50 protein-coding genes are annotated in these 55,944 nt (G+C 71.7%); 33 read left to right on the top strand and 17 right to left on the bottom strand.

What is annotated here, in order from left to right:
• Positions 1-644: 644 nt before the first annotated feature.
• Entirely contained in the window at positions 645-3,422 is a 2,778-nt protein-coding gene (locus ABD691_RS04410) for a helix-turn-helix transcriptional regulator (RefSeq protein ID WP_344678084.1), read from the top strand.
• Positions 3,423-3,647: 225 nt separating this feature from the next.
• Here ABD691_RS04410 and ABD691_RS04405 read toward each other — a convergent pair whose 3' ends face one another.
• On the bottom strand, positions 3,648-4,397 hold the full coding sequence (locus ABD691_RS04405; protein WP_344678081.1) for a hypothetical protein: 750 nt from the start codon (positions 4,395-4,397) through the stop codon (positions 3,648-3,650).
• A gap of 5 nt (positions 4,398-4,402) precedes the next feature.
• Complete coding sequence (locus ABD691_RS04400; protein WP_425564973.1) at positions 4,403-4,993, bottom strand: papain-like cysteine protease family protein; 591 nt, start codon at positions 4,991-4,993, stop codon at positions 4,403-4,405.
• Between the two features lie 53 nt (positions 4,994-5,046).
• Here ABD691_RS04400 and ABD691_RS04395 point away from each other — a divergent pair, with 53 nt between their 5' ends.
• Positions 5,047-6,096, top strand: coding sequence for an Lrp/AsnC family transcriptional regulator (locus ABD691_RS04395; protein ID WP_344678080.1), 1,050 nt, complete (start codon positions 5,047-5,049; stop codon positions 6,094-6,096).
• 81 nt (positions 6,097-6,177) lie between these two features.
• Here ABD691_RS04395 and ABD691_RS04390 read toward each other — a convergent pair whose 3' ends face one another.
• The 3 genes from ABD691_RS04390 to ABD691_RS04380 form a co-directional block, all read right to left on the bottom strand.
• Positions 6,178-7,032, bottom strand: a complete 855-nt coding sequence (locus ABD691_RS04390; RefSeq protein WP_344678079.1) for a S1 family peptidase — start codon at positions 7,030-7,032, stop codon at positions 6,178-6,180.
• A 175-nt stretch (positions 7,033-7,207) separates the two neighbouring features.
• Positions 7,208-8,416, bottom strand: a complete 1,209-nt coding sequence (locus ABD691_RS04385) for a S8 family peptidase (protein ID WP_344678078.1) — start codon at positions 8,414-8,416, stop codon at positions 7,208-7,210.
• Between the two features lie 351 nt (positions 8,417-8,767).
• Positions 8,768-11,629 (bottom strand): ATP-binding protein, encoded by a 2,862-nt coding sequence (locus ABD691_RS04380; protein WP_344678077.1) that lies wholly within the window; start codon positions 11,627-11,629, stop codon positions 8,768-8,770.
• 90 nt (positions 11,630-11,719) lie between these two features.
• On the opposite strand from ABD691_RS04380, the gene ABD691_RS04375 reads away from it, so the two are divergent.
• From ABD691_RS04375 to ABD691_RS04345, 7 genes are all read left to right on the top strand, one after another.
• Positions 11,720-12,475, top strand: coding sequence for a protein phosphatase 2C domain-containing protein (locus ABD691_RS04375; protein ID WP_344678076.1), 756 nt, complete (start codon positions 11,720-11,722; stop codon positions 12,473-12,475).
• Between the two features lie 124 nt (positions 12,476-12,599).
• Positions 12,600-14,159, top strand: a complete 1,560-nt coding sequence (locus ABD691_RS04370) for a sensor histidine kinase (RefSeq protein WP_344678074.1) — start codon at positions 12,600-12,602, stop codon at positions 14,157-14,159.
• Positions 14,160-14,218: 59 nt separating this feature from the next.
• A complete protein-coding gene (locus ABD691_RS04365; protein ID WP_344678073.1) occupies positions 14,219-14,617 on the top strand; it encodes a roadblock/LC7 domain-containing protein in 399 nt (132 codons plus the stop codon).
• Positions 14,614-14,967: a DUF742 domain-containing protein gene (locus ABD691_RS04360; protein ID WP_344678072.1), complete on the top strand. Its 354-nt coding sequence runs from the start codon at positions 14,614-14,616 to the stop codon at positions 14,965-14,967. Before ABD691_RS04365 ends, ABD691_RS04360 begins: the two co-directional genes overlap by 4 nt.
• Positions 14,948-15,538, top strand: a complete 591-nt coding sequence (locus ABD691_RS04355) for a GTP-binding protein (RefSeq protein WP_344678071.1) — start codon at positions 14,948-14,950, stop codon at positions 15,536-15,538. Before ABD691_RS04360 ends, ABD691_RS04355 begins: the two co-directional genes overlap by 20 nt.
• Positions 15,535-16,794 carry a cytochrome P450 gene (locus tag ABD691_RS04350; RefSeq protein ID WP_344678070.1) on the top strand — a complete coding sequence of 420 codons (1,260 nt, stop codon included), beginning with the start codon at positions 15,535-15,537 and terminating at the stop codon, positions 16,792-16,794. Before ABD691_RS04355 ends, ABD691_RS04350 begins: the two co-directional genes overlap by 4 nt.
• Positions 16,795-16,865: 71 nt before the next feature.
• Positions 16,866-17,876, top strand: coding sequence for a hypothetical protein (locus ABD691_RS04345; RefSeq protein WP_344678069.1), 1,011 nt, complete (start codon positions 16,866-16,868; stop codon positions 17,874-17,876).
• Between the two features lie 7 nt (positions 17,877-17,883).
• Here the strand turns inward: ABD691_RS04345 and ABD691_RS04340 are convergent, their stop codons facing one another.
• Complete coding sequence (locus ABD691_RS04340; protein ID WP_344678068.1) at positions 17,884-19,041, bottom strand: MFS transporter; 1,158 nt, start codon at positions 19,039-19,041, stop codon at positions 17,884-17,886.
• Positions 19,042-19,585: 544 nt separating this feature from the next.
• Between ABD691_RS04340 and ABD691_RS04335 the strand changes: the two genes are divergently transcribed.
• Genes ABD691_RS04335 through ABD691_RS04300 form a run of 8 tightly spaced genes read left to right on the top strand, consistent with a single transcriptional unit; the run spans position 19,586 to position 26,893 of the window.
• A complete protein-coding gene (locus tag ABD691_RS04335; RefSeq protein WP_344678067.1) occupies positions 19,586-20,296 on the top strand; it encodes a GntR family transcriptional regulator in 711 nt (236 codons plus the stop codon).
• A 40-nt stretch (positions 20,297-20,336) separates the two neighbouring features.
• The gene (locus ABD691_RS04330; protein WP_344678066.1) at positions 20,337-20,759 is read left to right on the top strand and encodes a phosphonate C-P lyase system protein PhnG; all 423 of its coding nucleotides are present in this window, start codon (positions 20,337-20,339) and stop codon (positions 20,757-20,759) included.
• On the top strand, positions 20,756-21,298 hold the full coding sequence (phnH, locus tag ABD691_RS04325; protein ID WP_344678065.1) for a phosphonate C-P lyase system protein PhnH: 543 nt from the start codon (positions 20,756-20,758) through the stop codon (positions 21,296-21,298). The genes ABD691_RS04330 and phnH overlap by 4 nt, the downstream gene beginning before the upstream one ends.
• Positions 21,298-22,410: a carbon-phosphorus lyase complex subunit PhnI gene (locus ABD691_RS04320; protein WP_344678064.1), complete on the top strand. Its 1,113-nt coding sequence runs from the start codon at positions 21,298-21,300 to the stop codon at positions 22,408-22,410. Before phnH ends, ABD691_RS04320 begins: the two co-directional genes overlap by 1 nt.
• Positions 22,407-24,179 carry an alpha-D-ribose 1-methylphosphonate 5-phosphate C-P-lyase PhnJ gene (locus ABD691_RS04315; RefSeq protein ID WP_344678063.1) on the top strand — a complete coding sequence of 591 codons (1,773 nt, stop codon included), beginning with the start codon at positions 22,407-22,409 and terminating at the stop codon, positions 24,177-24,179. The genes ABD691_RS04320 and ABD691_RS04315 overlap by 4 nt, the downstream gene beginning before the upstream one ends.
• 7 nt (positions 24,180-24,186) lie before the next feature.
• Positions 24,187-24,912, top strand: a complete 726-nt coding sequence (locus ABD691_RS04310; protein WP_344678062.1) for a phosphonate C-P lyase system protein PhnL — start codon at positions 24,187-24,189, stop codon at positions 24,910-24,912.
• Positions 24,909-26,087 (top strand): alpha-D-ribose 1-methylphosphonate 5-triphosphate diphosphatase, encoded by a 1,179-nt coding sequence (locus ABD691_RS04305; protein WP_344678061.1) that lies wholly within the window; start codon positions 24,909-24,911, stop codon positions 26,085-26,087. The genes ABD691_RS04310 and ABD691_RS04305 overlap by 4 nt, the downstream gene beginning before the upstream one ends.
• On the top strand, positions 26,084-26,893 hold the full coding sequence (locus ABD691_RS04300; protein WP_344678060.1) for an inositol monophosphatase family protein: 810 nt from the start codon (positions 26,084-26,086) through the stop codon (positions 26,891-26,893). The genes ABD691_RS04305 and ABD691_RS04300 overlap by 4 nt, the downstream gene beginning before the upstream one ends.
• 304 nt (positions 26,894-27,197) lie before the next feature.
• On the opposite strand, the gene ABD691_RS04295 is transcribed toward ABD691_RS04300, so the two are convergent.
• Both ABD691_RS04295 and ABD691_RS04290 read right to left on the bottom strand, forming a co-directional pair.
• Complete coding sequence (locus ABD691_RS04295; RefSeq protein ID WP_344678059.1) at positions 27,198-27,611, bottom strand: SgcJ/EcaC family oxidoreductase; 414 nt, start codon at positions 27,609-27,611, stop codon at positions 27,198-27,200.
• Between the two features lie 53 nt (positions 27,612-27,664).
• Positions 27,665-28,210: an AAA family ATPase gene (locus ABD691_RS04290; protein ID WP_344678058.1), complete on the bottom strand. Its 546-nt coding sequence runs from the start codon at positions 28,208-28,210 to the stop codon at positions 27,665-27,667.
• A 389-nt stretch (positions 28,211-28,599) separates the two neighbouring features.
• On the opposite strand from ABD691_RS04290, the gene ABD691_RS04285 reads away from it, so the two are divergent.
• Positions 28,600-30,504 (top strand): UvrD-helicase domain-containing protein, encoded by a 1,905-nt coding sequence (locus ABD691_RS04285; protein ID WP_344678057.1) that lies wholly within the window; start codon positions 28,600-28,602, stop codon positions 30,502-30,504.
• A 26-nt stretch (positions 30,505-30,530) separates the two neighbouring features.
• On the opposite strand, the gene ABD691_RS04280 is transcribed toward ABD691_RS04285, so the two are convergent.
• Both ABD691_RS04280 and ABD691_RS04275 read right to left on the bottom strand, forming a co-directional pair.
• Complete coding sequence (locus ABD691_RS04280) at positions 30,531-31,778, bottom strand: hypothetical protein (RefSeq protein ID WP_344678055.1); 1,248 nt, start codon at positions 31,776-31,778, stop codon at positions 30,531-30,533.
• Positions 31,775-32,125: a hypothetical protein gene (locus ABD691_RS04275; RefSeq protein WP_344678054.1), complete on the bottom strand. Its 351-nt coding sequence runs from the start codon at positions 32,123-32,125 to the stop codon at positions 31,775-31,777. Before ABD691_RS04275 ends, ABD691_RS04280 begins: the two co-directional genes overlap by 4 nt.
• Positions 32,126-32,217: 92 nt before the next feature.
• On the opposite strand from ABD691_RS04275, the gene ABD691_RS04270 reads away from it, so the two are divergent.
• From ABD691_RS04270 to ABD691_RS04230, 9 genes are all read left to right on the top strand, one after another.
• Positions 32,218-34,023, top strand: coding sequence for a hypothetical protein (locus tag ABD691_RS04270; RefSeq protein ID WP_344678053.1), 1,806 nt, complete (start codon positions 32,218-32,220; stop codon positions 34,021-34,023).
• Positions 34,023-34,202 (top strand): hypothetical protein, encoded by a 180-nt coding sequence (locus ABD691_RS04265; protein ID WP_344678052.1) that lies wholly within the window; start codon positions 34,023-34,025, stop codon positions 34,200-34,202. Before ABD691_RS04270 ends, ABD691_RS04265 begins: the two co-directional genes overlap by 1 nt.
• A 186-nt stretch (positions 34,203-34,388) precedes the next feature.
• Positions 34,389-34,679 carry a hypothetical protein gene (locus ABD691_RS04260; RefSeq protein ID WP_344678051.1) on the top strand — a complete coding sequence of 97 codons (291 nt, stop codon included), beginning with the start codon at positions 34,389-34,391 and terminating at the stop codon, positions 34,677-34,679.
• 56 nt (positions 34,680-34,735) lie between these two features.
• The gene (locus ABD691_RS04255; RefSeq protein WP_344678050.1) at positions 34,736-35,533 is read left to right on the top strand and encodes a hypothetical protein; all 798 of its coding nucleotides are present in this window, start codon (positions 34,736-34,738) and stop codon (positions 35,531-35,533) included.
• A 20-nt stretch (positions 35,534-35,553) separates the two neighbouring features.
• Positions 35,554-37,455 (top strand): fumarate reductase/succinate dehydrogenase flavoprotein subunit, encoded by a 1,902-nt coding sequence (locus tag ABD691_RS04250; RefSeq protein ID WP_344678049.1) that lies wholly within the window; start codon positions 35,554-35,556, stop codon positions 37,453-37,455.
• A 9-nt stretch (positions 37,456-37,464) separates the two neighbouring features.
• On the top strand, positions 37,465-38,223 hold the full coding sequence (locus ABD691_RS04245) for a succinate dehydrogenase/fumarate reductase iron-sulfur subunit (protein WP_344678048.1): 759 nt from the start codon (positions 37,465-37,467) through the stop codon (positions 38,221-38,223).
• A gap of 316 nt (positions 38,224-38,539) precedes the next feature.
• A complete protein-coding gene (locus ABD691_RS04240; protein ID WP_344678047.1) occupies positions 38,540-39,361 on the top strand; it encodes an ESX secretion-associated protein EspG in 822 nt (273 codons plus the stop codon).
• Between the two features lie 469 nt (positions 39,362-39,830).
• Complete coding sequence (locus ABD691_RS04235; RefSeq protein ID WP_344678046.1) at positions 39,831-40,475, top strand: VanZ family protein; 645 nt, start codon at positions 39,831-39,833, stop codon at positions 40,473-40,475.
• 358 nt (positions 40,476-40,833) lie between these two features.
• Complete coding sequence (locus tag ABD691_RS04230; protein WP_344678045.1) at positions 40,834-41,757, top strand: quinone oxidoreductase family protein; 924 nt, start codon at positions 40,834-40,836, stop codon at positions 41,755-41,757.
• Between the two features lie 37 nt (positions 41,758-41,794).
• On the opposite strand, the gene guaD is transcribed toward ABD691_RS04230, so the two are convergent.
• The 3 genes from guaD to ABD691_RS04215 form a co-directional block, all read right to left on the bottom strand.
• On the bottom strand, positions 41,795-43,249 hold the full coding sequence (guaD, locus tag ABD691_RS04225) for a guanine deaminase (RefSeq protein WP_344678044.1): 1,455 nt from the start codon (positions 43,247-43,249) through the stop codon (positions 41,795-41,797).
• A 286-nt stretch (positions 43,250-43,535) separates the two neighbouring features.
• Positions 43,536-44,411, bottom strand: coding sequence for an SDR family oxidoreductase (locus ABD691_RS04220; protein ID WP_344678043.1), 876 nt, complete (start codon positions 44,409-44,411; stop codon positions 43,536-43,538).
• A 111-nt stretch (positions 44,412-44,522) separates the two neighbouring features.
• Positions 44,523-45,203: an HAD family hydrolase gene (locus ABD691_RS04215; protein WP_344678042.1), complete on the bottom strand. Its 681-nt coding sequence runs from the start codon at positions 45,201-45,203 to the stop codon at positions 44,523-44,525.
• A gap of 83 nt (positions 45,204-45,286) precedes the next feature.
• Here ABD691_RS04215 and ABD691_RS04210 point away from each other — a divergent pair, with 83 nt between their 5' ends.
• Genes ABD691_RS04210 through ABD691_RS04200 form a run of 3 tightly spaced genes read left to right on the top strand, consistent with a single transcriptional unit; the run spans position 45,287 to position 48,104 of the window.
• Positions 45,287-46,078: an SAM-dependent methyltransferase gene (locus ABD691_RS04210; protein ID WP_344678040.1), complete on the top strand. Its 792-nt coding sequence runs from the start codon at positions 45,287-45,289 to the stop codon at positions 46,076-46,078.
• 44 nt (positions 46,079-46,122) lie between these two features.
• Positions 46,123-47,466, top strand: a complete 1,344-nt coding sequence (locus ABD691_RS04205; RefSeq protein ID WP_344678038.1) for an acyl-CoA thioesterase/BAAT N-terminal domain-containing protein — start codon at positions 46,123-46,125, stop codon at positions 47,464-47,466.
• Positions 47,463-48,104 carry a hypothetical protein gene (locus ABD691_RS04200; RefSeq protein ID WP_344678037.1) on the top strand — a complete coding sequence of 214 codons (642 nt, stop codon included), beginning with the start codon at positions 47,463-47,465 and terminating at the stop codon, positions 48,102-48,104. The genes ABD691_RS04205 and ABD691_RS04200 overlap by 4 nt, the downstream gene beginning before the upstream one ends.
• A 124-nt stretch (positions 48,105-48,228) precedes the next feature.
• On the opposite strand, the gene ABD691_RS04195 is transcribed toward ABD691_RS04200, so the two are convergent.
• Complete coding sequence (locus ABD691_RS04195; protein ID WP_344678036.1) at positions 48,229-48,852, bottom strand: DUF305 domain-containing protein; 624 nt, start codon at positions 48,850-48,852, stop codon at positions 48,229-48,231.
• 368 nt (positions 48,853-49,220) lie between these two features.
• Between ABD691_RS04195 and ctaD the strand changes: the two genes are divergently transcribed.
• The 3 genes from ctaD (at position 49,221) to ABD691_RS04180 (ending at position 53,180) form a co-directional block, all read left to right on the top strand.
• Positions 49,221-50,969 (top strand): aa3-type cytochrome oxidase subunit I, encoded by a 1,749-nt coding sequence (gene ctaD, locus ABD691_RS04190; RefSeq protein WP_344678035.1) that lies wholly within the window; start codon positions 49,221-49,223, stop codon positions 50,967-50,969.
• A 128-nt stretch (positions 50,970-51,097) separates the two neighbouring features.
• Positions 51,098-52,339 (top strand): phosphoserine phosphatase SerB, encoded by a 1,242-nt coding sequence (serB, locus tag ABD691_RS04185; RefSeq protein WP_344678034.1) that lies wholly within the window; start codon positions 51,098-51,100, stop codon positions 52,337-52,339.
• A gap of 61 nt (positions 52,340-52,400) precedes the next feature.
• Positions 52,401-53,180 (top strand): peptidyl-tRNA hydrolase, encoded by a 780-nt coding sequence (locus ABD691_RS04180; protein WP_344678033.1) that lies wholly within the window; start codon positions 52,401-52,403, stop codon positions 53,178-53,180.
• Positions 53,181-53,437: 257 nt separating this feature from the next.
• Here ABD691_RS04180 and ABD691_RS04175 read toward each other — a convergent pair whose 3' ends face one another.
• From ABD691_RS04175 to ABD691_RS04165, 3 genes are read right to left on the bottom strand one after another with little or no spacing between them, the layout of a single operon-like run.
• A complete protein-coding gene (locus tag ABD691_RS04175; protein WP_344678032.1) occupies positions 53,438-54,037 on the bottom strand; it encodes an energy-coupling factor transporter transmembrane component T family protein in 600 nt (199 codons plus the stop codon).
• Positions 54,034-54,711, bottom strand: a complete 678-nt coding sequence (locus ABD691_RS04170) for an energy-coupling factor ABC transporter ATP-binding protein (protein ID WP_344678031.1) — start codon at positions 54,709-54,711, stop codon at positions 54,034-54,036. The genes ABD691_RS04175 and ABD691_RS04170 overlap by 4 nt, the downstream gene beginning before the upstream one ends.
• The gene (locus tag ABD691_RS04165; protein ID WP_344678030.1) at positions 54,708-55,832 is read right to left on the bottom strand and encodes a thiolase family protein; all 1,125 of its coding nucleotides are present in this window, start codon (positions 55,830-55,832) and stop codon (positions 54,708-54,710) included. The genes ABD691_RS04170 and ABD691_RS04165 overlap by 4 nt, the downstream gene beginning before the upstream one ends.
• Between the last annotated feature and the right edge of the window lie 112 nt (positions 55,833-55,944).

Genomic DNA, 55,944 nt, shown 5'->3' with positions numbered 1-55,944 from the left:
GTGGCTACCCTGCGTTAAATGATGTCGTGATGTGGCGTTAATCATTGCTTCGCGGATATATGGGGAACGGCTCGGCGCTGCTTCGGCCGCGTTTGGTCCGTTTGGTTCAAGCGGATTATTCCACGCGGACCCGCATGCCGTTCCGGACCGGCATCCGGCGGACGCGGTTCGGCATCCGGTCGTATTGAATTCGGCGCTCGGGCGTGTGTATCCTGCGATCCGGGACTCACCCGGGCTGCCGGTAATCGCGACACTATACGCGCTGCGCTGCGCCACCGCCCGCGGTGTGCGGTATGAGCATCGGCATAATTCCGGCGTCGCTCAATTGAGCAGTTCTCCGGGTGTTGAATGGGAACCGAATACTTCGGGTTTACCCGTTGACCCGCTGCCAACGCCGTGGCCAGCGGGTTCGCCGGGCGCGAACGCCCATCGACACTTCGTCGGCCGGGCCATGACACTTCCGGGGCTGTACGGTTAACAGTGGTATCGGCGCTGTGCCCGGACTTCTGATTTCGGCGAGTAAACACACGAACGGCCGAACGAACACACGAACGGTGGTGTGGCCTGTTGTCTTCCCGGTAGCAAGATGACTAAGTCCGGGTACGCGCTGTGTGCTTTGCGTACTGTGCTTGCTGGGAGGATCGATGGTTTTCCATCTGATAGGCCGCGACTCGTGCATGGCCGAACTGCAGGCCGCGCTGGAAGGAGTACGAGCGGGCACCGGAGGTTGCATAATTTTAGAGGGGGAGCCAGGTATCGGCAAGAGCACGATGATCGACGTCGCACTCGACCAGGCACGTGCGGCGGGTGTTTCGGTGGCGTCGGGCAAAGCGACCGAGTTGGACCGGTTGCTGCCCCTGGCGGGATTGCAGAAACTGTTGGCGGAAATACCCGGAGCGGAATCCGTTCTACGTTCGTCGGTGCCCGAATCCAACCCGTTGCTGCTGGTCCGCGCGCTGGAGTCCTGCGTGGAGGAGTGGGCTTCCGGCGGCCCGGTGGTGCTGTCCTTGGAGGACGTGCACTGGGCCGACGAAATGACGTTGCTGGTACTGCGCAACCTCGTTCCCATCTCCACTCACCAGTGCCCGGTGCTCTTCCTGTTCAGCAAGCGGCCGACGGACACGCACAGCTACGTCTCCCGCAGTCTGGCCCAGCTCCTGCGGGACGGGGCGCGGCTGCAGCGCGTGGGTCCGCTGGACGACGCCGACACCCTCCGGATGTGCACCGAACTGCTGGGGACCGAGCCGGGGCCGGAAATCGTCCGCATGGCAAGGGAATGCGCGGGCAACCCGTTCCTGCTGGAGGAGTTGCTCACGACGCTGCGCAAGGACGGCCACGTGCGGATGGTCGACGGCAAGGCCACCGTCGTCGCGGGGGACCTGCCGAGCGGTTTCGCCGACGCCGTCGAGCAGCACCTGCGGTGCGTGTGCGGGCAGACGCGCTGGCTGCTGTCCATCGCGTCGGTGCTCGGGCGGCCGTTCACCGTCCAGGAGTTGTCGATGCTGTCCGGAATAGACGTCTCCGAGCTGATTCCCCGCGTGGTGGAGGCGATCGAGACCTCGATCCTGGTCGAGGAGGGACCGGCGCTGGCCTTCCGGCACGACCTGCTCCGGCAGGCGCTCTACAAGCGACTGCAGGGGCCGGTGCGGTCCGGGCTGCACCGGCAGGCCGCGACCGTGCTGAAGGAGGCGGGCTGCTCGCCGGTGGAGACCACCGAGCACCTGATCCGCAGCGGTCAGGTGAGTTCCGACGAGGCGGTCCGGACGCTGCGGGAGGCCGTCGAGCAGGTCGCCCCGATGTCGCCGAACACGGCCGCGGACATGATCCTGCGGATGCTGGACGTGCTGGGCGACGACGAGTCGCCTGCCTCGCTGGTCGCCGAGGCGGTGCGGTTGCTGGCCACCGCGGGCCGGATCGCCGACGCCACCGAGATCGCCGAGCGCAGGCTGCTGCACCAGCTCAACGACGAGGAGGAAGCGGCGCTGCTGCTGGGTCTTTCGGAGGCCCTGTACGTGACCGGCCGCAACGGCAGCGTCCTCGAGTACACCGCCCGCGCGCTGCGGAAGCCGAACCTCTCGGAATCCCAGCGCGCTGACCTGATGGCGATCCGGTCGTGGGCGCTGATCTCGTCCGACGACCTGGACGCCGCCGAGCAGCACGCGATCGGCGCCGTGGAGCACAGCACGCGGGGTGGCTCGGGCGCGGCTCGCGCGTGCGGGACCGCGGCTCAGGGAGTGGTGGAGCGGCTGCGCGGCCGGATCGACCGCGGCATGCGGCTGGGCCTGGAAGCGGTGAGCATCGCCGACACCCTGCGCGGCGAGGCCCTGCACCGGCACGCGCGGCTGTGGGTGTGCCGGACGATGGTGGCCGCGGACCGGTTCGGCGAGGCGGCCTCGTTCTGCGACCGGGGGATCCGGGAGGCCAACCGGATGGGCACCCGCTGGTCGCAGCCCTACTACCAGCTCTGCCGGGCCGAGCTGTCCCGCGCCAGCGGCAGGCTCGCCGAGTCGCACCACCGGGCGCTCAAGGGCCTGGAGCTGGCCGAGCAGGCGAACGTGGTGGCGCCGATGGTGCACCTGCTGGCGCTGCTCGGGGAGCTCGCGCTGCACGAGGGTCGGATGGGCGACGCGGCGGCCCACCTGAACCGGGCGGACCAGCTCGTGGCCACCGAGGAATGCGATCACGTCGACGTCCTGGCGTGGTCCCTGGCGCAGTTGTTCGAGGCCAGGGACCGTCCGGACGTGGCGCTGGAGACAGTGGAGCGGATTTGGGCGGAGTTGCCGAAGCGGCGCGGTCTGCTGTTGCACGACCCGGGATTCGCGGTGTGGAGCGTCCGGCTGGGAATGCGGCTGGGAAAGCACCGGAAGGCGCGGGCGGTGATGCGGACCGCGCGCGAGGTCGCCGACCTGAACCCGCAGTCGTCGTCGCTGCTCGGTGCGGCGTTGCAGGCCGAGGGCCTGCTGCGCGGCGACCCGAGCCTGCTTCGCCAGGCGGTGCAGCGGCTGCGCGCCAGCCCGCGTCCGCTGCTGCGGGCCGAGGCGCTGGAGGACCTGGGGCGGGTCGAGACCGGGTCGAGCCGGGTGGCGCTGCTGGAGGAAGCTCGCGATCTCTACCGCAGCAGCGGGGCCGCGCGGCTGGAGGCCCGCGCGGAGAGCGCTCTACCGGGGCGGAGCGCCGGCGTTGCCGACGAGCCCTTGCGGGAGCACACCTCCGCTGAGTGGCAGCGGCTGACCCGCTCGGAGACCAGGGTGGTTCGGCTGGTCGTCGAAGGGCTGACCAACCGGGCGATCGCGCTCAAGCTGAACCTGTCACCGCACACTGTGGACAGTCACCTGCGGCACAGCTTCGCCAAGCTGTCGGTGGCCAGCCGGGTCGAACTCACCCGCAAGCTGCTCAAGGGCGGCAGCGGGCAGCACACCTGAGCGGTCGCTCCCCGGGTTCGAGCACGTGGTGCCGCAGGCGACGGCGGTGGCGGCGGACCCTCGGCACACCCGGGTAGAGCGCCGCTGCGGTGACGGGATCCGACCGCGGTGGGTGGACGCGATCGCGCTTCCTGGGGGGAAGGCGCGGCAACTGCTTTTCCGCTCGTGGCAGCGGAAAATCGCCCTGGCCCGCGTTGGGGGCAAGCGGACCAGGGCGACGCGGGATCAACGCCGGGTGCTCCTGCGGATCAGCGGCAGGGCGATCGCACCGCCCAGGGCGAGCACGACGGCGGCGGCCGGCAGTACCGGGGGTAACGACCAGCTGTGCCCGCCGTAGCCACCGGCGGCCCCGGAGCGGGCGTAGTCCGAGCCGGGCAGCTTGTCGCCGTAGCGGTCGTGCAGCGCCGCGCGGTACTCGGCGACGGTCATCGCCGTGCCCTCGGCCACCCCGATCGAGGCGCCGTCGAGCACGGTGACCCGGTCGCCGTTGACCGAGTACCAGGCGCCGACCTGCGGTTCGTGCAGCAGCTGGCCGCCGCCCGCCTCGGCGGCGTACCGGCTCTCCAGGTCGCCGGAGGCGACGTTGTAGACCGACCAGCTGCCACCGTCGCGGTGCAGCCACACGGTGGCGATCGAGCCGTTGCCGGTCGTCGCCGGGGCCGCGACGTAGGCGAGCCGCGTCGGCGCACCGGATCTGCCCGCGACGAAGTCCGCGGTGGGGACGTACACCGGGATCAGGGTGCCGGCGTCCACGCGCGCGTTCCGCTTGGCCACCTCCGGCGCGACTTCCGGGCTGTGCGGGAACACCGTTCCAGCCAGTCTGTCCACAGTGGTCTCGCTGCGCAACTGTTCGCCGATGGCCGCGAAGTCCTCCGCGCTGGGAGGCTCGGACGGAGTCGCGGCGGCCGGGTAGGCGCCGGCCAGGATCGCCCCGAAAGCCACGATCACGCTGTGGAACAACAGCTTCCTCCTCATCGCGGTCACCCCCTGATTCCGTAGACGGTGTGGGTCCAGGAGAACTCGCCGTTCGACAGGTAGGCGTCGTGGTCCATCGAGTTGTAGCGTTCGGCGCCCTGCAACGGGTCGCCGTAGGAGACCGTGGTCCGCCCGCCTGCGTCGTCGTAGCCGTAGATCACGTGCATGTGGCCGCCGCCGGAGGTCCACAGGATGCGGGTGCCGATCGGCTGGCCCGCGTCGATCTCCTGCTTCACGGCGCCGTAGTCGAGCGTCTCGCCCCAGTCGTTGTAGGTGCCCGCGCTGGAGAAGCCCAGGTACCGGAACACCCGCTGCTGGTCGCTGAGATAGCCCTGTTCGTTGGCGCAGTCGTCGCCCGATTCGTTGTGCGCGATCTGGCAGAACTCCGTCTGGGTCAGCTGATGCCCCCAGAAATCGGCGATCGTGTTACCGCTGGCGTCCCAGCACCAGTTGCTCTTCTCCTGCTCCTGCATGCGGATTTCGAGGTCCCCGAAGGGGATGGCCGTGGCGGAGGCCGGTGCGGCCGAGCAGGTCAGCGCGCCCGCGACCGCGCACGAGACCGCCAGCCGGCGCGGGGTCAAGCCGTTCCGTTTCACTTGTCGCTCCTTCGAACTTGGCAGGTTCGACCGATCGGGAAACAATGCAGGGCATGTCGGTCAGCGCCCCCGAATCGCCGGATTCCCCCGGTGGCCGCGCGGGTGCGCCGGATTCCGCCGAGCTGGGCGAGGCGGATCTGGCGCTGGCGGAGGCGTTGCAGATGTGCCCGCGGGCGCCCTGGACGCGCATAGCCGCGGCGATCGGGGTCGACGCGACGACCGCGGCGCGGCGCTGGGAGCGGCTCACCGCGACCGGACTGGCGTGGCTGACCGCCTACCAGACGCTGCCCGCGCTGACCATCGGCTACGTCGACGTGGTCTGCCGCCCGGGCGCGCTGCTCGGGCTGACCGAGCGGTTGTGCGGTTGGCCGTGCGCGTTCAGCGTCGAACGCACCAGCGGCCCCTACCAGCTGTCCCTCGGCATCGACGCGCACGACCTGCACGAGCTCGACTCCGTGGTGTCGACCGGGCTGGGCGGCCTGACCGGGGTGCTCTCGACGCGGGTCGCGGTCTGCGCCCGCATCTACCGCGAGGGCAGCAGTTGGCTGGCGCGGGCCCTCACCCCGGAGCAGCGGGCGCGGCTGGGCGGACCAGGAACCGCCGAACCGCAGGGCGGCCGGACCCCGGGAGCCGACGCCCTCGTGCGCGCGCTGGCCGCCGACGCCCGGCGCAGCTGCGCGGAACTGGCCCGGGACTGCGGGATGAGCGAGTCGGCGGTGCGCCGCCGGATCGGCCGGATGGTCCGCAACCGGGAACTGGTCTTCCGCTGCGACATCGCCAACGGCCGCGCGGGATGGCCGGTGATCGCCAACTACCGGATCAACGCACCGGCCGACCGGCTCGACGAGGTGGGGCGGACGCTGTCGGCGCTGCCCGAAACCCGCCTGTGCGCGGCAGTGGCCGGGGATTACAACCTGCTGCTGTGCGCGTGGTTGCGCACGCCGTCGGACTGCGTCGACTTCGAGGCGCTGATCTCCCGGCGCTGCCCGTCGATCCACGTGCTGGAGCGCGCGATCACGTTGCACATGCCGAAAAGGCTCGGGCGGCTGCTGGACGAGGACGGGGTGGCCGTCGGCAGGCTGCCGATGATGGTCGCGCCCTGACCACGAACTCATTGAGCGTCCTCTTCGGACTGTCCTTCGCCCCGGCCCTGATGCGCGGTTCGAGGCCGGGGCGACGGCGCTTCAGGGGCGGGCGATCTGCTGCTGCACCCAGTCGCCCATCTCGTTGTTCAGCCGGCCGTAGATGCTGTACCAGGACCAGTCCGAAGCGCTCCAGGAGCCGACGCCGACGACCGTGCCGTCGACGACCAGCGGCCCGCCGGAGTCGCCGGGCAGGATCTGCACCGGGCGGCCGCTCTCGGTGCCGGTGCAGACCATCAGGTCGCCGTTGACCTGCAGTCCGGACTGCGAGCAGGTGGCCGCGTCGACGATCGGCAGGTCGCCGCGGTGCAGCTCGACGTTGGCGGGGGAGTCGTCGACGTTCTTCTTGCCGTAGCCGAGGCCGAAGCCCTGCTTGCCCGGTTCGGTCAGCCCGGTGTCGGCCGAGGTCGCGACCTTGGCGAAACCGCCTTCGGGGACCGGGATGTCCTCGCCGGTGGTCACCACGGCCACGTCGTAGCCCTGGTCGAAGTTGACGTACTTCGGGTGCTTGAGGTACTCGACGACCGGGATCTTCCTGATCTGCCCCTGGTTGAGGTCGTCGAGCCCGTAGACGAACGACTTCTCGCCCTCGGCGTCGGCGCAGTGCGCGGCGATGAGGATCTTGCGCGGGGCTATCGCGGAGCCGGTGCAGGTCTGCCCCTGCGGCCGGGTACCGCCCTCGCGGAGCCCGGCGATGACGTACGGGTGGTCCTTGACCGAGACGGGCTCGCCGCCGATGAACTCCGGGTGCACGCCGGAGCCGGGCGGGACCGGGGCGTCGTCGATCGGCGCGACCGGGCGGATGTCGGGGCCGTTCGCGACCGCGGAGCCGGCCAGCGGGGTGGTCAGGGCCGCGACGGCCAGGGCGACGATCCCGGCCTTGTGGGCGGTCTTCATGGTGACTCCTCGCATTGTCGTTGTGTCCCAAGAAGTTTCGATCGGCACGGGTGCGGTAACAATGCGGGCGAGCCTGCGTAGCGACACCTAATTAAAGGTGAATGTTCGGTGGTGCAAAGAAAAAGCCATGCACGCATCCACTGTGGACGCGTGCATGGCAGGGTGCGGCGCGGAGTCAGCCGAGCTTGCCGACGTTGAGCAGCAGGTTGGGCGATCCGGCGCCGGGGTCGCCGATCTTGCCCTGGACCGCGTTGCCGGTCAGTGCTTCCTGCACCTCCTGCGGGGCGGCCTGCGCGTGCGTCGACAGGTAGAGCGCGGCGGCTCCGGCCGCGTGCGGGGAGGCCATCGACGTGCCGGTCATGGTCGCCGACCCGTCGTCGCTGCTGTGCGAGGCGGAGGTGATGTTGGTGCCGGGGGCGAACAGGTCCAGGCACCTGCCGTGGTTGGACGACAGCGACCGGCGGTCCCGCTCGTCGCTGTTGCCGAGCGTGATGACCTCCGGGACGCGGGCCGGGCTCGCCTGGCAGGCGTCCGCACCGCTGTTGCCCGCCGCCACCACGACGGTGATGCCCGCCCCGACCACGTTGCGGACCGCTTCCTCCTGGGCCTCGTCGACGGTGTCGAAGGTCAGGCTCATGTTGACCACGGCCGGTTTCGCCGCGTTCTTGGCGATCCAGTCGAGGCCCGCGAGCGCGACCGAGTCGGGTGCGGTGCCGTCGCAGCCCAGCACCCGCACCGCGACCAGCGAGACGTCCTTGGCCACGCCGTGGTCCTCGCCGCCGACGGTGCCCGCGACGTGCGTGCCGTGGCCGTTGCAGTCCTGGGTGGTGGCGTCGTCGTCGACGAAGTCGTAGCCGTCCTCGGCGCGGCCTTCGAACGTCTTGTGCGTGCCGCGGATGCCGGAGTCGGCGATGTAGGCGGTGACGCCGGTCCCCTCGTTCGGGTAGGTGTAGGCGTCGTCGAGCGGGAGGTCGGGCTGGTCGACCCGGTCCAGGCCCCACGACGGCGGGTTCTGCTGGGTGCCCGCCGCCCGGACCATCCCGGACTGCTGGACGTACTTGACCGCGGGCTCCGCGGCCAGCCTGCGGGCCTGCTGCTCGGGCATCCGCACCGAGAAACCGCGCAGCGCGGCGGAGTAGACGTGGCCGAGCGAACCGCCGTAGCGGCCGGCCAGGTCCTGCGCGTAGAACCGAACCTGGGCCTCGCCCGCCGCCGACGGTGCGCCGTCGAGGACCACGATGTACTGGTCCGCGAGCGTGCCGGGCGCGTTGGCGTTGACGATCTCGCCGGTCGCCTGCGCGGGCGCGGCGGTCAGCACCAGTCCTGCGGCAGCCGCCATGCCAAGGGTGAGCCGGAAGGGGAACCGCCGGTGCCGTTGTCGCATCGTGCCTCCGTTCGATCGAGCGATGACCGCTTCACGATCGGGTGGAGGAGTGCGGGGAACAAGCCGGGGAACGGTAGGTAGTTGCCACTTATCGGTGAGCTCGGCGGGAGGCCGGGCGCGCGGAATCGGGCTTCGCACGGCGGTTTCGCTGGGGTCTCGCGTTGGCGGGCGCTGGGTGGGGTTCGTCGGCTGGGGGCAGCCAGCGGCAGTCGCGGGATCGGTGCTCGTGCTGGGGTCGGAGGCTGAGGGATCGGGTGCTCGCGCCGGGTCCAGCAATCACGGGATCGGCGTTCGCATGGCCCTTTCGCCCGACTCCGGCCCTGCCGCGAAGCCGCCGGACCGGCCGCCCCGCTACAGGTCGTGCCCGACCAAGGACTCGCCGACGGCGCGACGGGACGTCACCTGGAGCTTGCGCAGCACGCGCGCCACGTGCTGCTCGACGGTCCGGGTCGACAGGAACAGCACCTCGGCGATCTCCCGGTTGGTGCGGCCCTTCGCCAGCAGCTGGGCGACTTCCCGCTCGCGCGGCGAGAGTTCTGCGCCGTAACCGCGGCGGCCCCGGTTGGACGGCACGTGCATCCCCGCGCCGCGCAGCACCCGCCGGCAGCGCGCGGCGTCGCGGGTCGCGCCCAGCGCGGTGAACTCCTCGATCACCACGCGCAGTTCCTCCGACGCCGACGGCTTGCCCGCCGCGAGGCGGCAGCGGGCGGCGGCTTCCCCGGCGCGCGCCGCCGAGTAAGGCCGGGGCAGCGCGGCGTAACCCGCCCTGGCCTGGAAGAACAGCTCCGCCGCGCGCAGGTGGCGCTGCTCCGCCAGCGCGAGGACGCCCTCGCAGGCCTCCCGCGCCGCGTCCGCGAGCGGCGAGTCGGTCCCGGCGATGCCCGCCGCGAACTCGGCGGTCAGGTCGTGCGCGTCGGCGGACCGTCCACCTCGGACCAAAGCCGCGACCGCGCTCGGCCCCAGCTCACCCGCCCAGACCCAGACTCCCTTGTGCCGCAACCGGTTCACCGCCCGGTCGACCTCCGCGCAGGCACCGGCCACGTCCCCCTGCGCGACCAGCAACCGGGCCAGCGCGCCGGAAACCGCCGCGTTCAGCGGTGCGTCGCCCTCGCCGTTGCCGGTCGGGCCGGTCGGCCGCAGGTGTTCCGCAGCGCGGTCCCACTCGCCGACCGCGATCGCGAGGAGCCCGAGCACCAGCCGCGCGTCACCGGCGATCGGCGGTGTGTAGGCGGTGGTCTCCAGGAACCGCCCGGCGCGCTCGGCCAGGCCCTCCCAGCGCCCGAGCGCCCAGTCCAGCCGCAGCCGGGTTCCCTCCACCATGCCGTTCGCCAGCGGATTGCCGCTGTGCTGCGCCAGATCCAGCGCGTTGCGCATGAACCGCTGCGCCGCCGCGTAGTGCCCGAGCCAGGTGCAGGCGTCGGTGAGGTTGCCGTAGCCGCGGGAGACCTGCTGGGCGATCGCGACCGAGCAGTGCTGCTCGGGCAGCTCCCGCACCTCTTCCCACGCGGTGGGGTCGGCGATTCCCATCCGGAAGGTCAGCCGGGTGCACAGCACTGCCGCCGAAACGACCGGATTCTCCTGCCGGGTCGCGAGTTGTTCGGCGCGTTCGAGCCATCGCTCGTGCTCGGTGATCGAGATGCCCTCGGCGTTCGGGTGCGCCAGCGCCGCCATCGCGCGGGCCGCGAGCGCGGGCCGTTCCCGCAGCTCGGCCACCGAGTGCTGGATCTCGGCGAGGCCGGTGACGACCTCGCCTGCCTGGTTCATCAGCAGCAGCCCCAGGTTCAGCCGGACTTCGCCGCGCACGCCCTCCGGGAGGTCACCGACGTCGAGCACGCGGCGCAGCAGGCCGACGACCCGCCGGTGCGACAGCCCGATCACCGCCGCCCGGCTGAGCTTGACCGCCAGCCTCGCCCGCGCCTCTCCCGGCAGCAGCGGGTCCGACAACAGCGTTTCGAGCACCTCCACGGCGATCGCGGTGTCGCCGACGGCGCCCGCCCGGTCCGCCGCGGACTCGCCGTGGCGCAGCCACGCTTCCAGATCGCCCGCCTGCCGCGCGTGGTAGGAGAGCTGCACCAGCGGCACCGGCTGCTGCTCGGTCAGCGCGGCCATCGCCCGGCGGTGCAGGTCGCGCCGGACCGGTCCGGGCAGGCTGTCGTAGACCGCCTGCTGGGCCAGGGCGTGCCGGAACCCGTAGCGGCCGTCGTCCTGTTCGTGCAGCACCGCGCCGTGCTGGGCTTCCTTGATGCCGACCCGGCCCTCGGCCGGTTCCAGCCCGCCGACCGCGGTGAGCAGTTCCTCTGTCGCGGGCGTCCGCAGCACCGCCGCCGCGCGCACGCAGGTCACCGTCGCCGCGGGTAGGGTGGCCATCCGGTCTGCCATCGCCTCCCGCAGCAGCAGCGGCACTTCGACGTCGTCGAGCGCTTCGGGATCGCCTGCCACAGAGCACAGGAGTTCTTCCATGACGAACGGGATTCCGGCCGTCCGGTCGTGCAGCCGCGTCGCCAGCTCCGGCGGCAGGTGCGGACGCCCGAGGATCGAGGCGGCCAGCGTGGCGGTGTCGTGCCGGTCCAGCGGGGAGAGCGCGATGACAGCGCTGGTCGTGCCCACCGGATGGCGGTAGGCCTGGCCGAACGGCAGGCCGCGCCCCGGCAGGTCCTCGCGGCGGTAGGTCAGCACCGCGGCGACGTCGTCGGGCAGGCCGTCGACCAGGAACCGCAGCAGATCGCGGGAACCGTCGTCGGCCCAGTGCAGGTCCTCCACCACGAGCACGGCCGGGCCGAGCGTGGCGAGCAGCTCGCGGACCGCGCGGAACAGCCGGTGCCGTTCGGCGCTCGGATCGGGCAGCGGGTCCAGCGCGGGCGGCAGCCGGTGCGCGAGTTCCGGCAGGTACGGGCGCAGCGCGCCGACGACCGGGTTGAGCCGTTCAGGTGCCGGATACCGGTCCCCGGCCTGCAAAAGCACTTCCAGCACCGGCCCGTACGGGAACGGCTCGCGGATCGGGTGGCAGTGCCCGAGCAGCACCGCGTGCCGCGCCAGCTCCGGGGCGTCCAGCAGCTCGCGCACCAGCCTGGTCTTGCCGATCCCGGCCTCGCCCTCGACCAGCGCGACCGACGGCCGCCGCGCGACCGTGGCGACGAGCCTGCGGAGCTCGTCGGCCCGGCCGACCAGCCCGCGCGCGGGGCGCCGACCACGACTCGGCTGGGGTTCGGGCATGGCGGCTCCGGGACCGGGATTCGGGCGCGGCGAGTTGCGCAGGAAGCTACACAGGCCGCCGGCATCCCGGCAAGGGAGACAATGTCCGGCGTGACCGGAGCGAGCCGAATGCAGGTGACCTGCGCGACCGAAGCCGCTCCGGGAGCGGTGAACGAGGACTTCGTGGTGGCCGGGCCGTCCTGGGTGGTGGTGCTCGACGGCGCGACCGCGCCCGCGGTGGTGGACAGCGGGTGCGTGCACGACGTGCCGTGGCTGGTGCGCAACCTCGCGGCCGGGCTGGCGACGAACCTCGCGCTGCGCGACGAGCCGCTCGCCGACGTGCTGGCCTCGGCGATTGAGCGGGTCCGGGCGGAGCACCTCGGGAACTGCGATCTGGGCAACCCGTCCAGTCCTTCGTCGACGGTGTCGATGCTGCGGTTGCGCGCGGACGTGGTCGAGTACCTGGTGCTCGCGGACAGCCCGGTGCTGCTCGACGTCGGTGGCGCGGTGCGCGCGGTCGTCGACGACCGGCTCGACCACCTGCCTGGCTACGACGTGGAAACCGTTGCCGCGTGCCGGAACCAGCCCGGTGGTTTCTGGGTCGCGAGCACCGATCCCGATGCCGCGTTCGAGGCGGTGCGCGGCAGCGTTGCGGTGTCCGAGGTTCCTCGCGCGGCGGTGCTCAGCGACGGTGCTTCCCGGTACGTCGAGCGGTTCGGGTTGTCCGACTGGGCGGGCCTGCTGGACCTGCTGGACTCCGCTGGTCCGGGCGAGCTGCTGTCCCGGGTCCGGGCGGCGGAGGTTTCGGCCGGCCAGCAGCGCGGGAAGCGCCACGACGATGCGACGGCCGCCCTGATCAGGTTCTGAGGCGTCACGCGGTTTCGGGTGATTCGTTGACGGCCCGTAACGATTGGAGCACTAGGGATAGCCCGACCGTCGTACTAAGATCACCTCTCCGATCCCCGCACCGCTCCCCCGAGGTCGAAGATCGATGTCACCACGCTCCACCGCCCGCAAGGCTTCGCCGATCCGGCGGGCCCTGCTGGTCCTGCTCGCCACCGCTGTCGTCACCGGCGCCGCAAGCCTGGTCGCGACGCTGCTGGCACCCGCTGCGCAGCAGCTCGTGGTGGCCTACGGCGCCGGAACGGCGGCGCTGCTGCTGTCGGTGGCGTCGGCCGCCGCGGCGTACTGGCAGCTGGCAGCCCGCCGCGCCCGCGAGCGCACCGCCGCGCTGGAGGCCGAGGTGCAGCGGATGGCCGACGAGACGCTGCCCGCGCTGGTCGGGCGGCTGCGCGAGGGCGCGTCCCCGGACACCGCGCTGGCCGAGATCGACCTGCCGGAAGACGGGCCGCGGCAACGAATCCTGCGCACGGCGGCGGTGGAGATCGGCACCGGGGAGCGGATGCGCGCCGCGACCATGGGCGCCTGCGCCAACGCCGCCGGACGGGTCCAGGCGATGGCGACCAGCATGCTCGCCGACCTGCGCGAGATGCAGCACCGGCACGACGACGAGGAAGTCCTGGGCGACCTGCTGCGGATCGACCACAGCATCGCGCAGGCGGGCCGCCTCGCCGACAGCATCGCCGTGCTCACCGGTTCCCGCTCCGGCCGCCGCTGGACCAAGCCGATCGTGATGGAGAGCATCCTGCGCGGCGCCGTCGGCCGGATCCGCGACTACCCGCGGGTGCAGCTGCACTCGGCGAGCACCGCCGCGATCGCGGGCTACGCCGCCGAAGGCGTCATGCACGCGCTGGCCGAGCTGATGGACAACGCCGCCAGCTTCTCGCCGCCCTCGGAGAACGTGCACGTCTACGTCGAGGACGGGCAGGCGGGCATCGCGGTGACCATCGAGGACGGCGGCCTGGTGATGAAGCCCGCCGCGCTGCGGCGCGCGGAGCGGGCGGTGTCGTCCGAGCCGCTGGACCTGACGACGCTTTCCGGCACCCGGCTCGGGCTCGCCGTGGTCGGCTGCCTGGCCCGCAAGCACGGGCTGACCGTGTCGTTCCGCCCGTCCGCGCGCGGCGGCACCGGCGTCGTCGTGCTGATCCCGCGCGAGCTGGTGACCGAGGCCTGGCCCGCGCCGGAACCGCGGGCCAGGCGCGCCGGCGCCCGGTCCGCGCCGGAACCCGAATCGCAGGCCGGTTCCGCGTCCGGACCGTCGCCGCAGGCCGGTTCCGCGTCCGGTTCGGAAGCAGTCCGCACGGCATCCGGACGGGAAGCAGTCGGCTCGGCGTCCGAACCGGCCTCGCAGACCCGCTCCACGCCGGAACTGGAAGCAGCCCGCACCGCATCCGGACCGGAGGCAGCCCGCTCCACCTCCGAACCGGCCCCGCAAGCCGACTCCACCTCCGAACCGGCCTCGCAGCCCCGCCCCGCCGACGCCCCGTTCGAACTGCCCCGGCGGCGCCGTGGCCAGACCCTCGCGGCGGCGCCGAAGCAGCCCGAGCGGCCCGCGTCGAAGCCGCGACCGGACACCGCCGCCCGCTTCACCGCGTTCCGCCAGGCCCGCACGGGCCAGATCCTCGACAGCGACCAGCACGAAGACCGGTGAGCAGTCCGCACCGGACGACAGATTGGAGGCAGGGACGGTCCCGCCGTCCCGGACCGGCGATGAACACCACTGAACTCGATCTCGACTGGCTGCTGGACAACCTGCTGGCGCGCACCCCGGGAACCCGGCACGCGCTGGTGCTGTCCAAGGACGGCCTGAAGCTGTGCCACACCGGCGGGCTCACCATCGACCAGGCCGACCAGCTGGCCGCCATCGCCTCGGGCATCCAGAGCCTGTCCTACGGCGCCTCCGTCGAGTTCGGCGACGGCACCGGCGGGGTCCGGCAGTCGATGACCGAGTTCCACGGCGGACTGCTGTTCATCGTCGAGGCCGGGGAGGGCGCGCACCTGGCGGTGGTGGCCGCCGACGACGCCGAGGTCGGCGCGATCGGCCACAACATGAACGAGCTCGTCGAGCAGATCGGCGAGTACCTCAGCGCAGCTCCCCGGATGCCATGAGCCGGGGCGAGCTCGACCGCGAGGATCCCGACCGCCTCTACATCGTCACCGGCGGCCGCAGCCGCGCCGCCGCGTGCAGGCTGGACGCGGTCACGCTGATCGTCGCCGAGAGCGAACCGGTCGCGGGCATGCAGTCCGAGCACGCCGAGATCCTGCGGATGTGCCGCGGACCCGTGGCGGTCGTGGAGATCTCCGCGAAGCTGGGCCTGCCGGTCAGCGTGGTCCGGATCCTGCTCTGCGACCTGCTCGACAGCGGCCGGGTCACCGCCCGCCACCCGTCCTCGGCCACCACCCGACTGCCCGACCCCGAAACCCTGAAGCAGGTGCTTGTTGGACTCGAACAGCTTTGACCGCCCGCTGCGCAGCACCGCCGCCGACGCGGTGAAGATCGTCATCGTCGGCGGGTTCGGCGTCGGCAAGACCACGATGGTCCGCTCGGTCAGCGAGATCCGGCCGCTGAGCACCGAGGAGACCATGACCCGGGCCGGGCTCGGGGTCGACGACAGCGTGCCGGGCAAGGCCACCACCACGGTCGCCTTCGACTTCGGCCGCATCAGCATCAACGAGGAGCTGGTGCTGTACCTGTTCGGCGCGCCCGGCCAGGAGCGGTTCTGGTTCCTGTGGGACCAGCTGTTCAGCGGCACGCTGGGCGCGGTGGTGCTGGTCGACACCCACCGGCTGGCCGACTCCTGGTACGCCATCGACCGGCTGGAGCACCACGGGACGCCGTTCGTGGTGGCCAGGAACAACTTCGAGCCGCCGCAGCACTCGCTGGAGCAGGTGCGCGGCGCGCTGGACCTGCCGGCGGACATCCCGCTGGTGGACTGCGACGCGCGCCGCCGCGAGTCCAGCAAGGCGGTGTTGCTCACGCTGGTCAAGCACCTGTTCGCGCTGTCGTCGACGGGGGAGCGGAGCGCATGACCGAGGTCGAGTGGCCCAAGTCCGACGCGCCGGGGGAGTGCCCGGTGCGCGGCGCGGAACGGCTGCACGGGCCGCGGATGCGGCAGGACCCGAAGGTGCTGTACCGGGACATGCGCCGCGAGCACGGGCCGGTCGTGCCGATCCTGCTGGAGGGCGACCTGCCCGCGTGGCTGGTGCTCGGCTACCGGGAGGTGCACCAGGTGACCAGCGACACCGAGCTGTTCGCCCGCGACTCCCGCAGGTGGAACCAGTGGGACCGGATCCCGCCGGACTGGCCGCTGTGGCCGTGGATCGGCGTGGAACCGTCGGTGCTGGTCTCCGAGGGCGCCGAGCACGACCGCAGGGCGGGCGCGGTCGGGGACGCGCTGGCCGAGGTGGACCAGTTCGAGCTGTGGGGCAAGTGCGAGCGGATCGCCGACGAGCTGATCGACTCGTTCGCGGGCAGCGGCCGCGCGGACCTGGTGGCCGACTACGCCGAGCGGATCCCGCTGCTGGTGGTCGCCGACCTGTGCGGCATGCCCGAGCCGCAGACCAGGGAACTGGCCACCGACCTGGCCAACGTGATCGACGGCGCGGCCGAGTCGATGCACGCCTACCAGCGGCTGCGCGGCACGGTCGAGCTGCTGATGCGGGTCAAGCGGGCCCGTCCCGGACCTGATGTGCCGTCCAGGCTGCTTGCGCACCCGGCCGGGCTCACCGACGAGGAGTTCATCCAGGACCTGCTGGTGGTGATGACCGCCGGGCACCAGCCGACCGCGAACTGGATCGGCAACACCCTGCGCCTGATGCTGACCGACGAGCGGTTCGCGCTGAACCTCTCCGGCGGGCGCCGCAGCGTCAGCGACGCGCTCAACGAGGTGCTGTGGGAGGACACCCCGTCGCCGAACGTGCTGGGGCGCTGGGCGGTGCGCGACACCCGGCTCGGCGGCAGGCAGATCAGGGCCGGGGACCTGCTGGTGCTGGGGCTGTCCGGGGCCAACACCGACCCGCAGGTGTGGCCGGAGCGGACCAGCGCCCGCACCGCGGGCAACCACGCGCACCTCGCCTACGGCTACGGGGAGCACGGATGTCCTTTCCCCGCACCGGAGATCGCCGAGGTGATCGCCAAGTCGACGATCGAGGTGCTGCTCGACCGGCTGCCGGACCTGCTGCTCGACGTCGATCCGGCCGACCTGGTCTGGCGGGAGTCGGCGTGGATCCGCGGCCTGGAGGCGCTTCCCGCGCGGTTCACGCCCAGCTACGCGCGGCGGGCGTGAAACGGGAGTTCTCCGCCGGGTGAACGGCTAAACTCGCTCGGGTCTGGTTGTCACTGGATGGAGGACGCGCGGTGCCCGATGCCGGCGAGAACAGCGGGAAGTCGGGTGGCACCAGGAACGAGCTGAACGGGAACGTCAGGGGCAACGCGTTCCAGATCGGCCACGTCCACGGCAACATCAACCTGCACACCGCGTCCTCGAAGAGTTCGGCCAAGAACAGCTCTTCGGACGACACCGACGCGTTCTTCGGATGCCTCGGATGTTCCGTTCTGGTGATCGTGCTCATCGTGATCGTCCTGCTCGTGTCGATGTGCGGCCGTGGCAGCGACATCCCGGACGAAAGCGATCCGTGGCCGCCGGGAGCGAAGGCGGACCGCGTCCTCGCGACCGTCGTGGACGGCCTCCGCTCGTGCGCGCGGGCCGTGGTCCTCGAACCCGCCAACTGCCCGCAGGCGGAGTCCTCGCCGGGGTCCGAGGTGAGCGACGTCGAGTGGAAGCTGCACGGGTTTCCGGAGGACGGCGCGCGGATCGTCTACCACGAAAGCCGTTTCCACGTGTACGGCACCGCGGTGATGACAGTTGCCTACAAGGACGTGATGGGTTCTTCGTTCTACACCGTGGAAGCGCCCTACCTCGCGGAGGTCTCCCAGGACGGAACCGGGTTGCTGAGCATGAAGGCCCGCGAGGGAGAACCCCCGCACCCGGTCCTCAAACGCGATCCCGGCGTCCGCGACGAGGAGGCGGCTCGGGTGCTGCGCGCCGCGTTCGACCGCTGCGTGGCAACGCCGCGGTCGCCCATGGGGCCGGAGTGCCCGGTCTCCGGCATCGGGAACACACCGGCCACCGACGACGGGCGGTGGTCGTTGGTGGGAGATCCGGCGCTCAACACCAGGCGCCAGTTCGATCCGGGCACCGGTCTGATCTCGGTGGTCGGAAGTTATGCCGCGACGTTCGAGCACGAGGGGCTGTTCTCCGAACGCCTGACGACGCCCAAGAACGGGAACTACCGCGCGAAGCTGATGGCAGGGGCGGACGGCCTCGAAGTCCTCCAGATCGAGTCCTGCGTCGACTGCGGGGGCTGACCGCGGGTCACGGCCGGTACCGGTGCCGGGCCAGCGCCGCGACGGTGGTCAGCACCGCCCCGACGGCGGCGGTCGCGCCGAACAGCAGCGGGTACTGCCCGTCTTCGACGAGCAGCCCGCCCACGGCCGCCGACGCGGCCGAGCCGCCGAAAAGCGCCGAGGCGAACATCGACACCGCGGTTCCGCGCGCTGTGGGTGCGACCGACGTCGCCCATGTCTGCAACGACGAGTGCATGAACGACCAGCCGCCGCCGAGCAGCAACGTGCTGATGACGACTGTCGTGATGTCGACGTGCGCCGTGACGATCACGTACCCGGCGCACATCTGCGCCCCGCCGACGACGATCAGCAGCCACACCGGCCACCGCTGCGAAACAAGGCGCAGCAGCGCGGAAAACGCCCACACGCCGATGCCGTAACCGGCGGTCGCCAACCCCGCTGCGGTCGCCTCCACGCCGTGGTGTTGCAGGGCCGACGCGAGGAACGTCATCGTGCCCAGCAGCACGCCGCCCTCGACGAACGCCAGTCCGAACACCACCAGCGCCCAGCGGTTGCGCAGCACCGCGGTCACGTGCGTGCGGAGGCTGGTGACCTCGGGCAGCTTCGGTTCGGGGAGCCCGCGCAGCGCGAACGAGCACGGCACCGCCAGCAGCGCGGGCAGGACGAAGACCGCGCGCCAGTGGACCAGGTCGGCGAGCGCGCCGCTGAGCGCAGTGGCCAGCGCCGTGCCGATCGCCATCAGGCCCACCAGCCGGGAGAGCGCCTGCTGCCGCTGCTGCTGGGCGACCGTGTCACCGACGTAGGTGAGCGAGGTGGGGATGATCGCGCCGAAGCACGCGCCCGCCGCGATCCTGGCCACGATCAGCGAGGTGAGCTCCGGTGCGAGCGCCGAGACCACCCCGGCGGCCGCCGCGCCCAGCAGCGTCAGCCGCATGATCCGGATCCGCCCGTAGCGGTCGGAAAGCACGCCCCACGCCGCCTGCGACACGCCGTAGGCCAGGAAGTAGCCGCTGGCCACGCTGACCGTGGCAGCGAGCGGCGCGCCCAGCCCGGCGGCGATGAGCACCAGCATCGGCGTCACCGCGAAGCGGTCGAACGTGCTGACGAACGACGCCGCCGACAGCGCCAGCGGCGGCTTCGCGGTCATCGTGCCGGGTGCGGTCATGGCCTTCTCGGGCCGCTGGTCGCCGGGCGCCTTCTTCGCGCGGTGTTGCGGGACGAGTGTGCCGGCCTGTTGAGCGCGTCGAGTTCGACGACCTCGCCGCAAGAGTTCCGTAGCGGGTGCATCCGCCAACCTCCCCAGATTATTGGTCAAACCACTTGTCTAGGTGAGCGGACGAGGTGGTGTCAAACGCAGCAGGTCAGGCCAGGCGGGCAGGTAACTCGACCGGGCCGCTGTCGCGGAACGACGGCCGCCGGCGCGTGGGCTCGGCGAGCAGGAAGCCGTGCAGCGACCGCATCGCCGCAGTCGTAATGTCCGGTGTGGACGGTGCGAGCATTTCGTCCGTCCACGCGCGGAAATCCGGCCGTTCCTCGACGGGAACGCCGAGCAGTTCGAAAGATCACCGCGATCGGCAGCGGGGCGGCGAAGGACGCCATCAGCTACAACCTGGGCACGCCGACAACCTGGACGGCTGTTCACCTCCGGGGCTCGGCCCGTTGACCCGGCCGAAGTTGTGCGGACAAGTTCGCCGGACACGCTGTTCGCCGTGGTCAGGAGCCGGTATCTGGAGATAGCCGACACCGTCGCGGCCGAGCTCGCCGGTGCTCCGGCGGGCAGCCGGGTCGCCAGCGAGCACGAGATCGCCACCCGCTTCGGGGTGGGGCGCGCCGCGGCCCGCGCCGCCTTGCAGGAGCTGGAGCAGCGCATGCTCGTGCGGCGGGTGCGCGGAGCGGGGACGTTCGTCAACCGCCGCATCGACTACGTCATCTCGCAGCGCAAGGCGCCGTCGTGGCACCAGACGGTGCGCGACGCGGGCGCGACCCCGCGCTCGGTCGTCCGCGACGTCCGGCGCTGCGCGCTGCCGGCCGGGGAGGCCGAACGGCTGGAACGTCCGGACGGCGCCCCGGCGAGCATGCTGGTCCGCCAGTACTACGTCGACGAGCTGCTGACCGGCTGGTCCAACGAGTGGATCCCGGCCGACGTGCTGCCGGACCTGGACAACGCGGTGCACGCGGTCGAGTCGGTCGACGCGATCCTGCGGCAGATGGCGAAGGTGCGGCCCGTGCGCGCGTGGTGCCGGGTCAGCTACGCGCTGCCTCCCGACGAGGTCACCGCGGGCCTGGAGACCGAGTCGCACCGGCCGGTGTGGCTGGTGGAAAGCCTCAGCAAGGACGCGGACACCGGTCGTCCGGTGCTGTTCAGCCGGACCTGGTCGCGGCCGGACGCGGAACGGATCGTCGTGGAGCTGGATTGCTGAGGTCGCGCACGGGAGATCGCCAACGGGCGGAGGGGAACTGATGAACAGGGAACAGCGGTCCGCGCTGCTCGCCGTGGCCGAAGCCGAGGAGGTCATCGGGCTCGCCGACACCTGCCTCGCCGAGGGGCCGCGGCCGGCCGTGCTCGTCGCACCCGAGGTCGGGTGCGTGTCGGTGCAGGTCCGGGAACCGATCGCCCGCGAGCGGTTCCTGCTGGGCGACCTGCTCGCCTGCCGGGCGGAGGTCGAGCTGGACGGCGTCCGGGGCTGGGCGATGCGCCTCGGCGACGACCGCCCCGCCACGCTCGCGGCGGCGATCCTCGACGCCGCGGCGGAATCCGGGCACCCGGTCGCCGCCGAGGTCGACGCGCTGTGCCGCCGGGTCACCGCGCGCCGCGAGGCGGCCGAGGCCGCCGAATGGGCCGAACTCGCCCCCACCATCGTCGAATTCGAGGAGCTGACATGACCGCGCCGCTCACGGCGCAGCAGTCGCAGCGGGTCTTCCGCGCGGTGCTGGACGTCCTGTCCCGGCCGGGCACCGTGTCCCGGCTGCCCGAGTCCACCGCGCCGAGCGCGCTCCTGCCGGTGCTGGCCCTCGCCGACCTGGAGACGCCGGTGTGCGTCGAGGGCGGCGAATGGGCCGACGTCGTGCGAACGGTGACCTCCGCGCCCAGTGCCGGGCGCGGCCAGGCGCGGCTGGCCGTGGTGCTGGAGCCGCTGGACGAGCTCAGCGGCTTCCGGACCGGCAGCAGCGCCGCGCCGGAGGACGGCGCGCTGGTGTGCCTGTCGGTGTCCGAGCTCGGCGAGGGCGCGGAATACCGCCTGAGCGGACCGGGCGTGCCGGGGGAGCGGACGTTGCGGATCACCGGGCTCCCGCCGGACTTCGCCGCGCAGCGCGAGCGGCTGGCAGGGGAGTTCCCCGCCGGGATCGACCTGGTGCTGGCGACCAAGGACGGGCGGATCACCGGACTGCCGAGGTCCACCCGAGTCGAGGGAGGTGTCTGATGGGGTACGCGGGTGTGCGCGGCGGGATGGACGCGATCCTGGCCGCCGAGCGGCTGGTGCGCAGGTCGCGGGACCACGCGCGGGCGGAGTGGGCGAGCACCGGGCAGATCGTGCTGCGGTTCCGGCTCGCCGTCGACCGGATCATGGGCGAGGCGGGGCTCTACGACGAGCGGATCGCCGCCGACGCGTTCCGGCAGGCCGAGGGCGACGCGCTGGAGGCCGCGCACCTGGTGCGCGCCCACCGGTCGACGCTGCCCCGGCTCGCGCGCAGCGAACCGGTCGACCCGGACGAGATGGTGGTGCTGCGCCGGGTCGTCCCGGCCCACCGGACTCCGGACGGCCCGCAGCTGCTGGGCCGCACCACCGACTACACCGGACGGTTGTTGGAACGCCCCGACGGGCCGCCGGAACCACCCCCCGAAGGGCAGCCGGAACCATCGGAGTCCACAGTCGACAGTCAATTGCCGGAGCGGGAAATGCCGCGCCGCTTCTACGAGTTCCTGCGGGAGCAGGACCTGGCCGTCGACCACGGCGAACCCGAGGACGATCCGGAACCCTTCGACATCACCCGCCGCGCGGCCCGTCCGCCGGCCGCCCGGTCGGCCGTGCTGTCGAGCATGGCGCGAGCGGAGACCGGCGCGCTGATCGGGCTCTGGTACCGCTCGATCCTCGGCCCGGACGGCGACATCCACGAGGTCACCCTCGGCGAGGTGCGCCACGGCAGGCTGCCGGTGCGGGTGCTGCACCCGCACACCGGGAACCCGGTCCGGATCGGGGAGTTCCGGGCCACCGAGGTCGAGGGCATCGAGGACCTGGACGGCGCCGACGAGGACCGCACCAAGTTCGACGTCGGCTACGGCCTGTGCTTCGGGCACAACGAGCGCAAGGCGATCGCGATGGCCAACCTCGACATCGCATGGCGCCGGGCGGAACCGGACAGCCCGCTGGAGCAGTTGCTGCTGCTGACCACCGACGGCCTGGACTCCGGCGGGTTCCTGGAACACCTGAAGCTGCCGCACTACGTGACGTTCCGGTCCATGGTGGACCGCAAGCTCGCCAGGCGGTCGCCGGGCGGCCGGCTGCCCGAGCCGTTCGGGAAGGAGTGCCGATGACCGCGCTGACCAGCGCCCCGGTGGCCGAGATCCTGGCCGGGGCAGACACCGGGGCCGCCCCGGCGGGCCTCCTCGACGAGGGCGCGAAGCGGGAGATCCGCCGCGCCGCCCTGACCGCCGTGTGCGTGCCGGGGTACCAGGTGCCCTTCGGCTCCCGCGAGATGCCGGTCGCGCGGGGCTGGGGATCGGGTGGTCTCCAGGTGACGCTCGGCGTGATCGGCGAGCAGGACACCGTCAAGGTCATCGACCAGGGCGACGACGGCGGCGTCAACGCGGTCAACCTGCGCCGCATGATCGCCGCGACGACCGGCTGCGCCAGCAGCACCGACACCCGCGAGGCCACGGTCATCCAGACCAGGCACCGGATTCCGGAGGAACCGCTGGGACCGGAGCACGTCCTCGTCTACCAGGTCCCGGTGCCGGAACCGCTGCGCGGCGTGCAGAAGTCGGTCGCCGAGTGCGCCCGCATGCACGCCGAGAACGACTACTCGGCGATGTGGGTCAGCCTCTACGAGGACGTGGTCCGCAACGGCGTGATCACCAGGTCGACCGGCTACCCGGTGCTCGTCGGCGGTCGCTACGTGCTGGCGACCAGCCCGGTCCCGCGCTGGGACGTGCCGAAGCTGCACCAGTGCGAGCACCTGAACCTCTACGGGGCGGGCCGGGAGAAGCGCATCTACGCCATCCCGCCGCACACCGACGTCGCGCCGCTGACCTTCGACGACATCCCGTTCGAGATCGAGCGGGTTCCCGGGGCGAGCTGCGAGTACTGCGGCTGCGATTCGAGCTTCCTGGTCGAGGCGGGCGACTCCTACGTGTGCAGCGACTCCGACTGGTGCACCCGCTTCGCGGCCGGCGACACCACTGCGCTGCCGGATCCGCTGTCGCTGCTGGGAGAAGCCGGAGCCGCGAGCCCTTCGGAACGGCCGGGCACGCCGAGGGATCCCCGGTACCCGATCCTGACGGTCAAGGGGATCGGGAAGGTGCACGGCCCCGGCGGTGCGACGGCGGTTGCCGGGACCGGGCCGGAGCACGGCACCGCGATCAGCCCGGAGACCGGCGCGGTGGTGGCAGCGTGGGATGTCAGCTTCGACGTCGCCCCGGGCGAGGCCCTCGGGCTGATCGGCGAGTCCGGCTCCGGCAAGTCGACCGTGCTGCGCTGCGTGATCGGCGACGAGGCCGCGACCAGCGGGCACGTCGAGGTGGCCGGGCAGGACGTGTTCGGGCTCGACTCCAAGGCCCGCAGGCGGCTGCGGGCCGACACGATGGCCGTGGTCTACCAGGACCCGGCCGCCGGGCTGGACCTGCGGGTCACCGCGGGCGGCAACGTGGCCGAGCGGCTGACCGCCGCGGGCTGGCGCGGCTACCAGCGGATCCGCGACCGCGCGGCGGAACTGCTTGAGCGCGTGGAAGTCCCGCTGTCCAGGATGGACGATCCGGTCGGCACCTTCTCCGGCGGCATGCGCCAGCGCGTGCAGATCGCCAAGGCATTGGCCACCGAACCGCCGGTGCTGCTGCTCGACGAGCCGACGACCGGGCTGGACGCCTCGGTCGCGGCCGGTGTGCTCGACCTGCTGCGCGGGCTGCTCAGCGAGCGCGACATCGCCGCCGTGGTGGTCAGCCACGACTTCGCGGTGATCGAGGCGCTGACCGAGCGCAGCCTGGTCATGCAGCTGGGCCGGGTGGTCGAGCGCGGGCTCACCGACCAGCTCTTCCAGGACCCGCATCACCCCTACACCCAGCGGCTGGTCGCAGCCGCCAGGAGGTGAGACCGCTGTGGACGTGCTGACGATCCGCGGACTGCGCAAGACCTTCACCCTGCACACGATCGACGGGCGGACCACGGTCTCGCTGCGCGGCGTCGACCTCGACGTCGCGGCGGGCGAGCACGTGGCGATCGCCGGACCCTCCGGCGCGGGCAAGTCGAGCCTGCTGCGCTGCACCCAGCGCAGCTACCTGCCGGACGAGGGCAGCATCGTCCTGCACACTGCGGACGGTCCGGTCGACCTGGTCGGCCTGCCGGACCGGGAGCTGGCGCGGCTGCGCGGGCGCGAGCTCGGCTACGTCTCCCAGTTCCTTTCCGCGCCTCCCCGCACCGGGCCTTGGGAAGTGGTCGCGGCGGCGGCCCGCAGGCGCGGGCTGGAGCGGGTCGAGGCCCGCGAGGCCGCGGCCGGGTCGCTGCGGCGGCTCGGGCTCGACGAGGCGCTGTGGGACGTCGACTGCGGTGTGCTCTCCGGTGGCGAGCGGCAGCGGGTCAACCTCGCGGCGGGCACCGTCCGCCCGCCCCGCCTGCTGCTGCTCGACGAGCCGGTGTCCGCGTTGGACCCGGCGAACCGGGAACGCGCGCTGGAGCTGATCGCCTCGCTGGCCGCCGACGGCGTCGCGGTGCTGGCGGTCTTCCACGACCTGGACGCGATCCGCAGGCTGGCCACCCGGGTGGTGGCGATGGCCGACGGCCGCATCGTGCGCGCCGGATCGGCGGAGGAGGTGCTGGCGGCATGAGCGCGGCGCTGGGCACGAGCTGGCCGCTGGGCGCGCCGCCCGCCGACTACGTCCTCGGGCACGTGCGCGCGGTGCTGCCGGACCGGATCGCCGAGGACAGCCGGATCGCGGTGCGGGACGGCCGGATCGAGGCGGTCGAACCGCACCCGCCCGGCGCGTCCTGCGACGTCGACGGCGGCGGGCTGCTGTGCCTGCCGGGGCTGGTCGACGTGCACAGCGACGCCTTGGAGCGGGAGCGGATGCCGCGGCCCTCGGCGGTTCTGCCGTGGGACTTCGCGCTGCTGTCGATGCAGGGAAAGCTTTCGGCGGCGGGCGTGACCACGGTGTTCCACGGCGCGGCGTTCCAGCACAAGACCTCGCGCGGCACCGAGCGCACGGTCGGTTCGGCGGGTGATCTGTGCGCGACCGTCCGGGCGCACGAGCCGGGCCCGGTCGACCACCGCGTGCTCTACCGGCTCGACGTCCGTTCCACCGAGGGCGCCGAAGCGCTGCGCGCGGAACTGGACACTGTGGACGGTGTTCCGCTGGTCTCGCACGAGGACCACACACCAGGCATCGGCCAGTACGCGGACCGCAGGAACATGGAGCGCTACCTCGTCGGCGCCGACGGGATGTCCGAGCGGGAGGCCGAGCGGCACGTCACCGAGATGATCGCGGAACGCACCGCGCAGGCCGACGTCCGCGACCGGAACCTGGCCTGGCTGGGCGAACTCGCCCGCGCCGGGCGGATCCGGCTGCTCGGGCACGATCCGGAGTCGGCCGAGGAGGTCGCCGCGCTGTGCACGCGCGGCGGAGCCGTCGCGGAGTTCCCGACGACGCTCGCCGCCGCGACGGCCGCCCGGGAGCACGGAATGCCGGTGGTTGCCGGGGCGCCGAACGTGCTGCGCGGCCATTCGCACTCCGGCAACGTCTCGGCGCGGGAGCTGGTCGACCGCGGATTGGTGACCGCGCTGGCTTCGGACTACCTGCCGTCGGGGCTGCTGGCCGCCGCGTTCCTGCTGGCGGACGGGATCGGGCTGCCCGCGGCCGCGTCGCTGGTCACCGCCGGGCCCGCCGCGGTCGCCGGGCTCGCCGACCGGGGGCGGCTGGAGCCCGGACTGCGGGCGGACCTGGTGCTGGTCGAGCCGGGATCGCCGTGGCCGCGGGTCCGGTCGGTGCTGGGAGGTGCGGCGTGATCGGCTGGCCGGTGGCGGACCCGGTGATCCCGACCGTCGCGCACCCGGTGCTCGCGCAGGCGGCCAAGGCCGCGTCGGACGCGTTCCGCGCGGCGCGGGAACGCCACGATCACGCGCAGCTGGCGGAGAAGACGGCGGTCGGCGCGGACGGCACCGCGTCGATGCGGCTGGACCTGCTGGTGGAGTCGGCGATCGCGGAGGTCGCCGAAGCGCACCGGATCAACCTGCTCAGCGAGGAGATCGGGTTCGTCGACCGTGGCTCGGCCGTCACCCTCGTCGCCGATCCGGTCGACGGCACGGCCAACGCCGCCGCGGGCGTGCCGCTGTCGGCGTTCGCCGGGGCGCTGGTGCGGGACGGGACACCGGTCGAGGCGCTGACGTGCTGGCTGGACACGGGCCGGTGCTGGCACGCGGTCGCGGGGGCGCCCGCGCCGTACCGGACCAGCGGTCGCGGCGAGCTCGACGGCGCGGCGGTGAGCCTGCTCCGGCCGCACCCGCGCAACCGCGAGGCGTGGTGGCGGGTGACCTCGCGGGCGGCGCGGGTGCGGATCCTGTCGACGAGCTGCCTGGAGGCGATGCTGGTCGCCGAAGGCTCGACGGACGCCTTCGCCGACGCGGGCTCGGACACGCACCGGATCGTCGACCTCGCGGCGGCGATGGTCGCGGTGCCCGCGGCAGGCGGCGCGGTGCTCGACGTGCGGGGGCGGGCGCTGGAGATCGACCCGGACCTGACCCGCCGCTGGTCCGGCGTGGTCGCGGCGACGCCGCGGCTGGCGGAGGAGATCGCCGGGGCTGTTCTGGGGTGATCGGGGGCGGGGCTCAGTGGGGCCAGGAGAGCTGGGCGTCGGTGGCCAGGCCAGCACCGCTTCGGTGGTGAGGAGATCGCCTCGGCCGTGCTGGGGTGACGGGGCGGCGCTCAGATCGCGCGGATGGCAGGCGCCGATGACCAACCGCTCCGGCAAGGAGGAGATCGCCTCGGCCGTACTGGGGTGATCGGGGGCGGCGCTCAGGTCCTGCGGATGCCCGGCGCCGATGACCACCGCCCCGGCAAGGAGGAGACCGCCCCGGACCGGCGTTCGGGAACGGGGCAGCCCTCGGCACCGCGCGGCCTCAAGCGACGATGCGGGTGTTGTGGAAGGAGCAGAGCCACCAGACGCCGTTGACCTTCTTCGCCACAGCGGTGCCGTGGTTGCTGAACCCGCCGTCCGGGGTCGTCATGTCCTGCCGGACTTGCACGATCGCGGAAGTCGCGCCGAGGAAGCCGACGTCGAGCACGCTGGTGCTGATCCGCCACCCGTTGGCTGGGCCGGAGAGCCGGGTCTTGTGGTAGGCGAACAGCTCGTCCCAGCCGCGCAGCATCGTGCCGTCCGGGGCGACCACGACCGCGTCGGCGGCGAAGACCCCGTCGAGGACGGCGGGGTCCTTGTCGTTGAACCCGGTCTCGATGGCGGTGATCAGCGCCGTGATCTCCTGCACGTCCGCCTCAGCGGAGGGGAAGTCCTGGGTGTTCGGGCGGTCGGTCATGGTGTTTCTCCCCTGCGCTGTTCGTGGTGTCCATCGCAGGCTAGAAGTTCGACTCAACTGGAGGTCAACACCCGGAGCAGCGCGCGGTAGGTCTGCTCGACCTCGTCCTCCGCGCTGCGCACGACAACGGCATCGGGCCTGGCCCGCAGCACGGCGGTCAACCGGTCGTGCATCTCGGCCAGCAGCGCCGGGCCGCCGTCGCGCTCGACGGCCTCCTTGACCCACCGGTGCCGGCCCTGCTCGCCACGGCGCAGGAAGCGGGCCGCGGACCGCTCCGCGGTGTCCATGAGCACGACCTCGCGGAACTCCGCCCGGCTGTCGTGCGCGACCCGCTCGAAGCGCTCGATCTCGCTCAACCGCCCCAGGAACTGGGGCATGACCACGTCGTGCCCGGCGCGCAGGTGCGTCGCGGCCATGCTCATGGCGATCGGCCGCACGAGCGCACCGGTCTCGGCGAACCGCTCGCGCCAACCGCCGACCAAGACCCGCAATCGGTCGGCGTCCAGGTTGAGCACGCCGACGTGTTCGTCGGCGTAGCGCTCGGCGAGGGTCGACTTGCCGATGCCGGGCGGGCCGTTGAGGTGGATCAGGCGTGCCACGAAGCCTTCCGCTGGTCAGGTGGTCTCAGTCGTCGTGCGAAGCCGGACGTGCGTTGCACCGGGGACATCTGTCCGGAGCGCGGATCGTCACTGCTTCTTGGATCGTGCCGGTTCGGACGACGTTGCCGACAACCGGGGCCGCGACCCGGTTGAGCACGCGGACCGGTTGGGAGCCTCTCTCCGCGGTGGATTCGTTCCAGAACGCGCACCTATCGCGCAGGTGGTGAACGAGCAGGACAGCGCCTCGACCAGCCGCAATCGAGTCGGCACCCCACGGAATCTGTCCACTGTGGAGCCATGCTGGCATTCGGGTGATCTTGTGGCCATCGGCGGCGCCGATCCATAACGTGATCCACGTCGGTCGTTCACCGGGTGTTGGGGGTCATCGGATGGATCATCGGGACGAGAGGCTGCGGCGCCGGGCGGAGCAGGCGCTCGGCGGGTTCGCCGGCCTGCCCGCGTGGAAGCGCCAGGTGCTGGCGCGGTTCCTGGTCGAAACCCGGCGCGGCTGGCACACCTACCTGCACCCGGACGACGGCGGCCCGGACGCGTTGCTGATCGGCCCGATGGGCGTGCTCGCGGTGGCGCTGCGCGACGAGGAACCGGACGAGGTGCCGGAGCTGCGGGAGGCAGGCCGTCTGTTCCACGATGCGAAGGTGCGCGAGAACAACGTCAGCGAGGCTGTCGTGCGCCCGGTGGTCGTCCTTCCCGCCGAGCACCGGCCCACCGCCCGCGCACGCGACCACCTGGCCGTTCCCGCGTCGGACCTGGATCGCGTCCTGCTCCGGGGAGAGCGCCGCCTCGGCAAGCGGGACGCGCGGGCGCTCGCCGAACACCTCGAATCCCGGAGCACCCGCTACCGGCCCATGACGCTGCCCGACGAGTCCGCGGCTGCTGACGAGGCCGAGCTCTTCGACGTCGCCGAGGTGCGGCAGGACCGCTTCGACGCCGCGCTCGCCGGGCCGTTCGAGTCCTGGCTGACCTTCCTCGACGACACCCAGTTCGGGATGGTGCGGCGCAACTACCAGGGGCCCGCGCGCATCAGCGGCCCGGCCGGAACGGGCAAGTCCGTGGTCGCCCTGCACCGGATGGTCCACCTCGGGAAGCGGACGACCGGGCCGCTGCTGTTCACCACCTACGCGCGGAACCTGCCGCCGATCATGGAGCGCCAGTTCCGCAGGCTCGCCCCGGAACTGGCCCAGCGGGCGGAGTTCCGCACGCTGCACTCGTGGGCGCTGAACCTGCTGCGCGAGCGCGGCAGGGAGTTCAGGGTCGACCACAAGCAGGCCCGGAGCGCGTTCGCCCTCGCCTGGGCGCGCGTCGGGCGGTCGAGCAGGCTCAGCGAGCTCGATCCGCACGACGACTACTGGTGGGAGGAGGTCGACCGGGTCATCAAGGGCCGCGGGCTCGCCGGGCTGGACGAGTACCAGGCGGTGCTGCGGACCGGTCGCGCGCGGCGCCTCGACCGCGCCGACCGCGAGCTGATGTGGCGGCTGTTCGAGGAGTACGAGCGGATCCGGACCGAGCGGGGGCTCCACGACTTCAACGACCTGCTCGGCGAAGCCCTGGCGGAGGTGCGGCGCGAACCGGCCCGGTACGCCGCCGTGGTCGTCGACGAGGTCCAGGACATCACGCTCATCGGCCTGCGCCTGCTGCGCGAGGTCGCCGGTGACGGCCCGAACGGGCTGCTGCTGGTCGGCGACGGCCAGCAGCAGATCTACCCGGGCGGCTGGCGGCTGTCCGATGCCGGGATTCCCGTCCGCGGCCGGGGCGAGGTGCTGCGGACCAACTACCGCAACGCCTCGCGCGTCCTGGACATGGCGAGGAGGTTCGACGCCACCAACCAGGTGGACGACCTCGACGGGGACGTCGGCGTGCTGCTGCGGGAGGCGGTCGCGACCTTCCGGGGCGGACAGGCGCTGTCGTGGCGCGGCGACCGGGCCGGGCACGAGGACGCGTTGCTCGCGGCGCTGCGGGGTCTCGCCGACGTGCCCCGTTCCGCCGTCGCGGTGCTGACCTTCGAGAACGGCCAGGCGGTGCACTGGCGGCGGGTGCTGCGGGAAGCCGGCTTCGAGGTGATGGACCTGGAGGACTTCGACGGCGAACCGGTCGAGAAGATCAAGGTCGGCACGGTGTACCGGGCCAAGGGGCTGGAGTTCCAGGCGGTGCTGGTGCCGGAACCGCCCAAGGATGCCGACCGGGGCAGCGAGTGGCACGAGCGCGGGCAGCGGGCGCGCCTGGTCGCGATCACCCGCGCTCGCGACTTCGTCTGGGTCGGGTTCCCGGCTTCCTGAACCTCACCCCGAAAGCTCCCTGAACCTCACCCCGAGAGCAGGAGCAGCAGCCCGGTGCAGGTCAGCAGCACCATCGCGGCCACGACGGGCAGCTGGCCCCGCCGGGCCCGCCGGGGCGGAAACAGCCGCAGGGCCTGGTCGTGCGCGGCGGCGGTGCCGGCGATGTGGCCTAGCACGATGGCGTTGATCTGGACCATCGCGACCAGTTCGGGGGAGACGAGCCGGTAGTCCACGCGCGGAGCGGTTCCGGCGCCGAAGGGGTCCGCGGCGAGCAGGACCGGCATCTGGCCTTCCAGCAGGAAGAACGAGAAGTAGTGCGCGACCGCGTAGCCCAGGGCGATGGGCAGCAGGGTCGGCGCGAACAGGCCGGGCAGGCCGGACACCTCCCGGGACGCCGCGCGCATCGCGCCCGCGTAGAGCGCCGACACCGCCGCGATCGACGCGGCCAGCCCGAGGGTGGCGACCCGGATATCGCCGGAGCCGGGCACTGCCTGCCAGTACGTCGTGCGGGTCAGGCCGTCGAAGGCGGTCGCCCCGATGAGCACGCACGCCACCCCGGCCAGCCCCGGTTCGGTGCGCTCCTGCACGAGTCCGGCGAGCGGGTTGCGCAGGATCAGCTTCCCGTCGCCGCGGCGGCCGACCGGGCACAGCCGCGCGATCAGCGTCGAGTACACCTCGAAGCCGTCGCCGCGCTCGAACCACGCCGGTCCGTAGCGCGCCGCGGCGGCCAGGTTCACCACCGCGTAGCCGACGATCACCGTCCCGACCAGCCTCGGGTCGGAGCGGTTCGGCGCGACCAGTTCCAGCCAGACGAACGCCAGCAGCCAGGCCGCGGCGGGCCAGTAGCCGAGCCGGGCGGGCAGCGAGCGCGACCGGGTCGGGAGCCATCGCTGCACCGTCCGAAGTGGATTGACCACCCTCCACACCGGACCGAACAGGGCGCTGGCCGGAACCAGGCCGACCCAGAACGTCACGAACAGCACCCAGGGCGCGAGGTTCAGGTTCGTGTCCGCCGGACCGAGAAACGCCACCGCCACAACGAAAACCGACGCCAGCAGCACCGCCCAACGCAGCACCGCGCGCAGTGCCGCCGAATCGGCGAAGGCGGGCAGCGGGCGGCCCGCGTCGGGGTCCAGCCACGGCTTGGACCACAGCTTGGCGACCGCGGCGAACGACACCGCCACCGCGATCCCGCCGCCGATGATCGCTGCCGCGCCGTTGAGCGGCAGGTCGGTCCGGCCGCCCAGGCCGTGCGCGAGGACGTCGACGCTCACCGGACTTCCAGGCTGGGCAGCGCGAGACCGGACTCGTGCAGCTCGACCTCGAAGACCCCCGGGATGTCGGCGCCGAACTCGATGGTCGCCTGCCTTCCCGGTTCCAGCCGCGCCGACCGGTCGTAGCCGTGGACGTGCAGCTCGTCCGGGCGGTCGCTGCGGACGGTCAGCCGCACCTGCTGCCCGCGCGCCACCTCGACGCGGTCGGACGGGGCGTGCACCTGCCCGTTGGACACCTCGACGTCCACCGCGACCGGCCCGGCCGGGGCCGGGGTCTCGGCCGCTGCGCAGCCGGAGAACAGCAGGGCAGCGGCGATGGCGGGGACGAACGCCCGTGCGCGGATCATGATCGGCCTCTCCGGCGAGTTACAAAATTGACAACAGCTAATGTCACATTAGGGGGTGACATTGTCTAGGCTCCTGGTGTTCCATATCCGCTATGACCTGGCTGACGCAGGGCCCTGACGTCCGTCCCGCCGGAGGCGCGGCGGTCGACCAGATCCTCATCGCGACCGGTGGCGCGACGCTGCTCACCGCGTTGCTGCTGGTGCTCGGATACGGACATCGGACCGGGCGCATCCGGCTGCTGTCCCGGCTCGCGGGCTTCGCCGAGCGGCGCGGAATCATGGGCGGACTGCCCGGCTGGGCCGCGCTGCCGATGGCGCTGTCCTTCGGCTCGCTGGTGCTCGCGCTGCTCGGGATGTACTGGGACATCTCCCTGCACATCACCGACGGCCGCGACGAGGGACCGCTGGCCAACATCGCGCACTACCCGATCCTGTTCGGGCTCTTCGGCCTGTTCGCGGCCGGGACGCTGGCGATGGTGCTGCCCACCGAGCGGCTGCCCGGATCGGTGCGCATCACCCGCGACTGGTACGCGCCGACCAGTGGAATCCTGTTGGCGGCGGCGGGTTTCTACGCGCTGTTGGGCTTCCCGCTCGACGACGCCTGGCACCGCATCTTCGGCCAGGACGTGACGCTGTGGGGGCCGACCCACCTGATGCTGATCGGCGGCGCGGGCCTGTCGCTGGTCGCGCTGGCTCTGATGGAGCGCGAGGCGAAGCCGGCGAACCGCACCTCCGGGGCGAGCGGTTACTTCCGGCGCGGGCTGATGATGGGCGGGCTGCTCGTCGGGCTCTCGGTTTTCCAGGCGGAGTGGGACTTCGGGGTGACCCAGTTCCGGCAGGTGCACCAGGCACTGCTGGTCGCGGTCGCCGCCGGTGCCGCGCTGGTCGCGGCCCGGCTGTGGATGGGACGCGGCGGGGCGCTGGTGGCGGTCGGCTTCTACGTGCTGTTGCGCGGCGGGGTGTCGCTGTTCGTCGGTCCGATCATCGGCGAGCTGAACGCGGCGATCCCGCTCTACGTGGTCGAGGCGCTGTGCGTCGAGCTGGCCGCGCTGTTCCTGGTCCGCCGCCCGCTGGCGATGGGCGCGGTGTCCGGTGTGCTCATCGGGACCGCCGGGTTCGCTGGCGAGTACGCGTGGACCCAGGTCGCCTTCAAGCTGCCCTGGACGCCGGACGTCGTCGCCGAGGGCGTGCTGATGGGCGTGGCCGGTGGCGTCGGCGGCGGCGTGCTCGGCGCGCTGCTCGTGCTCGCCCTGCGCGGTGAGCTGCCGCGGGCGCGGAAGGCGCTGTTCACCGGCGCGCTCGTGCTGGTCGCGCTGGGCGTGACCAACGGCCTCGTCGGCACCGCGCCCGCCGGGGTCCGGGCGACCGTGGCGCTGGAGGACGTCAGGGACGGCACCGCGCAGGCGGTGGTCCGGTTCGACCCGCCGGAGATCGCTGCGGATCCGGCCTGGGTGGCGGTGACCGGCTGGCAGGGCGGCGGCCTGCACGTCGACCACCTGCGCAAGCAGCCCGACGGCAGCTACTGGACGACCGAGCCGATGCCCCTGCACGGCAACTGGAAGACGCTGATCCGGCTGCACGACGGCCGGGCGATGCTCGCGGTCCCGATCTACATGCCCGCCGACGCCGCGCTCGGGCTCCCGGAGCTGGCCCCGGCCGAGCAGTTCACCCGCGAGGGCCAGCCGGAGTGGCAGGTGCTCCAGCGCGAGACCAAGCAGGACGTCCCGCCGTGGCTGTGGGTCAGCGCCTCGCTGGTCGTGCTGGCCTGCTCGGTGTCGCTGCTGGTCGGCCTGGGCTGGGGCGCGCAGCGGGTGAACCGGCTGGTCTCCGGCGAGCAGCCGCCCCGCCGGGCGGGACACGGCGCCACCGGGCTCGTGCAGCGCCCGGCGAGCGCGTGATGGAGGTGTCCGCCCTGGCCGGGGAACTGGTCCTGGCCAGCCACCCGATCATCACGGCGGTGCCGTTCTTCGTGCCGACGTTCGTCGTCGCGGCGGTCATCGGCGTGATCATCTACCGCGACCGCCGCCGTGGCCGCGACGAGGAGGACGAGCCAGAGGAGCTGTCCGACAACTCCTGACGCACGCCGCGCGGAGCCCCCTTGGTGCCGGATGTCGATCTCGACATCCGGCACTTCGGCTTGTGCGGAACTCCGGTAGGGGGAATTGGCAAACGATCTTTGGTGTGTCTCTTGTCACAGTCGCGGGTCTGGGGGCAGAGTCAAGGACCGGCAGCTCCCACCACTGCGAGACGAGAGGTGTTCGGCATGTCCTCGACGACGACTGAACTGGCCGAATTCCAGCGCGCCCTCGGACAGCTCCGCAGCAGTGTCGGCGCGCTGCGCTCCCGCTACGGCGACGTGGCGGCCGTCCGGCGGATCACCAACGACGTCGAACGGCTCGACATCGACGTCGCCGAGCTCACCTCCCTGCCCGCGCCCAGGATCAGCGGTGAGCAGGCGTCCGGCGAGACGGTGCTCGTCCCGGACACCCCGTACGACCCGGCCCTGTGGCGCGATGCCGACGAAGAGGGGCTCGGCGGCCGCCAGGCCCAGTGACCACCGGGGGCGGCAAACCAACGACGGACTAGTAGAGACGGCGAGGTCCCGTGCAGATGTCCGCTCCTCCCACCACCGGCAGGGCACGGCTGTCCGTGCGCACGCTGCGGACCGACCGGTGGTGGCTGCCACCGCTGGTCACGTTCCTGGCGCTGTTCGCGTTCGTGGTCTACGGCAGCATCCGGGCGTTCATGAACGAGTGGTACTGGGTGCCGGAGTACCACTACCTGGCGCCCTTCTACTCGCCCTGCCTGGGCGCGGCCTGCGTGCCCGGCTCCAGCCACTGGGGCCAGCCGCTGCCCGACCTCGGCCCGCTCGTCCCGCCGCCGCTGTTCGTGCTGCCGTTCGTGCTCGGGTTCCGGCTGACCTGCTACTACTACCGCAAGGCGTACTATCGGGCGTTCTGGGTTTCGCCGCCTGCCTGCGCGGTCGCCGAACCGCACGCCCGCTACAGCGGTGAGCGCCGCTTCCCGCTGGTGCTGCAGAACGTGCACCGGTACTTCTTCTACGCCGCGCTGCTGGTCGCGGCGATCCTCACCTACGACACGGTGATCGCCTTCCGCGGCGCCGACGGCGGTTTCGGCATCGGGCTCGGCACCGTGCTGATGGTGGTCAACGTGGTGCTGCTGTGGGCGTACACGCTGTCCTGCCACTCGTGCAGGCACCTCGTCGGCGGCAAGCTCCGGCACTTCTCCAAGCACCCGGTGCGGTACTGGCTGTGGTCCAAGGCGACCTGGCTCAACGGCAAGCACATGCTGCTGGCCTGGTCCTCCCTGATCTCGGTGGCCGCCGTCGACGTCTACGTGATGCTGGTGGCCGCCGGCGTGTTCTCCGACCCGAGACTGATCAACTGAAGATTGCGAGCAGCACGCGGATGGTAGAGATCGAACGGCACGACTACGACGTCGTCGTGATCGGAGCAGGTGGTGCCGGACTGCGCGCGGCGATCGAGACGCGTGCCCAGGGGCTGAAGACGGCGGTGATCTGCAAGTCGCTGTTCGGCAAGGCCCACACCGTGATGGCCGAGGGCGGCATCGCGGCCTCGATGGGCAACGTCAACTCCCGCGACAACTGGCAGGTCCATTTCCGCGACACGATGCGCGGCGGCAAGTTCCTGAACAACTGGCGGATGGCCGAGCTGCACGCCAAGGAGGCGCCGCAGCGGGTCTGGGAGCTGGAGACCTACGGCGCCCTGTTCGACCGGACCAAGGACGGCCGGATCAGCCAGCGCAACTTCGGCGGGCACGAGTACCCGCGGCTGGCCCACGTCGGCGACCGCACCGGGCTGGAGCTGATCCGCACGCTCCAGCAGAAGATCGTGTCCCTGCAGCAGGAGGACCGGGCCGAGTTCGGCGACTACGAGGCCAGGCTGAAGGTCTTCCAGGAGTGCACGATCACCGAACTGCTCAAGGACTCGGGTGCGGGTGGCCCGCAGGGTACTGCCGACCGGATCGCCGGGGCGTTCGGCTACTGGCGGGAGTCCGGCCGGTTCGTCCGGTTCGACGCGCCCGCGGTCGTGCTGGCCACCGGCGGGATCGGCAAGTCCTTCAAGGTCACCTCGAACTCGTGGGAGTACACCGGCGACGGGCACGCGCTGGCGCTGCGCGCCGGGGCGTCGCTGATCAACATGGAGTTCGTCCAGTTCCACCCGACCGGCATGGTCTGGCCGCCGAGCGTGAAGGGCATCCTGGTCACCGAGTCGGTGCGCGGGGACGGCGGGGTGCTGCGCAACTCCGAGAACCGGCGGTTCATGTTCGACTACATCCCCGAGGTGTTCAAGGACAACTACGCCGACTCCGAGGAGGAGGCGGACCGCTGGTACGACGACCCGGACAACAACCGCAGGCCGCCCGAGCTGCTGCCCCGCGACGAGGTCGCGCGGGCCATCAACAGCGAGGTCAAGGAAGGGCGTGGCTCCGAGCACGGCGGGGTCTTCCTAGACGTGTCCAGCCGGCTGCCCGCCGAGGAGATCGTGCGGCGGCTGCCGTCGATGCACCACCAGTTCAAGGAGCTCGCCGACGTCGACATCACGGCCGAGCCGATGGAGGTCGGGCCGACCTGCCACTACGTGATGGGCGGGGTCGAGGTCGACCCGGACACCGCCGCTTCGCGGGTGCCGGGGCTGTTCGCCGCGGGCGAGGTCGCGGGCGGGATGCACGGTTCCAACCGGCTCGGCGGCAACTCGCTCTCGGACCTGCTGGTGTTCGGCCGCCGGGCCGGTGCGGGCGCGGTCGAGTACGTGGCGCGGACCGGGTTCCGCCCGGTGGTGCACGAGTCCGATGTGGACGCCGCGATGCGGCGGGTGGCGGCGCCGTTCGAGCCGGGCGACGGCGCGTCGGAGAACCCCTACGCCCTGCACGCCGAGCTCCAGCAGGTGATGAACGACCTGGTCGGCATCATCCGCAGCGGCGAGGAGATGCGGACCGCGCTCGGCCAGCTCCACGAGCTCAAGCGCCGGGCGAAGAACCTGGCGGTGGAGGGCAACCGGCAGTTCAACCCGGGCTGGCACCTGGCCCTTGACCTGCGGAACATGCTGCTGGTCAGCGAGTGCGTGGCCGCGGCGGCGCTGCTGCGCACCGAGAGCCGCGGCGGCCACACCCGCGACGACCACCCGGCGATGGATCCGGCATGGCGCGGGAAGCTGCTCGCCTGCTCGGTCTACGACGGCAGCGTGGACGTCGCCGAACAACCCCAGTCGCCGATGCGCGAGGACCTGCTTTCCCTGTTCGCCGCCGAAGAACTGCGCAAGTACTACACCGAAGACGAGCTTCCGTGAGGAGACGACATGGGCTACCAGGCGCACTTCCGGGTGTGGCGCGGTGATGCGGAGGGAGGCGACCTGGGCGATTTCACCGTCGAGGTCAACGAGGGCGAGGTCGTGCTCGACATCGTGCACCGCATCCAGGCGACGCAGGCCCCGGACCTCGCGGTGCGCTGGAACTGCAAGGCGGGCAAGTGCGGCTCCTGCTCGGCGGAGATCAACGGCCGCCCCAGCCTGATGTGCATGACCAGGATGTCGACCTTCGACCGGGACGAGACGATCACGGTCACCCCGATGCGCACCTTCCCGGTGATCAAGGACCTGGTCTGCGACGTGTCCTACAACTACGTCAAGGCCCGCGAGGTCCCCGCGTTCTCGCCGCCGGAGGGCCTGGAGCCGGGCGACTACCGGATGCAGCAGGTGGACGTGGAGCGGTCGCAGGAGTTCCGCAAGTGCATCGAGTGCTTCCTGTGCCAGAACACCTGCCACGTCATCCGCGACCACGACGACAACAAGCAGTCGTTCTCCGGGCCGCGCTTCCTGATGCGCGTCGCGGAGCTGGAGATGCACCCGCTGGACAGCTACGAGGAGCGCGGCGGCGACCGCGCCGACGAGGCCCGCGGTGACCACGGGCTGGGGTTGTGCAACATCACGAAGTGCTGCACCGAGGTCTGCCCGGAGCACATCCACATCACCGACAACGCGCTGATCCCGCTCAAGGAGCGCGTCGCCGACCGGCGCTACGACCCGATCCTGCGGCTGTTCCGCCGCGGCCGGGACTGAAAACCCGGTTCCACCAGGTGCCGTTCGCCCGCCGGGCGAGCGGCACCTTCCGCTTTCGGGAGTCCTATGTGGACCCGGTCGCGGGGTGTGGCCGGGTCAACACGGTGGTTGCCGGACTGCGAGATAGGGTGATAACGGTCTTGATGTCGCTTGATCGGATCCGCTGCCGTCACCTTCGGTGATCGTGCACGATGTTCAGCGACGACACTCGGTAGTCCGTGAGGGGGACGGTGTACATGGCCGGATTCGGCCTCTTTGCGGTCGCGCCGCGGCGCGCGGCCACCAGGTGCGCGGGCGTTCGGGCCGGGAGGGCCTGATGGCGGGAGGAACGCTCGTCCTGCAGCCGCAGGCCGCGATGTACCTGTGCCATCGGTTCGACACCCGGCTGCACCCGCTGCTGCGCGTGGGCCGGTTGCCGGCGGAGGCGACGGAGGACGACCACGAGCAGGTCCGGGCGCTGGGCAAGCGCCAGCTCGCGGAGCGGCGGCTGCTGGAGCACGATGACCTGCACCCGTTCCTCGACGACGCGCTGCAGCTGCTGGCCCGGCCGCCGCTGGCGGTCGGACTCGCCGTGCACCGCGAGCGGGGTGAGGACTTCAACGCCGTGCTCGTGGAGCACGGCCGCAGCACCGTGCAGGCGTACCAGGCCGACGGCGACACGCCGGACGCGGTGACCGACATCCTCATCAGCCGCCACGAGTACGGCGGCCCGGTGGGCAACGCGATCGAACTGCTGGGCAAGATCCCGCCCGGTCAGGGCGCCTCGGTGAGCCTGCCCAGCGAGCAGCTGGACCAGGCGGTACAGCGGATGCGCAGCGGTGCTCCCGGGCTCGCGGGCGCGCTGGGCGCCAGCGGGATCAAGCAGTCCGACGCCCGGCTGCTGGCCCAGGCGTTCGGCGCGAAGCGCACGCTCGACGGTGTGCTCACCGTGCGCTCCTACGACCAGAAGGTGCGCCGGATGCACAAGCTCCCGGTGAACCTCACGTTCTTCGTCACCGCCGAAGGCTCGTACTTCACGCAGAAGCGGCCAGGACCGGACGGGCGCGAGTGGTTCACCCTCGCCCCCGCCGACAACCGCAAGCTCGGCTCGAAGGTCGAGGAGATGGTCCGCGCGCTGCGGACCGGCAGGCTCGTCTGACGCCCGCGCGCCGCGGGGTCCGGACCACCGGCCCCGCGGCGTTCGCATTCGGACGCCGCGGAATACCGCGGAACAGTCCGGCCCGCATTCGACCGGCCCGGCTATTGCGCTGGTCGTCACCTCGCACGGACGGAATCGGCAAGTCCTCGCGTTGCCCCGGATTCCGGTATTGGCGGCTTCTTGCCAAGATCGCCGGACGGTCGTCCGGGGCCGATATGTTGCCCATCGCAACCGAGTTGTTCTCAGATCTTTGCCATGGGCGTCCGGATGGGGACGGAGGTGGCCCGGATTTCGGTCAACGCCGACCGTCGATGAACACTTTTCCCGGATTTGGTGTTCCAGATCGCGGGAATGACTGCGATTCGTTGGTTCGCGGTCGCCGGGAATTCGCATCGCCGCGAACCTGGGGCCGCATGCGGTCCTGGCACCGGCGGCCAGAGGAAGTGTGGCGAACGTGCATCAAGTCCTGGTGGCATTCGACGGATTCGTGCCCGCCGTGGTGGTGTTGTTCCCCGCGGCGGTGCTGGCGGCGACGGTGTCGGGCATGGTGCGCAGCAGGCACCTGCCGACCGCGCACACGCTGCGCGTCCCGGTGATCGACGGGCTGCTGGTCTACTCGGTGTTGTTCGTGGGGTTCCTGGTGTTCTCGCCGCAGGAGGACGCTCCGCTGCCGGTGCGGCCCGACCTCGGCAACGACGTCTCGATGGCGCTCACCGCGCACCCGGGCGACTCGCTGCCGTGGGTGCAGCTGGCGGGCAACGTGATCCTGCTGCTGCCGTTGGGAATGCTGGTCCCGCAGCGCTGGCCGTGGTTCGACAACCTCGGCAAGATCGCGATGGGCGCGCTGGCGCTTTCCTGCACGATCGAGCTGGTCCAGTTCCTGGCGATCAGCGGCCGGGTTGCCTCCAGCGATGACGTGGTGCTCAACACGATCGGCGCGGTCATCGGCGGGCTGCTGATCCGGGCGCCCTGGCGGTCGACGCGCGGCGACGAGCTGACGCCGCAGCACAGCGCCGGGGACCAGCGCCAGACCGTGTGGGGCCTGATCGCCAAGATCGAGGCCGAGCGCACCCGCCACGGTCAGCGGCCGTTTCGGCGGCAGCCCGTCCGCTAGTCCGGACTCCGGTGGCCGGGTGCCTCCCGCGTCAGACGAACCCGGCCACCGGTTCCCATCCCGAGCGCGCCGCCGGAAATCGTCCGCGCGTTTAGTCGCGGGCCTGTTTCCGGCTTTTCCGGAGCCCTTGAGCTTCCGCCGGAGAACACCGTCTTCGCGCCAGGTTTCCCAAGGGTTTCCGATAGTTGTCGCTAGGAAGATTTCCGCGTTCCCGGCGTGAAATCGTATCTTTACCCGGAATTCCCGTTCCGTTGACGGTTCGAAGTTGACGGTTCAAATGTGGGCGCGGCAAATCCCGCTTGCCTCCCTGTGTGGGCCTGACCTATCTTTAGGTCGAACCTAAGAAGGGAGTCGTCAGATGCGCCACGTGCGCTTCCACGAGCACGGCGGTCCGGACGTCCTCCGGATCGAGGACGCGCCCGTCCCGCGGCCGGGGTCCGGCGAGGTCCTGATCCGCGTGCGGTCCGCCGGGGTGACACCGCCGCTGCTGGCGCAGCTGCGCGGAGCCGCGCAGGTCCCGGCCTGCCCGGGCGGTGACATCGCGGGCGAGGTCGTCGAGCTCGGGGCCGACGTGCGGGGTTTCGAGGTCGGCGAGCTCGTCGCGGGACTGGTGATGAGCGGTGCTTTCGCCGAGTACGCAAGCGTTCCGGCGTTCCTTCTGTCCACAGTGCCCGATGGGCTCGGTGCGGCGGAGGCGATGGTGGTGGCGCGCGGCGGGCTGGTGGCGCTGGGTGTCCTGCGCGCCGCGCGCCTCTCGCCGAGCGAGAGCGCGCTGGTGACCGCGGCGGCCGGGGGAGTGGGGCACCTGGCCGTGCAGCTGGCGCGGGTGCTCGGCGCGTCCCGCGTGGTCGCGGCGGTCGGATCGCCGGACAAGAAGGACCTCGTCGCTGAGCTGGGCGCGGACGAAGTCGTCTGCTACGACGAGGACTGGGGTGCTCCGGTCGACGTCGTCGCGGACGGGGTGGGCGGCGATGTGCTCCGGAGCGGGGTCGACGCGCTCGCACCGTTCGGTCGGCTGGTGTCCTTCAGCGCGCCGGGCGGGCAGATCGAGGTCAACTCGCTGCGCGCGGAAGTGCGTTCGGTCATCGGGTTCGCGATGGGCAGGCTCGCGGGGGCGCGGCCGGAACTCGTCGAGCGGATGCGCGGCGAGCTCTGGTCCGCGGTGGCCGGCGGGCGGCTGCGGCCGGTCGTGCACGAGGAGTTCCCGCTGGCCGACGCCGCCGAGGCGGTGCGGGTCGTCGCCGAACGGCGCAACCTGGGCAAGGTCGCGATCCGGCCGTGACGGTGGTGGGACCGCGACCGGTCCCACCACCGCGGGTTCACGGCGACGCGATGCCCTGGCCGCGGTCGTACCGGAGCTGCCCGAGGACGTAGGTCGCGCGGATCGCGCGCTCGTCGCCGAGCGTCATCAGCGCGAACAGCCGCTCCTGGAAGTCCTTGGCCACCTCGGTCCTCCGCTTGAGGACCGGGGTCGCGGCCCAGTCCAGGACGACGAAGTCGGCCTCCTTGCGGGGCTGGAAGTTGCCGATGCGGTCCTCGAAGTGCAGCGCCTCGGCGCCGCCGAGGGTGGCCAGGTAGAAGCCGCGCAGCGCGGACAGCTTCTGCTGCTGGAGCGCGAGCACCTTGTATGCCTCGTTCAGCGTCACCAGCAGCGAGTAGCTGGTGCCGCCGCCGACGTCGGTGCCCAGGCCGACCCGGACCCCGGCACCGCGCGCGGCGTCCAGGTCGAACAGCCCGCTGCCGAGGAACAGGTTGGAGGTCGGGCAGAACGCGATGGTCGAGCCGGTCTGCGCGAGCCGGGTGCGGTCCTGGTCGTCGATGTAGATGCTGTGCGCGTACAGCGACCGGCCGCCCAGCATCCCGTACCGGTCGTAGACGTCGATGTAGGAGCGCCCGCCGAACAGCTCCCTGACCGTCTCGACCTCCTCCTTGTTCTCCGCGGCGTGGGTCTGCAACCACAGGTCCGGGAACTCCTGGTACACCCGGCCGACCATCTGCAGCAGCGCCTCGGTCGAGGTCGGGGCGAACCGGGGCGTGATCGAGTAGGTCAGCCGGTCCTTGTTGTGCCATCGGCCGATCAGCTCGCGGGTGTCCGCCTCGGCCTGCTCGACGCTGGGGTCCTTGAGATCCGGCGGCGCGTACGGCTCGCGGTCCATGAGCACCTTGCCGGAAAGAATGCGCATCGAACGCTTCCTGGCTTCCTCGAACAACGCGTCCACCGACGTTTTGTGCACGGTCGGGTGGACCATTGCGGTGGTCGTTCCGGAGGCCAGCAACGTGTCCAGGAAAAGGCTGGAAACCAGCTGCGCGTGGTCGCCTGCCGCGAACGCCTTCTCCGCCGGGAACACGTACTTCTCCAGCCATTCCAGCAACTGCTCGCCGAAACTGGCTATGACGTCGACCTGGCTGGCGTGGAGGTGGGTGTCGACGAATCCGGGGACGATCAGCTGTCCCCGGTGGTCGACCGGTGTTCCGTCCCCGAGTTCCGGCGGGATCTCGCCTTCCGGGCCTGCCCATTCCACGTGCCCGTCGGCGCCGACGACCAGCGCGCCCGGGTCGAACAGCTGCCAGGTGTCCGGGTTCGGCTTGGCGCCGGGATCGGCCAGGAAGTGCAGGACAGCGCCGTAGTGGATGCTGCGGCCGGGCGCGGCGGCTCTGGGCGTCGCGTAGGCGACCGGTGCGCTGCCCACCGCCGCGAGCGCGCCCACCCCGGCGAGGAAGCCGCGGCGGCCGACGGCCGGGATCGAGGAGGGCTCCTGGTTCTGGTTCGTCATGACTCGCCTTTCGCAAGCGGTGCGGAATTCAGTCGAATTCCGGTTCGGACCGGCCCCGCCATTCGGGGGACCGGCGTCTCCGACCGCCGGGAAATCGGACACGACGTGCGGCACCGCGCAGGCGGTGCCGTCGCTTTCCGAAAGGAGCCCGCAACCTTCCGGGAGAGCGCTTCAACTGTTTGTTTAACGGGACGTTAGTGAAGCGCCCAACCGAAGTCAAACAGAATTTCCGCTATTGTTCGGATCTGGTCCGAACGTAGGCGCGCCGATTGCGTTGTTCGGGGCATCACTTGGATTGCAGCCGGTCGTTGCGCGCGCTGAAGGAACGCCCGAGCTCTGCCACCTCGCGCTCCATCTTCGGCACCAGCTTGCGCAGCGTCGGCCGCATCAGCCACGACACCGGCTTCGAGGCCGGGAGGTTGCGCAGCCAGTGCATGAGCATGATCGCCCTGGGCACGTAGATGCGGCGGGCGCGGCGCTCCACCCCGTCGGCGAACGCCTTCGCGCACTTCTCGACGCTGGTGGTCGCGTGCATCGGCCACGGCAGCGCCTTGCGCATCTCCCGGAAGCTGCGCAGGTCCGACGAGGCCTCGCGGACCAGGTCGGTGTCGATCCACGACGGGTGCGCGCTGCCGACCGCGACCCCGAGGTGCGCGACCTCCGAGCAGAGCGCGCTGGCCAGCGCCTCCGCGCCCGCCTTGCTCGCGGTGTAGGCGGCCATCCCGCCGACCGGGGTGAACGCCGACAGCGACGACACCACCAGCACGTACCCGCGCCGCTCGATCACGTGCGGCAGCGCCGCCCGCGCGGTGTGGAACACGCCGTTGATGTTGATGTCGATGGTCCTGGTGAAGGCTCGCGGGTCGTGGTTGCGGACCGTGCCGAACGGCGCGACGCCCGCGTTGGCGATCACCACGTCGATCCCGCCGAGGACCTCGACGGTGTGCGCGACCGCGGCCTCGATCGAGCCGGGGTCGGTGACGTCGGCCTCGAACCAGGTGTGGCCCTCGCCGAGCTCGGCGGCGACCGCGCGGAGTTCGTCGGGCTCCAGGCCGACGAGCGAGATCCGCGCACCGCGCCGGGCGAGCTCACGCGCGGTCTCCGCGCCGATTCCCCTGGCGGCGCCGGTGATCAGAACGACCTGGCCGGACGGCTTCGGCATGCGAACTCCCTCACCTCAAGTTATCTACTCGACAGTAGCTTACTCGCGGTAGGTTATTCGGGGAAGACCTCGGCACCGGTCAGGACGCCCGCGGAGGCGGGGGCAGGCGGCTCAGAAGATCCCGCGGAGTCCGGCGAAGGGGCTCACGGTCCGGAAGTTCGCGTGCCCGTCGGGAAGCTCCCGCGCCTCCAGCGACCACGTCATCGGGTGCGGCACGAGCACGGCGCCCAGCCCGGCCTCCAGCGCGGGCCAGATGTCGGACTTCGGGGAGTTGCCGATCATCCAGGTCTCGTCGGCCGCCAGCTCCCGGTCGCGGACGAAGTCCAGGTAGACCGGCGTCTCCTTCTCCCGCACCACCGCGATGTCGGCGAAGAACCCGGCCAGCCCGGACGCCTCGATCTTCCCGGTCTGCTCGGCGAGGTCCCCCTTGGTCAGCAGGAACAGCCGGTGCCGCTCCGAGAGCGCGCGCAGCGTCTCCAGCACGCCGTCGATGACCTCGACCTGCTGCGCGCGGATCGGCGCGCAGGCCGCCCGCAGGACCTCCAGGTCCTGTTCGGACGGCTCGCCCCGCAGCTTCGCCAGGCACTCGCCGAGGCTGCGCTCGAAGACGTCCACGCCGTACCCGTGCTCGACGACGTTGACCGTCTCGATCTCGTCCAGCGCGGCGCGGACCTGCTCCCGGCTCAGCGTCGGATGCGCCAGGTGGTCGATGAACCGCTCGACCGCCCGCTCGAACAGGACGTTGTTCTCCCACAAGGTGTCATCGCCGTCGAAGATGAGGTTGCGGTGCAAGGTGATCTCCGTTCGTCTGGGACCGACGAGGTTACTGGCGGCCGGTCGCAGGACGCACTGGAGAAAACCCGAGGAGACCTTCCATGACCGATGATCCGGCCGCTCCGAGGTCGGCCGATCTGCGCAGGCCGAACGCGGCCCGGATGTACGACTACTACCTCGGCGGTTCCAGCAACTTCGAGGTCGACCGGGCCGCCGCCGACGCGCTCATCGAGCTGATCCCGCGGACCAGGGAGGGCGCGCGGGCCAACCGCTCCTTCCTGGCCAGGGCGGTGCGGTTCTGCCGCGAGCAGGGCGTCCGGCAGTTCCTCGACCTGGGTTCGGGCATCCCGACCGTCGGCAACGTGCACGAGATCGCGCAGGCCGACGACCCGGAGGTCCGGGTGGTCTACGTCGACCACGAGCCGGTCGCGGTGGCGCACGGGCGGCGGCTGCTGCGGGACAACCCGGCGACGATGTTCGTCCTGGCCGATCTGCGCGACACCGGGGAAGTGCTGACCCGGGCCGCCGAACTGCTCGACTTCAGCGAACCGGTCGCGGTGCTGATGGTGGCGGTGCTGCACTTCGTGCCCGGTGCGGAGGCCGGTGCCGCGCTGGCGGCCTACCGTGAGGCGGTCCAGGAGGGCTTCCTGGTGCTCTCGCACGCGACCGTCGAAGACCCGTCGCTCGACGTCGACGCGCTGATGAAGACCTACGGCAACACCGAAACCCCGTTCTGCCCGCGATCCCGCGAGGAACTGGAAGGACTGCTCGCGGGCTGCGAACTCGTGGAACCGGGGCTCGTCTACGCGCCGGAGTGGCGGCCGGACATCCCTTCCGAACACCCGGAGCGCAGCGGCTTCTACGCCGCGGTCGCGCGCTTGACCCTCCAGTAACGGGAGACGGCAGCGTTCGCATCCGATCCGACGAGAGGGTTGCGATGCGACGGTTTTTCCTGATCCTGCTGGCGTTGTTCGTACTCGGAGGCTGCTCGCGAGCTTCCCCGCCGCCACCGGCGCTCGACGTCGGGGCGGACGGCCTGTCGATCGACGAACCGCTCGACGTGTCCGTCAGCGGCCTCGTGCCGGGCTCGGCGGCCACGCTCTGGGCCCGGATGGTCGACGACGAAGGCAAGTCCTGGACGTCGTGGGGCACCTTCGCCGCCGACCGGACCGGCCGCGTCGACCCGTCCGAGCACGCGCCGTCCGGCGGCTCCTACCGCGGGGTCGAGCCCGACGGCCTGCTCTGGTCGATGCGGTTGCCGGACGGGATGGCGGTTTCCGACCCGCGCCCCGCGCTCGGCAGCGGGGAGGTCCGGCTGACGATCGGAGTCGACGTCGACGGGCGGACGCTGGTGCGCAAGCCGCTGGTCCGCCGCCTGCACGCGCCCGGGGTCCGGTCGTTTCCGGTGGCCGAGGACGGTCTGGTGGCCGACCTGTACCTGCCGCCGGGACCGGGGCCGCATCCCGGCGTGGTCCTGCTCGGCGGTTCGGAAGGTGGCAGGCCGAACCCGCGGCTGGCCAGGCTGCTGGCCGGACGCGGCTTCGCGACGCTCGGCCTCGCCTACTTCGGCGTCGAGGGCCTTCCGCCTGCGCTGGGCCGGATCCCGGTCGAGTACGGCACGCGCGCGGTGGACTGGCTGCGGGCGCGGCCGGAGGTCGGCGACGGGCAGGTCGGCGTGGTCGGGATGTCCAAGGGCGGGGAGTTCGCGCTGCTGCTGGGATCGTCCGCACCGCACGTCGGCGCGGTGGCTTCGGTGGTCGGATCCGGGGTGGTTTTCCCGGGAATCCAGGCCGCGGGGTCGTCGTGGACCAAGGACGGGAAGGACGTGCCCGTGGCCCCGGGCAACGGCGGGAGCCCGCTGGCCGGGATCGCCCCGCTGCTGCACGGACGTCCGGTGCGGTTCGGCGGCGGTTTCAGCGGGTTCGTGAACTCCGCGACGCCGGAGCAGCGCGAACGCGCGTCGATCCCGGTGGAGCGGATCAACGGGTCGGTGCTGCTCATCTCGGGCGAGCGGGACGAGATGTGGCCGTCGCCGCGCCTCATGGGCATCGCCGCCGACCGGCTCGGCGGGCGCGCCGAGCACGTCGTCCAGCCCGGCGCCGGGCACTTCATCCTCGACGTGCCGAACCTGCCGACCAGCTACACCACGGCGTTCCCGCTGGTGCCCGGCGTCGTGTGGGCCGAGGGCGGCGGGACGCCGCAGGCCAACGCCCGCGCAACGGCTGACACGTTCCGGCGCGTCGTCGAGCTGTTCCGCGCGAACCTGGGAGGGGAGCGATGAGAAGCGTGCTCTTCGGCGTGTCCGGCGCCCTGCTGATCGGGATCACCGCTCTGCTGGCCGGATATCCGCTGCCGACCGCCGCGGGCGCGGTCGGGTACGCCGGGCTGGCCGTGGCTTTCGCCGCGGCGCACCGGTGCCGGAGCCGGATTCCGCTGTGGCTGCTGGGAATCACCGCCCTTGTCGTGGTCGCGGGGGAGCTGTTCGCGCCCGGGCAGCGGATCGCCATCGATGGCGTCCGGCTCGGCGAAGGTCCGCAGTGGATAGCCGGGATGGTGGAGTCGTGGCCACGGTTGTTGCTGTGGTCGTGCGTGTTCCTGCTTCCGCGACCGGTTCTCGTCGCGGCCGTCGGTACCGCGCTCTGCCTGATCCGGGACGCTCCCGCCGGATTGCTGGCGTGGGGCGTACCCGGGCACGTGTTCACCACGGCGCTGGCGGTCTTCTTACTGGTGCGCCGCGGGCTCGTCCTGCCGGTGCTGGTGGTCGCGGGCGGGATGATCGCGGCCGGGATCGAGGCGCGCGTGATCTCGGTCGGCACACCGACCGAGATCCACCTGGCGCTCTGGCCCGCCTACCTCGCGCTCGCCGCCGTGGCAGGCGGCCTGGAAGCGCTGACCCGGCGGACGTTCCGGAAGGCCTGAAAAACGACGGCGGCCGGTGCGCGGAACAAACCCACACACCGGCCGCCGCCGGAGAAACTGTCTTTGGCGCTAGGACCAGTCCCGTTCGCTTGTATGGGACTCCGAAGCGGCAGGACCGCTTCGGTCAGCCCAGAGAGCGCAGCTGCTCCAGCTGGGACTGCTGCGACGAAACCACCCGCTCCGCGATCGAGCGCAGCTCCTTCGCCGAACCCTCCTCCATCTCGGACCTGGCCAGCGCCAGCACCGACTCGTGCAGCCGGGTCATGGCCTGCGCCCACTGCTGGTCGAAGGCGGGGCCCTGCGCGTTGGAGAGCTGCTGGACCTCCTGCTGGGTCAGCACGGCGTCGGCCTCGTCGCCCGGCTCGGTGTCCTCCGGGGCGCTGCCCGACTGCTGGCCCGCGGTCGAGGCCAGCCAGGCGTTGACCGCGTCCAGCTCCGGCTGCTGCGCCTGCTGGATGCTGCCCGCGACCTGCTTGACCTGGGCGTTGGTGCTCTGCTCGGACGCCAGCTCGGCGAGCTCCAGGATCTGGCCCTGCTGCGCGAGGAACTGCCGGGCGAACTCCTGGTCCGTGGTGCTGTGCTCGGCGCTCCCGTGCTCGGCGCCTCCGTGCTCGCCGTGCGCCTGCGCGGTGGCGGGCGGCGGCGTGCCCGGCGCGGGCGGTTCGGGACTGGGCTGTTCGCCCGACGAGCAGCCCGCGAGTGCGAGACCGCCGGCCAACACGGCGCCGATGATCGTGCTCCTCCGCACGTGCTTCCCCTCCAGGTGTCGTGGTCGTCGTCCCGGGCGGCCCACTAGGTCGTCCGGCGCGCGTGCGCGCGGGTGTTCGCCGTCCGGGCGGCGGACCCTCCTGGTCCGTAGGCTAACCCTCGCCGCATCGGCGGCCTCCGGCGACACCGGCGGGCCGGGCCCGCGGACGCCGGGTTGTCACCTGGGTCTCACTGCGCGTGACCCCGCCGCAGGTGATGAATAGGGTGACTACGGCCCGGCCGAGCTCCTGTGCGGAGGCCGGACTAGTATCCGCAGACGGCAGCGATCGTGTGCTCGTGCCGCGTGCTGCCGTCTGCCGGCCCGCCCGGGTCCGGTACGGAATTCGTCGAGGCAGTGCAGGAGGCACCGTGACGGCCGTCGCGCCACAGCCGATCGCCACGCGCCCCTATCCGGTGCGCAAAACGGTCAAGGGATCTTTCCTGGCGCGGATGTTCCGCACCACGGACCACAAGCAGATCGGCATCCTCTACCTGGTCACGTCCATCGCGTTCTTCCTGGTCGGCGGCCTGATGGCGATGCTGATCCGGGGCGAGCTGGCCGTTCCGGGGATGCAGTTCCTCTCGCAGGAGCAGTACAACCAGCTGTTCACCATGCACGGCACGATCATGCTGCTGCTGTACGCGACCCCGATCCTGTTCGGGTTCGCCAACTACATCCTGCCGCTGCAGATCGGCTCCCCGGACGTCGCGTTCCCGCGGCTCAACGCCCTCGGCTACTGGCTGTACCTGTTCGGCGGCCTGATGGTGGTCAGCGGCTTCCTGCTGCCGGGTGGCGCCGCCGACTTCGGCTGGTTCGCCTACACCCCGCTGTCGGACGCGCTGCACTCGCCGGGCCACGGCGCCGACATGTGGATCGCCGGCCTCGCGGTCAGCGGTCTGGGCACCATCCTCGGTGCGGTCAACATGATCACCACGGTGGTCTGCCTGCGGGCCCCGGGCATGACGATGTGGCGGATGCCGATCTTCACCTGGAACATCCTGGTGACCAGCATCCTGATCCTGATGGCGTTCCCGATCCTGACCGCCGCGCTGTTCGGCCTGATGGCCGACCGGCACCTCGGTGCGCACGTCTTCGACCCGGCCAACGGCGGCGTGATCCTCTGGCAGCACCTGTTCTGGTTCTTCGGCCACCCCGAGGTCTACATCGTCGCGCTGCCGTTCTTCGGCATCGTCTCCGAGATCTTCCCGGTGTTCAGCCGCAAGCCGCTGTTCGGCTACAGCGGTCTGGTGCTGGCGACCATGGGCATCGCGGCCCTGTCGGTCGTGGTCTGGGCGCACCACATGTACGCCACCGGCGCGGTGCTGCTGCCGTTCTTCGCGTTCACCACGTTCCTGATCGCGATCCCGACCGGCATGAAGTTCTTCAACTGGATCGGCACCATGTGGAAGGGGCAGCTGACCTTCGAGACGCCGATGATCTTCAGCGTCGGCTTCCTGGTCACCTTCCTGTTCGGCGGTCTCACCGGCGTCCTGCTGGCGATGCCGCCGGTCGACTTCCACGTGTCGGACACCTACTTCGTGGTCGCGCACTTCCACTACGTGCTCTACGGCACGATCGTGTTCGCCACCTTCGCTGGCATCTACTTCTGGTTCCCGAAGATGACCGGCCGGATGATGGACGAGAAGCTGGGCAAGCTGCACTTCTGGCTCACCTTCATCGGCTTCCACGGCACGTTCCTGGTGCAGCACTGGCTGGGCAACGAGGGCATGCCGCGCCGGTACGCCGACTACCTGGAGTCCGACGGGTTCACGCTGCTGAACACGATCTCCACGATCGGCGCCTTCATCCTCGGCGCGTCGATGCTGCCGTTCCTCTACAACGTGTTCAAGAGCTACCGCTACGGCGAGATCGTCACGGTCGACGACCCGTGGGGCTACGGCAACTCGCTGGAGTGGGCCACCTCGTGCCCGCCGCCGCGGCACAACTTCACCGAGCTGCCCCGGATCCGTTCCGAGCGCCCGGCGTTCGAGCTGCACTACCCGCACATCGTCGAGCGGATGCGGACCGAGGGGCACATGACCCTCACCGGCAAGCCGATCGTGCACCACGACAAGAAGAAGGCCGTCGCGGCGGAAGGCGCGGGCGACCCGAAGTGATTTGCGCGCTAGCCCGCCACCGCACAGCTGTGCGAGGCTGGGTCTAGCTCGACGACGAGCCCCGGCAGGCCGATCGTGGTCTGGCGGGGCTCGTCGCATGTCAGCGCCGCCTGATGAGAGGGAGCCACGTGAGCACGTCCGACGCGACCACCGTGCTGATCACCGTGACCGGGAAGGACAAACCCGGTGTCACCTCCGTGCTGTTCGCCGCGCTCACGCGCCACGGCGTGGACATCGTCGACGTCGAGCAGGTGGTGATCCGGGGTCGGCTGGTCCTGGGCGTGCTGGTGTCCACCGAGCGCGATCCGGAGGAGCTCCAGGAGGCGATCGAGCAGGCGATGGCCACGATCGCGATGATTGTTGACGTGGAGATCGGCGCGGAGGACGGCGACCCGGCCAAGCGCGCCTCCACGCACGTGGTGGTCGTGCTCGGGCAGCCGGTCACCGCCCGGCAGTTCACCGCGGTCGCCCGCGGGCTGGCCGACGTCGGGGTCAACATCGACTCCATCCGGCGGGTCGCCGACTACCCGGTGACCGGGCTGGAGCTGCTGGTCAGCGCCCCGGACGACGGCGACGTGGACACGGTGCTGACCTCGGCGATGGCCGACCTGTCCGCCGAGATCGGGGTCGACGTCGCGGTCGAGCGGGCGGGGCTGTCCCGGCGGGCGAAGCGGCTGGTGGTCTTCGACGTCGACTCGACGCTGATCCAGGGCGAGGTCATCGAGATGCTCGCGGCCAAGGCGGGCTGCGAGCAGGAGGTGCGCGAGGTCACCGAGCAGGCGATGCGCGGCGAGCTGGACTTCGAGGAGTCGCTGCGCCGCCGGGTCGCGGTGCTGGAGGGCCTGCCGGAGTCGGTGCTCGACGAGGTCGCGGCCGAGCTGGAGCTGACGCCCGGGGCGCGGACCACGATCCGCACGCTGCGGCGCCTCGGGTACCACACGGGAGTCGTCTCGGGCGGCTTCACGCGGATCATCGACCAGCTCGTGGACGAGCTGGGGCTGGACTTCAGCGCGGCCAACGAGCTGGAGATCGTCGACGGCAGGCTGACCGGGCGGGTGCTGGGCGAGGTCGTGGACCGGCCGGGCAAGGCCCGGGCGCTGCGCCGGTTCGCCGAGTCGTTCGGGGTGCCGCCTGCGCAGTGCGTCGCGGTCGGCGACGGCGCGAACGACATCGACATGCTGTCCGCGGCCGGGCTCGGCGTGGCGTTCAACGCCAAGCCCGCGCTGCGCGAGGTCGCCGACACCGCGCTGTCGCACCCGTTCCTGGACGCGGTGCTGTTCGTGCTCGGCGTGACCCGCGCCGAGGTCGAGAGCGCCGACGCCGAGGACGGCGGCGTGCGGCGGGTTCCGCTGGAAACCCTGGGAGCTTGAGGTTCCGCTGCTCGGGACGAGCTGGGGATGGTCCAAGAGCCGGTCGGGGATAATCGGAACCGTGTTCGACGTCGCCGCTGTGCTTGATCCGCTGGTCGCCCGCTACGCCTCCTGGCACGCCCTGCCGGAGGCGGCGACCGCGGACACCTCCGACGAGGATCCCGACAACGTCCTGCTGATGCCGATGGTGCTGCGCATCGAGCGCAAGGAGCCGCCCCGGCGGACCGCGCTGCTGGAGGCGGCAGCGGCGGCGGCCATCGCGGTCTGCCTGGACGAGCGCTGCAAGCCCGGTGGCGAGTGGCACGAGCCGATGCACGCCTGGATCTCCGGCCGCATCCGCAAGGTCGCCCGCCGGGCGCGCGGTGCGCACTGGGAGGCGGTGCAGTCGCTGCCGGGGCTGACCGTCGAGGTCGGCGGGGCGCAGGTGCGCGCGTTCCTGCCCGCGCGCGTGGCCGACATGCCCAAGGAGCTGACCCGGTTGCAGATCTCGGGCAGCGAGCTGGAACCGGACGAGCCGGGCGAACCCGGGGACGGGCCGGTCCTGTGGCTGAACCCGGACGTCCCGATGAGCGCGGGCAAGTCGGCGGCCCAGGTCGGGCACGCCACGATGATCATGGCCGCGCTGCTGCGGGCGGAGGGTTCGGAAGCCGCGCTGGAGCAGTGGGCGGCAGGCGGCTACCGCTGCTCGGTGCGCACCGCGGACGAGGAGACGTGGAACCGGCTCCACCCGCGCGACGACCCGGAAACGGCGTGGCGCGAGCGCCGGGTGGGGATGGTCCGCGACGCGGGGTTCACCGAGGTCGACCCGGGAACGGTCACCGTCCTCGCGGAATGGCGCTGAAAACGCCCCCAGACACAGGCTCGCCCGAGAACGTTTTTCGATCTTTCGATCGATAGGTCTGGCGGCCCGTAAGTCGTCAAGGCCATGCGCGTTCTCGGGCAAGTCACCGGGTTTCCCCGGCATCTCTTAGTGTGCCCAGGGATCGATGATCGGTTGCAGAGTCGAAAGTCCCGGTTACCCGTTCCTACCGCCCGCGCGCGGTCGGCGAAGCCTCCACGCGACGCTCGGTGCTGGCGGTAGCAGGGGCCGGATGCGGCTCAGTCGTCGTCGACGCCCCGCGCGGCCAGAGCCTCCCCGAGCTGATCGGCGTGGCGCAGCGTCCGCACGAGGAACGGCACGGCGAACGCCGACAGCGACCGCGTCGCGCCCCGCGCACGCTGCGCCTCACGGGTCTGCGCGGCGATCGACGAAAGCGCCGCCACCGCCTGCAACGTCAGCCCGACGAGCAGCCCGATCCGCTCCGGCCGCAGCCCGAACCGGCCCAGCGGCCGCACGCCGCGCTCGATCGCGGACACCAGGTCGTCGACCCGCGTCGTCAGCGTGAACAGGTTCGCGGCACCGAGCGCGGCCACGAGGCGCAGGCACACCACGGTGGCGCTGTCGAGCCCCAGCAGCCACCACTGCATCAGGAACACGAAGACCAGCACCGGAACCAGCAACCGCACGGCCTGCCAGCACCGCCGACCGGGCACACCCGCGTAGCCGATCACGACCGCGCCCACCGCGATCCCAAGCGCGACCGGCGAATGCAGCAGGAAGATCAGCACCGCGAAACCCAGCAGCGCCAGGAACTTCCACCCCGCGGGCACCGACCGCAGCGGGCTGCGGCCGGGCTCGTGCAGCCCGAGCGGGCTCATACCCCGATCAGCTCCCGGTAGCGGGGCAGCGCCGCCGCGGGCACGTCGTCGGCGACCACGCGGCCCTCGTCGAGCACCACGACGCGGTCGAAGTCGTGCAGCAGCTCCAGATCGTGGGTGACCATGACGACCTGCTGGCGCAGCCCGCCGAGCACCTCGGCGAAGTGGCGCTTGTTGCGCAGGTCGAGCAGCGTCGTCGGCTCGTCGCAGACCAGCACGTCGGGTTCGAGCACGAGCATCGAGCACAGCGCGAGCAGCTGCTTCTGTCCGCCGGAGAGCTGGTGCGCCGGGTGGTCCTCGTACCCGGCGAGCCCGTGCCGCGCGAGCGTCTCAGCCGCCCGCCGCGCCCGCTCCGCCTTCGGAAGTCCCTGCCGCCGCAGGGAGAACGCGACGTCCTCGCCCGCCGTGGGCATCACGATCTGGCTGTCCGGGTCGGTGAAGACGAACCCGACCCGCTTGCGGACCGCGCGCCCGTCGCGCGCCGGGTCGACGCCGTCGACCAGCACCCGGCCCCGCTCGGGGTGCACCAGCCCGTTGATCATCCGCGCGAGCGTGGACTTGCCCGACCCGTTGGCGCCGACGAACGCCACCCGGCGCTCGGGCAGCCGCAGGTCGACCTCGTGCAGCACCGGCCGCGCACCGTAGGAGTGCGCGACCCCCTCGAACTCGATCATCCGACTCGCTCCCACACCGTCGCCACGCCCAGCCCGCCGCCGGACGACAGCGCGGCCAGACCGGTGCGCGGACCGTCCGCTCGCACCATCCGGCTGAACAATCGCACCACCAGGACCGCGCCGGACGCGCCCCAGGGGTGCCCGAGCGCGATGGCCCCGCCGTCGGGGCCGGACGTCCGCTCGTCGATGCCGACCGCGTCCAGGCAGGCCAGCACCTGCCCGGCGAACGCCTCGGTGAACTCCACGACCTCCGGATCGTGCTCGGCGAGCAGCGCCCGCATGGCGGGAACCGCGCCGAGCCCGAGCCTGCCCGGCTCGACGCCGCAGGTCCGCGCTCCGGCCAGCCGCAGGCCGGGCAGCCCCAGCCTGCGGCGGTTGTCCTCGGTGGTGATCACCACGACCGCAGCTCCGTCGCTGATCCCGCACGAGTTCGCGGCGGTGGCGGTGCCGTCCGGGGTGAACGCGGGCCGGAACCGGGCCAGCCGCTCGGGTCCGAAGCCCGGCCGCGGCCGTTGGTCCACCGCGATCCCGCCCACCGGCACCAGCTCGTCGTCGAACCGGCCTTCGGCCTGCGCCGCGACCGCGCGGGCGTGGCTGCGCGCGGCGAAGGCGTCCTGCCGCTCCCGCGGCACGCCCGCCTCGGCGGCGACCAGGTCCGCCGCCGGGCCCATGTCGGGATCGCCCAGCTCGGCGGGTGCGAACGGGGCGCGCGAGTAGAACCGGGGCGGTTCGGTCGGCGAGTCCGGGCGCCAGGCCCGCCACGGCGCGGTCGACGCGCTCTCGACGCCGCCTGCCAGGTACCAGTCACCGGCACCGGCCCGGAGCATCGCGGCTGCGGTCGTGATCGCGCTGAGCCCGCTCGCGCACTGCCGGTCGATCGTCATGCCCGGCACGTCCACGCCCAGGCCCGCGCGGAGCGCGGCGACCCGGGCCGGATTTCCGCCCGGGCCAAGCACGTTGCCCAGCAGCACGTCGTCGACCGGAGGCGCGCCGACGTCGTCGAGCGCGGCGCGCAGCACCGGCGCGGCGAGGCAGTCGGCGGTGAGGTTGCGGAGCTTCCCACCGGCTTCGCCGATCGGCGTGCGTCGCGCGGCGACGACCACCGGGGTCCGGTCCGTCACAGCTGCCTCCCCGCGAACGTTCCGTCCCGCAGCTGCTCGGCCGTGCGCCCGCGCGCGACCTTGCCGGCCGCGGTGCGCGGCAGCGCCGCCGTCGCGAGCCAGCGGCGTGGCC

It is taken from the genome of Saccharopolyspora taberi (assembly GCF_039534165.1).
GTDB classification, from domain to species: domain Bacteria; phylum Actinomycetota; class Actinomycetes; order Mycobacteriales; family Pseudonocardiaceae; genus Saccharopolyspora_D; species Saccharopolyspora_D taberi.
The sequence above is the reverse complement of the archived record's forward strand: the minus strand, read 5'-3'. Positions and strand labels throughout refer to the sequence as shown.

What these genes read in the sequence shown, in the direction of transcription:
- ABD691_RS04410 (WP_344678084.1), top strand. Translation starts at nt 645, where the DNA reads ATGGTTTTCCATCTGATAGGCCGCGACTCGTGCATGGCCGAACTGCAG.
- ABD691_RS04405 (WP_344678081.1), bottom strand. Translation starts at nt 4,397, where the DNA reads ATGAGGAGGAAGCTGTTGTTCCACAGCGTGATCGTGGCTTTCGGGGCG.
- ABD691_RS04395 (WP_344678080.1), top strand. Translation starts at nt 5,047, where the DNA reads ATGTCGGTCAGCGCCCCCGAATCGCCGGATTCCCCCGGTGGCCGCGCG.
- ABD691_RS04390 (WP_344678079.1), bottom strand. Translation starts at nt 7,032, where the DNA reads ATGAAGACCGCCCACAAGGCCGGGATCGTCGCCCTGGCCGTCGCGGCC.
- ABD691_RS04385 (WP_344678078.1), bottom strand. Translation starts at nt 8,416, where the DNA reads ATGCGACAACGGCACCGGCGGTTCCCCTTCCGGCTCACCCTTGGCATG.
- ABD691_RS04380 (WP_344678077.1), bottom strand. Translation starts at nt 11,629, where the DNA reads ATGCCCGAACCCCAGCCGAGTCGTGGTCGGCGCCCCGCGCGCGGGCTG.
- ABD691_RS04370 (WP_344678074.1), top strand. Translation starts at nt 12,600, where the DNA reads ATGTCACCACGCTCCACCGCCCGCAAGGCTTCGCCGATCCGGCGGGCC.
- ABD691_RS04365 (WP_344678073.1), top strand. Translation starts at nt 14,219, where the DNA reads ATGAACACCACTGAACTCGATCTCGACTGGCTGCTGGACAACCTGCTG.
- ABD691_RS04360 (WP_344678072.1), top strand. Translation starts at nt 14,614, where the DNA reads ATGAGCCGGGGCGAGCTCGACCGCGAGGATCCCGACCGCCTCTACATC.
- ABD691_RS04350 (WP_344678070.1), top strand. Translation starts at nt 15,535, where the DNA reads ATGACCGAGGTCGAGTGGCCCAAGTCCGACGCGCCGGGGGAGTGCCCG.
- ABD691_RS04340 (WP_344678068.1), bottom strand. Translation starts at nt 19,041, where the DNA reads ATGACCGCACCCGGCACGATGACCGCGAAGCCGCCGCTGGCGCTGTCG.
- ABD691_RS04330 (WP_344678066.1), top strand. Translation starts at nt 20,337, where the DNA reads ATGAACAGGGAACAGCGGTCCGCGCTGCTCGCCGTGGCCGAAGCCGAG.
- phnH (WP_344678065.1), top strand. Translation starts at nt 20,756, where the DNA reads ATGACCGCGCCGCTCACGGCGCAGCAGTCGCAGCGGGTCTTCCGCGCG.
- ABD691_RS04320 (WP_344678064.1), top strand. Translation starts at nt 21,298, where the DNA reads ATGGGGTACGCGGGTGTGCGCGGCGGGATGGACGCGATCCTGGCCGCC.
- ABD691_RS04315 (WP_344678063.1), top strand. Translation starts at nt 22,407, where the DNA reads ATGACCGCGCTGACCAGCGCCCCGGTGGCCGAGATCCTGGCCGGGGCA.
- ABD691_RS04305 (WP_344678061.1), top strand. Translation starts at nt 24,909, where the DNA reads ATGAGCGCGGCGCTGGGCACGAGCTGGCCGCTGGGCGCGCCGCCCGCC.
- ABD691_RS04295 (WP_344678059.1), bottom strand. Translation starts at nt 27,611, where the DNA reads ATGACCGACCGCCCGAACACCCAGGACTTCCCCTCCGCTGAGGCGGAC.
- ABD691_RS04285 (WP_344678057.1), top strand. Translation starts at nt 28,600, where the DNA reads ATGGATCATCGGGACGAGAGGCTGCGGCGCCGGGCGGAGCAGGCGCTC.
- ABD691_RS04275 (WP_344678054.1), bottom strand. Translation starts at nt 32,125, where the DNA reads ATGATCCGCGCACGGGCGTTCGTCCCCGCCATCGCCGCTGCCCTGCTG.
- ABD691_RS04270 (WP_344678053.1), top strand. Translation starts at nt 32,218, where the DNA reads ATGACCTGGCTGACGCAGGGCCCTGACGTCCGTCCCGCCGGAGGCGCG.
- ABD691_RS04265 (WP_344678052.1), top strand. Translation starts at nt 34,023, where the DNA reads ATGGAGGTGTCCGCCCTGGCCGGGGAACTGGTCCTGGCCAGCCACCCG.
- ABD691_RS04260 (WP_344678051.1), top strand. Translation starts at nt 34,389, where the DNA reads ATGTCCTCGACGACGACTGAACTGGCCGAATTCCAGCGCGCCCTCGGA.
- ABD691_RS04255 (WP_344678050.1), top strand. Translation starts at nt 34,736, where the DNA reads ATGTCCGCTCCTCCCACCACCGGCAGGGCACGGCTGTCCGTGCGCACG.
- ABD691_RS04250 (WP_344678049.1), top strand. Translation starts at nt 35,554, where the DNA reads ATGGTAGAGATCGAACGGCACGACTACGACGTCGTCGTGATCGGAGCA.
- ABD691_RS04245 (WP_344678048.1), top strand. Translation starts at nt 37,465, where the DNA reads ATGGGCTACCAGGCGCACTTCCGGGTGTGGCGCGGTGATGCGGAGGGA.
- ABD691_RS04240 (WP_344678047.1), top strand. Translation starts at nt 38,540, where the DNA reads ATGGCGGGAGGAACGCTCGTCCTGCAGCCGCAGGCCGCGATGTACCTG.
- ABD691_RS04230 (WP_344678045.1), top strand. Translation starts at nt 40,834, where the DNA reads ATGCGCCACGTGCGCTTCCACGAGCACGGCGGTCCGGACGTCCTCCGG.
- guaD (WP_344678044.1), bottom strand. Translation starts at nt 43,249, where the DNA reads ATGACGAACCAGAACCAGGAGCCCTCCTCGATCCCGGCCGTCGGCCGC.
- ABD691_RS04220 (WP_344678043.1), bottom strand. Translation starts at nt 44,411, where the DNA reads ATGCCGAAGCCGTCCGGCCAGGTCGTTCTGATCACCGGCGCCGCCAGG.
- ABD691_RS04210 (WP_344678040.1), top strand. Translation starts at nt 45,287, where the DNA reads ATGACCGATGATCCGGCCGCTCCGAGGTCGGCCGATCTGCGCAGGCCG.
- ABD691_RS04205 (WP_344678038.1), top strand. Translation starts at nt 46,123, where the DNA reads ATGCGACGGTTTTTCCTGATCCTGCTGGCGTTGTTCGTACTCGGAGGC.
- ABD691_RS04200 (WP_344678037.1), top strand. Translation starts at nt 47,463, where the DNA reads ATGAGAAGCGTGCTCTTCGGCGTGTCCGGCGCCCTGCTGATCGGGATC.
- ABD691_RS04175 (WP_344678032.1), bottom strand. Translation starts at nt 54,037, where the DNA reads ATGAGCCCGCTCGGGCTGCACGAGCCCGGCCGCAGCCCGCTGCGGTCG.
- ABD691_RS04170 (WP_344678031.1), bottom strand. Translation starts at nt 54,711, where the DNA reads ATGATCGAGTTCGAGGGGGTCGCGCACTCCTACGGTGCGCGGCCGGTG.